Origin of the sequence: uncultured Paraglaciecola sp., assembly GCF_943787955.1 — a bacterium.
Lineage (GTDB): Bacteria > Pseudomonadota > Gammaproteobacteria > Enterobacterales > Alteromonadaceae > Paraglaciecola.
The window spans coordinates 1-57,671 of record NZ_CALSOK010000017.1; the positions used below are offsets into that span (position 1 = coordinate 1).

Below are 57,671 nucleotides of genomic sequence, written 5' to 3' on the forward strand. Positions count from 1 at the left end.
CATCATCTAGGTAACAGAAAAAATATAAACGTTTACCCTCCGTACATACAATTTGGTTCTTACCTTTTTCGTCGTGATGAACTAGTCAATTGTAAATATTGAGGTCTGTTAGGGAGCATAGAACCGAGCTTTTTAGATCTTCATTAGTCAGCTCAACTTTACCTTGAAAATTGCTATCTAATTAATAATCCTTGAAGGTATTTGTTGTTATCATTGGGTTTACGTATTCTAAGTTGATAATAAATAAATCACATACAAACAAAAACGTATTACGGTATTTACAAGATCAGAGCATCAAAATCTTTACATTACTATCAAATAGAGAACATCATGCATACTTATTCCTCACCCATTCATTACCATGTTAACGTTTCATCTATCGCGGGGCATGTATTTGACGTCAGCTTACGCATAGAAAACCCAGATCAAAACGGACAAATCCTAACCTTACCAGCCTGGATACCAGGTAGTTATATGATCCGTGATTTTGCCAAAAAACATTATCAAAATTAGTGCTAAAGATGATCAGGGAAAAGATATAAACATCCAAAAACTCGACAAACAGACCTGGCAAGTACAAGCAGTTAGCACAACGTTGACTATATATTATCAGGTTTATGCTTTCGACTTATCGGTTAGAGGCGCCTATATCAATGATGAAATGGCGTTTTTAAATGGCACCAATATGTTTTTGGCGGTTGTTGGGCAAACAAATCAACCTTGCGGGCTAACCTTGCAAAAACCTTTTCAACCAGAATTATCTCACTGGAAAGTTGCCACTACTATGCCAACTGATATGCAAGTTACACATGCATTTGGAGAGTATTGGGCGAGTCACTACGAAGAGTTGATAGATCACCCTGTTTTAATGGGGGAATTTGATGTTTTGCCATTTTCTGCCAATGGTGTGGAGTTTGAACTGATACTCGCAGGAGGACATCAATCAGATGTTAAGCGTATAACAAAAGACTTAACCAAGGTATGTCAGCACCATATTGCATTCTTTGCCGATACACCTCCAATTAAGCGTTATCAATTTATCACGCTGTTAACAGATAATGCTTTTGGTGGACTAGAACATATAAGCTCCACCGCGTTAATGTACAGTAGAAATGATTTACCCAGCTTGTCTGATGTAGAACACATGACAGATGGCTATCGAGTATTTCTAAGTTTGTGTAGTCATGAGTTTTTTCATACTTGGCATGTAAAGAAGATCAAGCCTCAAGAATTATTTGGCGCAGCATTAGACAAAGAGCGATACACAGAACAATTATGGATTTATGAAGGCTTCACTAGCTATTACGACGATTTTAGCCTTTTTAGATGTGGCCTTATCACCCAAACAGAATATCTAAAAGTAGTCGGCCAAAACCTCACTCGGTTATTACGCAATAAAGGACGCTTTAAACAAACCATTACCGAGTCTAGTTTTGATGCTTGGACCAAGTTTTACAAACAAGATGAAGGTGCTGTGAATAATATCGTCAGTTATTATAACAAAGGTGCTATTTTGGCTATGTGTCTAGATTTACTGATAAAAAGTAAAAGTAACGGTGCTTATAGTTTAGATGATGTCATGCGATATTTGTGGAGCCAGCACGGAAAACTTGGGATCCCCACTCCAGTAAACATTATCCAAAATATTATCGAAACGCATCTGAATATTAATTTAAAATACTTTTTCCAATCTGCCTTATACTCCACCGAAGAGTTACCATTCAGTGAACTGTTAGCGAAATTTGGGGTTAAATGTCATGTCTCGCCTAGAAAAAACCTTGATGATAAGGGCGGTGAAATAACAACCTTTTCTATTAAAATCGAGTTTGGTGCACAAATAAAAATGCGAGAGATAGGTGTACAAATCATCCAAGTCACAGAGCAAACTGCGGCTTATAAGTCTGGATTACAAGTGGATGATGTGTTGATAGCCATTGATAAATGGGTAGTGAGTAAAGAAAATTTAACCGCACAACTCAACTATTTATCAATTGGTCAAAAAGTACAGCTTAGCGTCATACGTGATAAAAAGCTCAAATACCTGCCCCTTACAGTTACCGCAGCACCTTGCGACACCATAGCCTTAGAAGTGACTAATCAGGTGCTTTGTAATAATTGGTTGGGTTAACTGACGATTTCACTCAGTTTGATTTTTGACGACACCACTTTCATTAAACTAGAGTCGTAAGTTCAAACATCTAGTTGGGGCCATTGGCGGATGTCCTCAATGTTTGTGAAAATTGATTCATACGCTTCAGCTATTGTGACTTTTCTAAAAGACAGAATAGTAGTTCAAGCTTCCCCCAAATTGATATCGAACGAACTAATCCTTCAAAATGGTAGGTAGGTTATTTTCACGGAATACGCGCCCCCAAATAACAGGGCTAAATAGAGGGCCATTTTATTGTCTGAATATAAGTCATATAATAAAGACAGTTAAACGTTAAAATCCGTTCCTCTGTGGTGATAATTTTTTAGTTATAAATTCGTAGCTGACTTTTATTCTTGTTCCCCCTCTACTTCTGCATTATCTAGCAAATCAACATCTAGCTTTTTATTACTCTGCACACCTAATTTGCGGAATTGTTCAACTTGTCTAACAATATTACCTTTACCAGTAGATAGTTTGTTCATCGCCCCATCATAACTCTTTTGGCTTGACTCTATGGCTTTACCCACTTTATCCATATCAACCATAAATCCATGGAACTTGTCGTATAACTTAGAGGCATTATCTGCTATTTTTTGTGCATTTTGATTCTGGTATTCGTATTGCCAAATATTGTTGATAGTGCGCAATGCCACCAGCAAGTTAGTTGGACTAACCAGCATAATATTGTTATCAAAAGCCAGCTTCATTAATTCGGGCGCTTGATCTGCTCCGAGCAAAAACGCAGACTCTATGGGGATAAACATCAACACGTAGTCTAAGGTACGAATGCCTTTTAAGTCATGATAGTCTTTTTTACCCAGTTCTTTTATATGATTGCGCAGGGAATTAACATGCTCTTTTAAATGTACAACCCGTGCTAATTCATCATCATGTTCATTAAAGTAACGCTCGTAGGCAGCGAGGGATACTTTGGAATCAATCACCACATCTTTATCATTTGGCAAGTGCACCACCACATCAGGCTGGTAACTTTTCCCATATTCATTTTTTAAGGCTACTTGAGTTTCAAACTCATGACCTTCACGCAACCCTGATTCTTTTAATACTCTTTCTAAAACCACCTCACCCCAGTTACCTTGGACTTTGTTATCACCTTTTAAGGCTTTGGTTAACGCAGCTGCATCATGTGTAATTTGCTGGTTAAGCTCTTTTAAACCTAAAATTTCAGTTTTAAGGGATGCTCGTTCCTGCCCTTCTTTAACATATTGATCTGTTACTTGTTTTTTAAAGCCTTCAATCTGCTCTTTTAAGGGTAATAAAATAGAATCTAAGCCCGCCTTACTTGATTGGCTAAACTTTTCTTGTTTCTGTTCAAATATTTTATTTGCAATATTTTCAAACTGTTCTTGTAAGCGTTTTTCTGCTGTTTCTAATAACTGTAATTTGTCTTTACTGGCAATTTGCTTTTGTTCAAATCGGGCAGCTTGTGACTCAGTTAAGGTGCGTAATTCAGATGCAATTTTACTACTTTGTTGATATTGCTGTTGCCAGTAGTTTTTTTCTATTTCTAACTCAGTAATTCTCTCTACTCGCTGAGTCAGCTGACCTAATTTATTTTGTGTGTACATTTGCTCTTGCTGTGCTGCTCGTTGCTCTGTTGTTAAAGCTTCTATCGCTGAAACTTGCTGTGCAAGTTGGTCTCTTAGAAGAGTTTCTTGCTGCGTCGCAAAAAAACTGTTTTGATCAATTGTCTGCTGCACTTTCTTCTTGGCTTTGATCCCAGTAATCAAAGCACCAATCAAGACTCCAAAGATAAACAGACCAGAAAAAATAGAGATTAAAATAGGGTCGTTAAATTGACTCATAGTGAGGTGTTCTGCTCTTTTTGTGACACTTACTAATAAAAAAGAGCGATAAATTATCACAGTAATTTACCGCCAAAGTTAGCTAAAAAATCTTACCTTTCCATTTCAGCTATTTTGATTTTCCAAATAGCAGGCCCGGTTTCATGTGCATTGGCACCGGTACTATCAACCGCAACAGTGACAGGCATATCTTCTACATCAAATTCGTAGATGGCTTCCATCCCTAAGTCCTCAAATGCCACCACACGTGACTTTTTAATCGCTTTAGAAACCAAATACGCAGCACCACCTACAGCCATCAAATAAACCGATTTGTGTTTGGCAATACTTTTAACAGTAGCAGGTCCACGTTCCGCTTTGCCAATCATGCCGATCAAGCCAGTTTGTTCTAACATCATGTCAGTCCACTTATCCATCCGGGTGGCCGTCGTAGGGCCTGCAGGCCCCACTACCTCATCACGCACTGCATCTACTGGCCCAACGTAATAAATAAAACGGTTAGTTAAGTCTACGCCCTCAGGCATACCTTCGCCGTTATCCATCATAGTTTGTATACGCTTATGCGCCGCATCACGTCCAGTTAACATTTTACCTGACAACAATACCGTTTCTCCTACTTTCCAATCTTGGATGCCTTCTTTGGTGATAGTATTTAAATCAACGCGGCGTGTACCCTCTGCCACTTCCCAGGTCACTTTTGGCCAGTCTTCTAGTTTAGGGGGAATAAATTCAGCAGGACCCGAACCATCTAAATGAAAATGCGCGTGACGAGTAGCCGCACAGTTAGGGATCATGGCCACAGGTTTGGACGCAGCATGAGTTGGCATAGATTTAATTTTAACATCCACTACTGTAGTTAATCCTCCTAACCCCTGAGCACCAATACCTAAGTCGTTAACCTTCTGAAAAATATCTAAACGTAGTTTTTCTTCAGTAGTTTCAGCCCCCCTGTCCATCAATTCTTGGATATCAACTGGATCCATCAAACTTTCTTTGGCTAGTACCGCTGCTTTTTCAGCTGTGCCACCTATACCTATTCCCAACATTCCCGGTGGGCACCAACCTGCCCCCATAGTGGGTAATGTTTTAACTACCCAGTCTGCAATATCATCGCTAGGGTTAAGCATAACCAGTTTGGATTTATTTTCAGAGCCACCGCCTTTAGCCGCAATCATGACTTCAATTTTAGCGCCTGGCACTGTATCAATATGTACAACTGCAGGAGTATTGTCTTTAGTATTGACTCGTTTACCCGCTGGATCTGCAACAATAGAGGCCCGTAATGGATTATCTGGATTTAAATAAGCGCGGCGAGTACCTTCATCAACCATTTGTTGCACGGTCAAATCTGTTTTATCCCATTGGACACCCATTCCAATTTTTACAAAACAAGTCACTATGCCTGTGTCTTGACACAAAGGGCGTTTGCCCTCGGCTGACATGCGCGAGTTGATGAGTATTTGTGCCATAGCATCTTTTGCCGCCTGACTTTTTTCTTTGTTGTAAGCCTTTTCAACCGCTTTGATGTAATCAAGGGGATGATAATAAGAAATAAACTGTAAGGACTCTTCAATACTGTCGATAAAATCTTGCTGACGGATAACAGCCATAGATACCTCTTAAATTTTCTGGGTTAAGTTTTCACTAATTGATATGATAACCTGACAGCACAATTTGCTCCACGAAAATTCGGGTGCATTATCAGTAACATATCAGCCAGTAATACATCAGCTGTTTTTTTAGATTCACAAAAGTAGTCACCATGAACAACCATGCTTACTCATTAATAGTCAGTCCCCTTGATTTACCAAGAAAACTTTCAATGGTAGACATATTTGCTCACTTTGCGGATAAACCTTGGGCAATGTTCTTAGACTCTGCTGACAGTAAACGTCAAGATGGCCGCTTTGATATAATGGTTGCCAACCCAATTGCCACGATTACAACCATTGGTAGTTCGAGTAGCCTATGGCAACTTGATACGAATCAAATCCAAGAAAGCTTTCTTAATCCTTTGACTTTAGTACAAAATTTGCTTGAAAAACACATGCCTAGCAATCAGGTTTTATCTGTACATAATCCTAAATTGCCATTCATGGCAGGTGCTCTAGGTTTGTTTGGTTATGACTTGGGCAAGCGTTTTGAAAACTTACCAAATAAAAATGCAAATGAGTACTCTACGCCAGATATGGCAGTGGGTATTTATGCGTGGAGCCTCATTAAAGACAATATTAATCAGCAATTTTATTTGTGTTATTTGGAACAATATCCTCATCCTTCAGTCAAGGACATTCAACAATTGGTTCAGTGTAATAACATGCCACAGTCATTTAGTTTAACCAGTCAATGGCAAGCTAATATGAGCCAAGAACAATATACCCAAAAGCTGTCTTGTATTTCGTCCTACTTGCAGGCCGGTGATTGTTATCAAATTAACTTAGCTCAACGTTTTTCAGCTCATTATATTGGTGATGAATGGCAAGCTTATCAACAATTAAGAGTCGCAAATCATGCGCCTTTTTCTGCATTTATCCGTTTAGCAAATAGCGTAATCATGAGTATTTCACCTGAGAGGTTTTTATCCGTCAATGAGCGCATAGTACAAACCAAACCCATTAAAGGAACTAGGCCACGCAGCAACGACGCTAAGGTGGATCAACAACAAATCGAATCTTTATTAAGTGCAGATAAAGACCGAGCTGAAAACTTGATGATTGTTGATTTACTGCGGAATGATTTGAGTAAACATTGCCAGCCAGGCAGTGTCAATGTGCCAGATCTTTTCAAATTAGAAAGTTTTGCGGCAGTTCATCATCTCGTTAGTACTGTCACAGGTAAGCTTAAAAAAACAAGCAACGCTATAAGTTTGTTGCAAGGTGCGTTCCCCGGGGGCTCGATCACCGGAGCGCCAAAAATACGAGCTATGCAAATTATCGACGAACTCGAGCCTAACAACCGTAATATTTACTGTGGCAGTATTGGCTATCTAGGCCTATTTGGCGACATGGATACCAATATCTGTATTCGCACCTTGTTATGCGAACAATCAAATAACCAACAAATAATACATTGTTGGGCAGGTGGAGGCATTGTACTCGACTCTATCGCCAAAGATGAATATCAAGAGAGCTTAGATAAGGTATCAAAAATATTACCTATATTGAGTCAATGCGCCACATTGTCGAAACTTGGATAAAGGCCCGTGGATAAAGCTCAATTTCTCACTCGATTCCATCATGCTAAAAAAATTAATAGTGAGGCAGATTTTCCACTTCGAGAGCCAGGAAAACCAGCTGCCGTATTATTACCTATATTGGAATACAAAAATGCGCTAACGGTTTTGTTTACAGTCAGAGCAAGTCACTTAAAGCATCATGCAGGCCAAGTCAGTTTCCCGGGAGGTAAACAAGAACCAACCGATCACTCATTAATCGAAACTGCATTGCGTGAAACCCATGAAGAAGTAGGCTTACCCCCCGAAAAAGTAGAAATTGTCGGTAATTTGCCATTGTACAGGACGGTAAGTCGTTATGAAGTCAGACCTTATGTTGGCTTCATCGGTGCTCCAACGAGCTTAATATTAGATAAAAATGAAGTGGATAGAACCTTTGAAGTCCCCCTTAATTTTTTAATGGATAAAAGTAATCATCTAATTCATTGGGTTAAACGAAAAGACGAGCAGTTTCCGGTCTACTTCATACCTTGGAAGCAATATAACATTTGGGGTGCTACGGCCGCCTTTGTGCGAAATTTATCGAATCACTTTTAATGTTTCAATTAACCTAGTTACAAAATTTTTAAAGTAATCTTTACACAACTCAACTAGCTAATCTATCCACAGCTATTGTTCTACCCGCGTTTAACTAGCACAATCACTCTTTATCCTTTTCTAGTGAATCAAATAAAATGATCAGCGTTTTTGATATGTTCAGTATCGGCATTGGCCCTTCCAGCTCCCATACTGTTGGTCCAATGCGGGCTGCTAAAACCTTTTGTAGGGAGTTATCGGACCTAGGTCTTTTTGATACTACAGATGAGATTATGGTGGAACTTTTTGGCTCACTAGGACAAACAGGAAAAGGCCATGGAACAGGTAAAGCTGTGATTTTGGGATTACTCGGTTATGCCCCCGAAACTATCGACAGTTCTATGGTTGAGACATTTCTCGAAAAAGTGAGCCGCTGCCAAAGGCTTAACTTAGATGGTAAAAAAACCATCAAATTCCCTGCACTAAATGCGATTGTATTTCATCGACGTAAATCACTCAGCCATCATCCAAACGGTATGACGTTTCATGCCATGAGTAATAAGACCGTGGTTATCTCACAAACTTATTTCTCTATAGGAGGGGGCTTTATTATAAGAGAGCAAGACTTTTCAAAACAAAAAGTAGCAGCACTTATTCACGAAGAACAATCTGTGCCTTTTGATTTTTCCAGCGCCAAACAGTTACTAGAATTAAGTAAAGAGCATGGTATGCGCATCAGCTCAATAATGATGAAAAACGAAGAAGTCTTTCAATCAAAAGCTGAAATAGTCAAAAAACTTTGGCACATATGGCAGGTGATGTATAAAAGTGTGCAAACAGGCATTAAAACTGAAGGGATTTTACCCGGAGGGTTAAAGGTTATGCGCCGAGCTCCTGGCTTGTATAACCGCTTACAAAACGAAAAAAATGCAGATCCTATGGTCGCGATGGATTGGGTCAATCTATTTGCATTAGCTGTTAACGAGGAAAATGCCGCCGGAGGGACTGTAGTAACTGCACCGACAAATGGCGCTGCAGGTATTATTCCTGCGGTGTTATGTTACTACGATAAATTTGTTAAACCAGTGGACGAAGATATAGTAAGCCGTTATTTATTAACCGCAGCCGCTATCGGTATTTTATATAAAAAAAATGCTTCGATTTCTGGCGCCGAAGTTGGCTGTCAGGGTGAAGTGGGCGTTGCATGCTCTATGGCAGCAGGTGCATTGACCGAAATAGTCGGCGGTTCGGTAGACGCGGTTGAAAACGCAGCCGAAATTGGAATGGAACATAACCTAGGTTTAACCTGTGACCCTGTGGGTGGCTTAGTACAAGTGCCTTGTATAGAGCGAAATGCTATGGGAGCAATTAAAGCCATTAATGCATCTAGACTTGCTTTAAGAGGCTCTGGACAACACAAAGTGTCACTCGACAAGGTCATTAAAACCATGTGGGAAACAGGCAACGATATGAAGTCAAAATACAAAGAAACGTCTAGAGGCGGTTTAGCCGTTAATATTATTGAGTGTTAGCAGAGAAGTGTTTTTATCAAACACAAAATATGTTTTTCGAACTAAAAAATAAAAACTGACCAGTATTTGCCTTTACCTTTGTGTCTTTTTAGCCTTTGCAATAAATATTGTGATTTATAATTAAAAGTTTTTACCGTATCGCTAACATTAATCCTTAACATTATTTCTACTGCTTGGTTGTCTTTTCACTAACAACTTGGCTAGGCGTGGTCCAAACGTTCAATAAACTCGCAGCTATCGCCGCGGGTTTCTAAATTATTTTGCGCAAGAACCAGTTTGTACATGCATTATTTTTGTGCTTTACCTCAAAACAGAAGCTGATTTTACTTTACCGGTAATGTTAGGCCCTTAAACATTTTCTCTACTTCATCGTTATTTTTCAACATCATCGCTTTTTCTACCACTGATTTGGTTAGGTGCGGGGCAAAACGTTCAATAAATTCATACATATAGCTACGTAAAAATGAGCCTTTTCTGAATCCAATCTTAGTAGTGCTATATTCAAACAGATGGCTGGCATCAATTTTAACTAAGTCTGAGTCCAATTTATCATCAATCGCCATTGAGGCAATCACACCAACACCCACCCCAAGTCTTACATAAGTTTTAATCACATCAGCATCAGTGGCAGTAAAAACTATTTTAGGTTCGATACCTGCACTACTAAAAGCTTGGTCCAAAGATGAACGGCCTGTAAAACCAAAGACATAAGTGACTAGATTGAACTCTGCAATATCCTCAATGGTAATAGTGGTCTTTTTTGCTAAGGGATGATCACGGTTTACAATAATACTTCGATTCCAGTGATAACAAGGCAACATCACTAAATCGTTATACAAATGTAATGACTCGGTGGCTATGGCAAAATCTGCCTCGCCCTTTGCGGCGAGATCACTTATTTGCGAGGGTGTGCCTTGATGCATATGCAAAGAAACTTTAACATATTTGTTCATAAAACCTTTGATCACATCAGGTAAAGCATATCTTGCTTGAGTATGAGTGGTAGCAATATTTAACTTACCCTGGTCTGGCAAGGTGTGCTCTCGAGACACCGCTTTAATGCTTTCCACTTTCGCTAAAATCTCGCGGGAAATATTGATCACATCTTGGCCTGCCTCAGTTACATGAGTGAGGTGTTTTCCACTACGACCAAATATCTGTATACCCAACTCATCTTCCAGCATCCGAACTTGTTTACTTATCCCTGGTTGTGATGTGTACAAGCTTTCAGCGGTAGCTGAGACGTTTAAATTATTGTTGAGTACTTCAACGATATAACGGAGTTGCTGTAATTTCATTTCTTAACCTTGCTTGTTAACCTAAGGAATTTCTTTATATTAAAATGTTATATAACTTTAACAAGACGAATTCTATTAGTTTTTAAAAAAAGATTCTCATTATATCTATCTAACGTGCGAAATAATCTAAAAAATCAAATATCAAAAACAGAAAAAGGTCTAATAATATACAATTAAGTACCTTTAATTTTGTGTGATCAACGCAGTGTTTTTTCCTGTTAATTCCCTCCGTGGTAACATTTTATGCCTCAAGAATATGACTAAATTGAATTCATTTCAGTATTGGGAACAGCCGCGTATGATATGAAAAATTCATTATGCTTGTTTATGCAATCTATCGAAGGGTTGGTGTTGAGTATGGTATGGGCCGATCCTAAATCTCGAGCGCATTTAGTATCGTCACATTACGACGCTGCCGGACTAAATACTGGACTGGTGCAATAATTGTCTTTATTTCGAGCAGGAAAAGATAATCTGCCTTTAAATATTGACGAATGCCACATAGAAGACTTAATAGAATATTTACTGGCGACCAATGAGATTATTTAAATTATAAAAATATGATTTAAGAAGTAAGCCATTCAGCTGATTTAGCGTGGTATCTGGATGCTGATTTAATTGATATTTTGTTAAATGATGTATCAATTAATGCGATGTATTACAGCCAGAGAGACATATTACTCAGCGTTTATACAGAACAATTACCCATTTCCCAAAAGCTGATTTTTATTATGCAGCACAACATTTTGGCTGTGACAAAAGCAGCCAAAATGCTGGATGACAAAACAATAGTTTATAACGCCAAAATAAAAACAACAGAAAATAATTTAAAAAATATAAACATTAATACCTCCCCTCAATCAGACCAAAGTTTTCAACTGCCACATGGTCACAAAAAATGTATTCAATTTATTCGGAGTATAAAAACGCTACGCTCATTACTACGTTCTGATTTTAAGAGAAATCGTTTTTAAAGCAGTGTTTTTTAGCTGAAGACAAACTACTTGAACGATTGCAGCTAAGAGCCAACGTTGACAAGTTGATGAGACGTAGCGATACGGCTGTAAAGAATAATCAAACAGGCACTGTAAGACAATGATTAGAAAAAGCTACCGTTACACTTTTTGCCGAGATTAACCCAGATGAGTTGATCACTGCCAGTAAAGTCCATTTGAAGAGAAGTTGCAAAACATTATAAGTATCCTGAAACACCCAATAGTTTGGATGTTGTCAAAAGAACAATTAAACAGAGATGGTCTGGAGGATTTATTTGCAGAAAATAAAAAATGGTAACTAGAGTGTATTTAGCTAGATTGCATCTCTACTTTAACTTGGATATGAAACATTTTGCACTGTCCATTTCCAAAATGATGCAGCCACTGTGGATAAGTTGCCATTTTTTTGCCGGATTATACCGACTCTTTTACTTAAGCCTCTTTGATAGATCTTCAGGCAGACTAAGTTTTTACTGAGCATTTGCTCCTGACATAGAGCCGGTACCACAGAAACACCTAAGTCATGTTTTACAAACTGCCCTAATGTGGCAAGTTGACCGGCCTCCACTACTATATTTAAAGATAAGTGATTCATTTCCATAAATGAATCAATCCATTGGCGAATAGCTGAACCTTTATTCATAGCCACAAAAGGGTATAGGGCAATTTGTGACCATGATAACATTTGATGTTTACTCAAAGGATGATTTGCCGGCAATACCGCAATAAAATTATCAGTGAGAATAGGATGAAACTCCAAACCATCCATTTTTTTGTGTTCGAAGGAAAATCCAATCTCTGCCCTACCCGCTTGTACATTTTTTATCACTGACTCCATGACTACATCAACCACTGATAATTTTATATTGGGAAACTCAGTTTTGAACCGTTGCAATATACCCGGCAACAACCCAGCAGCAAATGAAGGCATTGAGGCTATTGATAACTTGCCTCGACCTAATGAAAATAGATTATGTAAGTCCGAAAATGCCTCTTGCCAGTCGGCAATTAACCGCTCTGCAACAGGCAAAAATTGTCTCCCTTCTGGACTGAGTTCAACTTTGCGGGTGGTGCGCGAAAACAGCAATCCGCCCAACTGTGATTCCATTTTTTTTATTGCCGAGGACAAGGCGGGCTGAGACAGGCACATTTTCTCAGCAGCCTGAGCAAATGTAGGTGATTGCGCAATACAGACAAAAATCTGTACCTGACGAAAAGATACGTTATACATGGCTAGTGACTCTCGTTTAAAGTAATGAAAAGCAATGAAGATTAATAAATAAAATCTATTAATACAGATGTTAATTCAATTTTACTATTTAAAAGTATCTTTTACACTCTACTCAATTATTTAACTTGAGAGTAAATCATGGCAGGTTTTAACAAGGTAGTAGACAGTTACGAAGCGGCAATGGCCGGTTTACAAGACAATATGACAGTAATAGCTGGCGGCTTTGGCCTTTGCGGCATACCTGAGGGACTCATTGCGCAAATACAAAAGATGAATACCAAAGGTTTAACGATAGTCTCCAACAATTGCGGTGTTGACGGATTTGGTTTAGGCCTGTTGTTAGAAGAAAAACAGATCAAAAAAATGGTGTCATCCTATGTGGGGGAAAACGCCTTATTTGAGCAGCAATTATTAAATGGCGAGCTAGAAGTCGAACTCACACCACAAGGAACGTTAGCTGAAAAAATGCGAGCAGGCGGCGCAGGTATTCCGGCTTTTTATACAGCAACCGGTTTTGGTACTCCTGTAGGTGAAGGTAAAGAGACCCGAAAATTTAATGGTCGTGATTATATTCTCGAAGAGTCGATCACCGGTGATTTTGCCATTATTAAAGCCTATAAAGCCGACCGTTACGGAAACTGTATTTATCGCTATACGGCACAAAACTTCAACCCTATGGCCGCTACGGCAGGGAAAATAACCGTATTAGAAGTTGAAGAAATAGTAGAGCCAGGAGAATTATCTCCTAGCGAAATACACACACCTGGAATATACGTTGATAGGATCATAGTAGGCAACTTTGAAAAACGTATCGAACGTAAAATCCTCTCATCAGATAACAGCAACCAATAGGTCATTATTATGTCATTAAGCAGAGAACAAATTGCAATGCGAGTAGCACAAGAATTTTGTGATGGTCACTATATTAATTTAGGTATTGGCATCCCGACCCTAGCTGCTAACTATGTAGCGGATGATATCGAAGTGATGCTGCAATCAGAAAATGGTTTACTCGGCATGGGACCCTACCCCACTGAAGAGCGAGTAGACGCAGACATGATTAATGCCGGCAAAGAAACGGTGACGGCTGCAACAGGTGCGTCTATTTTTAATTCAGCAGAAAGTTTTGCGATGATCCGTGGGGGACATGTGGACTTAACAGTACTGGGTGCATTTGAGGTAGACTCTAATGGCAGTATTGCTTCATGGATGATCCCCGGCAAACTTATTAAAGGCATGGGCGGCGCAATGGACTTAGTCGCAGGTGCACAAAATATTATTGTGACTATGACCCACGCTGATAAACATGGAAATTCAAAGCTGTTAGAGCAATGTACCCTACCCTTAACTGGGGTAAATTGTATTAACAAAATCATTACTGACTTGGCCGTGTTCGAAGTAAAAGAGGGAGCCTTTCATTTAGTTGAACGAGCGCCGGGGGTGTCAGTTGCTGAAATTCAATCCAAAACAGCAGGCAAATTAGTCGTCAGTAACGATGTGCCAGAAATGATGTTTTGAAATAAACCGACACTATTGCCAACAGCCTAGTATAATCGCTTTATATCAGTTATTAGAGCATGTCTTTTGCAATTTACCGACCTACCTTTACATCATAATTTATCAAAAGCCCTTGAAATTAAAGGGCTTGATACACCTACAGAAATCCAAAGTAAGGCGATCCCTTACGGCTTGATGGGTAAAGACTTAATTGCCTCATCCAAAACCGGCTCTGGAAAAACACTAGCGTTTCTATTACCAGCAGTACAGAGAGTGTTAACCAAGCAGCCTTTAAGCCGTCGCGACCCAAGAGTGCTTATTTTGGCGCCGACACGAGAGCTCGCCAAACAAGTATTTTTGCAGCTCAAAGGATTAATTGCGAAACAGCAGCTAAAAGCTGCTTTGATATTAGGGGGTGAAAACTTTAACGACCAAGTGAAGGTCCTTAAACATCATCCACAATTTATTGTAGGTACAGCAGGTCGCGTCGCGGATCATCTTGCAGGCAAATCGTTATTCTTAAACGGGCTTGAAATGCTGATATTAGATGAAGCAGACAGAATGTTAGACTTAGGTTTTGCCTCTCAGCTTAGACTTATCAATCAAGCGGCGGATCATCGTAAACGCCAATCCATGATGTTTTCTGCAACTTTAGACAGTGCCGCAATGCATGAACTAACTCAAACCCTATTAAAAAGCCCACAACGCATCAGTGTTGGCTCTGCGGGTGAGGAACATAAAGATATTCAACAACAGTTTTACTTAGCAGATCATGTGACGCACAAAGAGTTATTATTAAGTCATATGATCAATCAGCAAGAATACCGTCAAATAATAGTATTCACTGCCACCCGTACTGATACAGAAAGATTAACAGTCTTACTTAAAGAGCAAGGGTTACATGCCGTTGCGTTAAGTGGCGAGCTCACACAAGGACAGCGTAATAATATTATGAGTGAGTTTGGCCGAGGTCAGCACCACATATTAGTCACCACCGATATCGCCTCTCGCGGTTTGGACTTGCTCAATGTTGCTTTAGTAGTCAATTTTGATTTACCTAAATTAGCTGATGAATACGTGCATAGAGTCGGTAGAACTGGACGAGCAGGCAACAAAGGCCAAGCGGTATCCTTTGTTGGGCCAAAAGATTGGTTTAGCTTTTTAGCCATCAAAAGTTTTATGCAGCAAAACATGGAATTTAGTCAGATTGAAGGTTTAACGGCCAAGTTTAAAGGCTTAAAACCGGCTAAAACTAAAGTAGCGTTAAGCAAAAAATCGATCAATAAAAAGGTTACTAAACAGGCTAAACCTCAACAAACGCCTAACCGTGTGAGAACTATGCAAGGTAAAGACGCGGGTGACATGCCAATGAAGCGTAAGCCAAGAGTAGTATTGAAGCCTGAGGACGATACTGAAGAATAGTTAAAGCAAATTCGAAAACATATTCCAAGGTCGAACCTCAAAACAAAAAAGCGCTTGAACCATAAAGAAGGTCGAGCGCTTTTTTATCACCTAAACTAGATTTAATTCCAATTTTCAAAAAACGTTGCACTATTTTTTTTCGGCTTTGGAAGACGGGTTACAGCAGACGAGCCTAAATAAAGAAAACCGACTATTTCATCTTGCTCGGCTAATTCAAAGGCCTGCTTTACAATGGGGTCTTGGGCAAAACTGCCAGTGCGCCAAACACCGGCAAAACCTTGAGCCACTGCAGCCATTTGCATGGCGTGCACTGCACAAGATGCTGAGGCCACTTGTTCTACCCAAGGCACTTTTTTGTGATTGGTGTATTTGGCTATCGCCACCATCACCATAGGCGCTCGTAACGGCAATTGCGGTGCACGCTCTATTTCTTTTTCGCTTTTATCAGCAAAGATGGCCGCTTGTTCAAATATTTCACCTAGGCGTATTAACCCCTGGTTTTGACACACAATAAACTTCCATGGTGATAAGCAGGCATGGTCTGGGGCGCGTAATGCGGCTTGTTTGATATTTTCTAACGCTTGGCCTTCTGGAGCCGGAGCTTGTAAACGAGGTTGAGAACATCGATTGAGTAATAGGTCTAACGCCAGCATGTGGTTATCCGTACATTTTAATCTTGGCTTTATTCTAATAAAAAAGGCGCTGGCGCGCCGTTTTTTTTTATGTCTTAGCGATAAATTTTTTCGCTAAGAAGAAATCAACACTGGTGTACTTACCTCCACCGCTAAAAAACAATGAAAGCAGCATGATGAAATAAGTCATAGCAAATTCAATTCCATTGTTGAGCACAACCAATTTTCCACTTGATGTCAGCCGTTCATAGTTGCCATGTGCTTGCAACACGACTTTAGCGGCGGCTAATTTATCTGGCATATTTAACACTGCTTCGTTAAGTATAATAGTACCGTCTGACATCCAGCTGTTGGCATCAGCAATCGCTGCCCAACCATTTGGCCAATGCACTGTAAACGCAGCCACTAACATAGTGAGCATCAACGGAATACTTACCCAGCGCGTTGCCAAACCAATAAGCAAAAACAGTCCCCCCACCAACTCAGCTGCAGTGGCAAGAAAAGCCAGAACGAACGGAAAAGGCAAACCTAAACCATAATCTGCATGACCAAACCAATCTAGAATGCCATCAAACCCCTGATATTTAGTCCAACCACCTTGGATCATCACGGGTGCTAAATAGAGCCTAAGTAACAAAGGCGCAAGCCCTTCAAATACCAAACTCTTATCCAGTAACTTGTGTAAAGGGGTATACAGATTCAACAGGCGCATAAATTTTCCTGATAATGTAGTCACCTGTAAGAGAGGTTAGGTAATCAAAATATTTCGTTAGACTTAGATCAAATTTGAAAGCTTAGTTCAGGTTCGTTGCAATAATTCTATATTCTGCTTTTTAAACCTATTTGAGTGAATAGAAATAATTTCACCTGCAACCTTATCGGCACTTATATTGCTACTTCAGTTATAAGCTTTCACTAAAGATATACACTCTATGCGCACTTTATGTTTAATGATCCTAATTGGTACTTTGGCCTCTGGTTGTGCCCTGACGGATTTGATGGATGAAAGTAAAGATTTAATTGATGTGACGGCCACAAATGATAGTCCATCAAACACACTACATAGACATGTAGAAAAACTCGCTAGACAATTATTAAGTACATCCCAATTGATTGACATATCTAACACGATGGCTGTCGGCACAATTTTACCGACTATGTATTCTAACGGCGAGTCTTTGCCTTCCCACTTGGCATTAGGTTTGCAAATTCATGAAAGCTTAATGACCTTCGCCACGCAGGCTGGTTTGAAAGTTATAGAATATAAAACGATGCCAAACATAAAAATCAGCGAGCAAGCTGACAAAATGTTGAGTAGGCAACTGAATGAATTAAATCCCGCAATAACAGCAGACTATTTTTTAACCGGTACCTACACGTTGCAAGAAAACAACTGCATAGTGAATATTAGATTAATACAGGTTCCAGGAAACATTATACTAGCAGCGGCAACAGATTATGTGCCAAATGATGTTATGTGGAGTCAATCGAAAGTAACACTTAAAAACAACCAAATCTATCGAAATGGATATTAGGAGAGCACAATGAAACTATCAATATTAGGATTATTAGCAAGCTCTACCTTATGTGGGTGCGCTACATTTATCGACGAAAACGTGCAAGAACCCTATGCATCCATCATAACGCAGACTTCAGAACCCTCAACTCCATTTGAGTCGAGCCTTATGTTTCAGCATCAGTTCAAAGACAGATTTGCTAACAATCATTCAGCTGGACTTTCAAAGGAAATGGAACAATCTTACTCAATCCACTTGCAACATCCAGACGGTATGCAAAATCCCAAACAAGGACGCCAAGAAAGTCCATCAATATCAGCAACAAAACTTAATATTAATCATTATGCTAGGGGCTTAATGCAAGATTTGGTGGCCAATTTACAGTATGTTAATTCATCTACGCCATTAGCCGTTGTAAGTTTTGTAATGCTTGATAGTGATTACAATCAGTCAAGTTTACTAGGTAATCAGATGGCTGAAAGCTTAATTCATGAAATACATAAATTTGGTATTCCTGTTATCGACTAAAAACCACTGGGTTTGCAAGAATTACCGAGCAAGGCGATTTTGCTTTTACTAAAGATTATAAAGAATTGCCGGGAGATATGGCCGCCAAATATATTGTCGGCGGCACTATGTTGAAACATACAGAGGGATATCTAATCAACGCCAGAATAGTTGGCTTAAAATCAAAGGAAGTGGTGGCATCTGCACAGCATTTTATACCCAATGGAATAGTTAAAGACTTAATTGGAGGGCTTACCCAAAATATTGAAGACCAGCCTAAAATGACTCCCAAACTTGTTTCTTTGATATCAAATTAAATAAGGTCAGAGAAGAGCACTATAAATCAGAGGTTGCAATTTCTTCAATGGACTAAGAAATACTACAGATCTTAAAATAAATAAGAAATATCGTTGTTAGAAAACAGGTTTCCATTAGATCAAAATTTCAGACCAGTTTAAACATTACTTTACTTTGTTCTATCAGGTCAAAAAACAAGATGAATTTAACAACTGATTTTTACTTAAAATATAGTATCTTCGCAGTTGAATATATTTGTTCAATATTGCTAGGAAGCCTTAGCTTTTTTCCAAAACTCACTATTTTTATGATTTCTTAAAATTATGTAATATAAACTTTTTCAGGTAAAAATGCTTTCACTTATAATCATAAATTACCTTACTAAAAGCGGATACCTCTTGATTATAAGACACTATTAATAACAATATTGGGTAATACTTTATTACTAGAGGCGACTAATTTGCCATTTTTCAATTCTACTATCCTAGTACTCAACATCAGGCCATTATGTATTTTTCGTATATAGCCTGTTAAAACATGTGAGACGTTGAGCTCTGAGAATACTTCTTGTTGCTCAGCAGAAAACTCAATATACCCCTGTCTCGTTAAATATAAGTATCCCCCTAGACTTCCTTCACTGGTTCTCACACCGAGGTCACTTAAATCATTAGTCAAATAATCAGCCAAATCGTGGCCTAAAATATCATCGCCTCCCATTAATCCATTTTTTGCAACAAAAGGTAGTACAATAACAGAGACATTCAACCCCGATATGGGCATATTACTTTTTAACTCCAACGCTATTTGCTGGGTGTATTCGTTAAGTGTTACAAAATGCAGCCCTGATTTAAACAAACTGGAGTCTTGTTGCATATCCTGCTTTTCAAGACCAATATTTGCGCACTCATCAAAATTTCCATTGTCGTCAACGCATAGTCTAGATGTTTGCTCAAACTCAAAAACAGAGCATGCTGAAAGGGCCATAAAAACAGAAATCAAAAACCAGTATTTTGAAAGTAATCTCATGCACAAATCCAATATCAAATATAAACTATTCAGTATTTAGCAATAGCAATTATTACGCCAATCACTTAGATGACTGAATCAAGGAGGGTGAGACTTGTTCGCAGTAAACGTCCCATGGAATTGCTACTAACTAAGTGGTCATCAATTGCCGTGCTCAATTGCCGGCGGAATCACCCTACCAGCTCAAGAATAATTGATCGAGTAACAAAGTCGTTAAGTTATGGCATCTTTATTAAAGGCATAAAATCGTTGATTAAATACTTATTCGCTGTCATTGGAGTATTCACTTTACTCGGTTGCTCAACCAGCCCAACAAATTCGAATAAACACCATTCACGCATCAAAGTTACTGGCTCTACTCTCATTACACTGTTTCATGTAAAAGATGACTAATTAACAGGCAGACCAGCCACACACTATATATGCCCGGCCCAAGTTATGGCTGAGGCAAGCCACTATGAAAACGAAACTCTTGATCTGGCATTTGAATTAGCTTGGCTTCTTTTTCACCAAAAAAAGTGACTCGTTCATCAATATTTGTCTCACTAACTTTGGTCGCTAAGGTTAAATAGTCTTGAAAATGCCTCGCCTCTGAACGTAATAAAGACGTATAAAACGCCTCTAGTTCAGTATCTAAACATGGGGCTAACTTGGCAAATCGTTCACAAGAACGGGCTTCAATATAAGCGCCACAAATTAGCGTATCACTGAGTTTGGCTGGTTCATGTGTGCGAACCCCTTTCATCATGCCCCGAGCATAACCAGAAGCACTAAGGTTATCGTAAGCCACTCCCCTACTTTGCATAATTTCCCACACCTGTTCAAAATGATGTAACTCTTCTTTAATCAATAACACCATTTTACTGATCAGCTCGTCGCCATGTTCAAAGTCAGATTTACTGATCAGTCTTTTTGACAGACTCATATAATCACTAAAGTCACCATTGCCAATTTTACGGTAAACAAAATCCTCATAAGGCTTTAACCATGCTAGCAGCGCATTACTACTTTGCTGATCTACAGCATAACGACGTAAAAGCAACATAGCGGTTTGCGCTGCTTTAAGTTCACAATTAGCATGGTCCCGCAGCAAGTTTGGCAGGTTTTTAGGTTTGATTGCTTCGTCAACCCAGCTCTGTGGGGTTGGGCATTGAAGGAAACTATTTATAGGTTTAAGTAATAATTCAACTAACATTAAGTTTCTTAGAGAAAGAAGATAAAAACATTATCTTAATGTTATCACGCATCTAATTAGCACAGCATAACAATAGGTCTATTGTTTGTAACATTTTCGACATGTCTGTGAATAAAGGAGTGGAAGGCGAACTATAAACCAGTTTCTTTCGGCTTCAGCGGATCAGCAAATTATTTTAAGTCCGCTGACATAGGGTTTCAGCTCACCATTACATTGGTTAATAAGCAATGAAGACCGTTTTTATTTTTTGGCAGCTGTATCTATCCAATTTTGTAGAGGGTCACAAAAAAGAATTAATTAATAGCGGCTAATAATTTTCAATGATAGCGGTTAAACATTATTTAAGCCTGTAGACCAAAGTATCAGAAATAGATTGCATTGATAACTGGCTATCTTAATGTTTACACATCGGAATAGGGATATGAAAACACTACGAATCGAGCCCAATACTTTATTGATTACAAACAAAATTGGTATGAATCAAGCGACTTGTATCCAGAGTTTTTTAATCTTATTTAGTTACCTTCACCACCACATACCAATTCATATTGGGAATATAACTAGCCCCAAGCCAACTGTCTGCAAGCTGATTACTTTTAATTACCGCCGTGGAATTTGGTTGTAATAGGCTAGTAATCATTTCATGGGAAAACATATCATGCAAGCTTTGAACACCTGCAATATCCTCTTCTGCAGTGACTTGGATCTTGCCTAAACTATCCACTAAATATATGTCACCATGTTTGGCAAATAGTGAGTTATTTAACATATCCAACACCCCATCAAATGAGGTGGCGATGCCAGATAATCCATTGCCATTGGGCTGTTGATAGTTCACATAGACATCTACACGGTGTTTGTTTTTATCGTGGTAAACACTGACTAAATCTGACTCGCCACTGGCCAAATATGCAAAATACCAAGCGTCAGTTTCAGGATGCAACACTCTTAAGAAACCTTCGTGATTCCAGTACTTGTGAGTGTTTTTATCAGCAAACGACGCGCTAGTAAGCCCGTATTCCTTCACTAAAAACCCAAGTTTATTAATCAATACAGACTCTTGATGAGCGGCAAATCCAGACGCTACCCAATTCTGGATGTGGGTATCACTGGCCACTGTTTTTGCGATCAATTTCATACTGGCAATACGGGCATCGATTTTTTGACTAAGGCTTACAAGTGAAAGACTAAACTGCTGCTCAAGTAACCTTTCATCAGCGGCTTTGGCTTGTGACCAAACATAACTAAATAAGACCACCAAACAAACAATAACCAGTAAACCTGCGCCCATTAATTTGTTTGTATTTTTCAACAAAAAGGGTGTAGACATGTATAACCTATCCTCTAGTTTATATTTCAGAATGTTTGGGTATTAGTTAAAAAAATTTCCTCAAAGTAACCCATAACCTTGTAATCAGCATAAGCTGAACTAGGGTTTGCGAGCCAAAAATATAGTATGCCGACTGCCTTTTCCTGGACGTGCCCGCACAACACACGAATCAGCCTTAAATCCAGCCTTTTTTAGGCGTACCGTGAACTGCTCATCAGGACCAGCTGACCATATGGCTAACATCCCCTTCGGTCGAAGGGTTTTGTATACATTGTCTAAGCCTTGCAGTGAATAAATACTATTATTGCCTTTTTGAGTCAAACCCTCAGGGCCATTATCAACATCCAATAAAATAGCATCGAAGGTGGGCTGTCTAATATTTAGTAGCTCTCTTACGTCGCCAATATGTACCTTAGTGCGAGGGTCTTGTAGAGGATTATTTGCACAGTTACCAAGAGGCCCTTGATTCCACACCACAACTTCAGGTATCAGTTCAGCCACTGTGACTTGAGAGTTTAAAGTGACTGCTTTGAGTGCTGCAGCCAATGTATACCCCATACCTAACCCCCCCACTAATACCTGAGCATTGTTCGCTGATTTAACATGCGCACACCCCAGTTCAGCTAACTCTTTCTCTGAATTATACAAACGGCTATTCATGAGTTCACCGCGAATACCTGATAAACGAATGGAAAATTCATCGCCACGCTGAGTAAACTTTAATTCGCCCCCGTTATTGGGAATTTGTGCGGTTCCAAGTTGGATCCATGGGATCATAATACTGCCTAATGAATATGTGTATAAATAAAATTTAGATGTTGTAGTTTACCATAATTGCCCTCACAAAATTTACACAATATCAGTGTCTTATCGACAATATTTTATTGACTAATACTATGGTAAAACAGGCAACCAAGAATGTTTAGCCAAGGTATAAAGGAGTAGTTTCCAATTAAAGCTTGGCCATTTTCAACATCAGTTCACCGCCATATCACATGAAACCGATGGGCTGAATCAAGCATCCAATATATTGTTGTAAACATATCTAATTAACAGAAGAGTACTTGGGTTAAATACTTAATTTCTCACAACAATACGAGGATCATAAATCTGATCCGGGCAAGTTTCGACAACCACATCGTAAACAAATTCACCATCAGCGGTGTCAATTTGGCATTTAATTTCTTGTTTGTTTTTAGATTTCAAACTACATTTATTTTTAAATGGTTCTAGACCATTAAACTTTAATTCAAAACGGGAATCATTGCTGATTGTCCAAGTAATAAATTTTTGATTCGTTATACAGACGCAGTCTTTACCGTTCTTTCCACAGCTACTTGCCAAATTACTTCCCACACAATTATCCTCAGGAGACATTAATTCAACATAAGAAGCACAACCCGTACTGTCTACTTGAATAAGTAACTCTTGATTATTTTTCTTAAATTCATCGGCACTGACAGCGTTGAAACTTAGCAAACTGACAAACAGCGCAGCCAGCAAAACCCTTAAATTAATAGTATTTAATATTTTCATGTACTTATTTCCTTTTTAATCACAGTTTTAGCAATAGATATATTGCCTTCTTTAGACTACTTTTTGTCTTCCCCCTACGCTAATCCTTGGGGACTGCTTTACCATTGTAAAATTTGCTCTTGAAACTTTTTAAATTGGTGATCTTTTCTTAATAACTTGTTGGGATACCCCAATGTTAATGTCTTATTTAAGTACAAGAGAACATCACTGTCACTTGAGCAGTTATTTGCTACCAAAGCTAAATCGTAATAGATATAGGGATCATCAGGCTGTTCAAGCACAAGTTGTTCAGATTGTTTGATGGCTGCCTGACAGTTATCCAATTCCGAGTGATAACGTGCGATATTTGATTTAACTGTTTGATCGTTTGCATTAATAGTTGCATTTTTCCGAGCGAGATTGAGTGCAGCTTTATACTGCTGTCGCGCCGTAACTTGCTGATCACCAGCGTACTTGAGCGCATCAGCTAAATTGCCTCTAAAGATATAATTATTTGGACTAAGATTAACGGCTTGTTGATACATCTCAACCGCTTGTGTGAACTGACTAGCGAAAAATAGTGAAGTACCCAGGTTACTATATATGTTAGCACTAGATTTTATACTCAGTGCTTTACGCCAATTTTGTGTGGCTTTGTTAAACTCTGTGTTCAAATAATATGCAGCAGCTAAATTATTAAAAGCTTCTTCACTATTAGGTTGCAATACACTTTGCTTGTTGAACTGCAGACTCGCCTCAAAATAACGACCAGAATCAAACAAGAAAAAACCATACTTTTCGTAGTATTTCCAATAACCAGGTTCAGCTAGTATTGCTTTTAAATAATAGTGTTCACCTTGTTTAGACCGTCCCAAACGAGTAAATGATTGTGCTAATCCAATCAAACCCAAACTATTATTCGGTTTCAATTCCAACGCTTTAGTGAAGTGCTCTTTCGCTAATGAGTATTTACCTGATTCAAAGTATAGTCTACCCAATGCCAGCTCTGATTCAGCTTTAACATTACTCTGATTGTTTACTTTCTGGCATGCCTGACGCGCCAAGTCAAAAATCTGAGCTCCCATATTTAAACTGTATTGTTCCAGATACGTCTGGCACAATCCAGCCTGCGCCAGTTCAAAATTGCGGTCCCTTTCCAGAGCTTTTAAAAATAATTGCTCTACTTCCAGAAACTTGGTTTCATTATAGGCGTCTTTAAACGCCCCTTTGGCTCTAACGTAAAAGTCATAAGCATGGATATTGTTAGTGGGTTTAAACTGAAATTTAGATGATTCTTCATGTGGCATTAAAAAATTTAATGCATTAAATACTTGATGGGAGATGCCTTCATATAAAGTGAGTTGATCAGAGCTTGGTACAGTGCTTTTATTCGCCCATACTTGGAGACCACTTTGGCTATCAATTAACGTTGTCATGATGTGCACTTGGGCACCTTGTACGTTAACAACCCCTTCTAGTACATATTTTGCGCCAGTCCAATCACGAATTTTACCAAGTGAACTATCTAAAGGTAAGGACGCTAACACTCTTTCAGAAATGACTCTCAATTGCGAAAATTGTGATAAAAAAGTCAGCATTTCGGATTGTAACAACCCCACAGCATAATCTGCAGCCTGGTCACCAAGTTGCTTAAATGGCATGACAGCAACAGCATTAGAATAAAATTTGGCGCTTATTTCCTGTTTTACAACTTTATCATTAACTTGTGTAGCTGCATCATAGACTTGATTACCCAACAAAATAGCAAGTACTAGGCTAAAAGCAGTCGAAATTGTTATATAGGTTAGATCTCGATAGGCGTGTTTAGTAAGCTTTGGATGAGTGAAAAGATTGTTGTGTTTTCGATTAAAATTTTGGCGAAGTTTACACTCTGTCCACCAGTTATATATTAATACTAAAGGGAATCCAATAATCAGTGTAAGGAGCGCAAGTTTATCAAACCATTTGGCCGCATCGACAACGGGCAATGTTAAAGTAACCACTTGCATTAATACCCAAGCCATTACAATGTAGGTTCCGGCAATTTTAAACAAGCGAGTTTCACGCCAATAATTTATCCCGCCAAGAAGCTTAGCAGTGGTTGTAGCCTGGGATGTTTGATCAAAACTTACAGCCGTTTTGAGCACGTCAGCAGATAAACGAGTTTCATCAAGAGGCAACGTCATCACAATTACTCTATAACCTTTGCGGGGTAATGTTTGGATGAATCTGGGGCAGTCCTTTTTGTCATCGAGCAAATGGCGTAACTCAGTCATTATTGGACTGAGTTTTGAGCTAGCACCTTTTTTATCTCCCCATACATACTCTAGCAATGCCTTACGACTTACGACTCTGCCAGAACAACAACTTAAGACAAAAAGTACTTCCATTGCTTTGCCACTAACATGATGGTGTTGATTAAGTTTTACGATTACACTTTTATTGGGAAACACTAATATGTCACCCAACATAAAGCCTTCTCTTAGAGAGGACTCGATAATAATGTCATTAAAATTATCAATATTTACTAACTCGGAAATGTCTATTTCCTTCTAAGTTTGAAATGATTCCATAGTGAGACAATACTTTTATATGTTCACCAAACATTCCACACATAATTTAGAGACAATAAATCAATCGCTTATCAACTGATACAGGCGGAATTTGATCACTTAAACATGTGTTTTAAAAAACAAATTGACGGCGATCAACCTTCTTGATCTATTACTCAATTTTGCGAGTGAATTCTCATGTCATCAGCGGTTTATAGACTAAAAAGTTAGATCATCTTGCTTTAGTTGCCGGGTTTGTCAGGAAATTGACATAACCGCTATCATCCATAAAGCGCTAAGGACCTCACAGCGCAGGTAAGTGGGTTATGGTCATATTTTTACTGCCATGCTATTGAATGGTCTAGGATTGCGGCACGTCTTACCCGTATATGGACTCCTTTGGTCTTGGTAGATACCCTTTTATCTGGACTAGAGTGGTGGAGTCCATACATCGAGTTCAGCCTAATTAAAACACGCTAAGCAAGAAACTATTGCGTACTTAGTCACATCCAAGCTGAACGATCTCACGTATATACACATGTTTTTTGTACAAAATCGCTCCACTAACCAAGGTACACATAACTGATACGTTACTAGGTGTCATAGAGTACTGTGCAAAGTTGATCTTTTTACCATCATGCTTCTTAAAAACAGGTATTAGTTTTCGCCATTTTATTGACTTAAAATTGACACGTATAGGACTTGTTTGATGCCGACTGTCGTAAAATTTCTTGGCTATGCTGGTTTAATACCCTTCATTAGCTTGGCTAGTTTATCTATCGTACTAACCGATAATGCCTTGTTTATAGACTTCCTCACCCTCTACTCATTTGGTATTTTCACATTTTTATGCGGTGCTTGGTGGCCAACAACTGATATGCAAAATGCCAAATTCTGGAGGGTTGTATTAAGTAATCTTTTATTTTTGACTGCGTTTTTTGTGTTTTTACTCATGCCTAATCAATGGTTAGTTACAGGTGCATGTTTATACATACTTATCTGGGGGATTGAACAATTTAGTTCTTTAATTCCTACCCTCCCTCATACCTATCGTAGGTTGCGCACATTCCTAACAATTATTGCCAGCCTAAGTATGATAACTAGTTATTTATTTGGAGTCGCATAAATGGCAAACCTGCAGTCGGTTAAGATTGATCCTAAAGAAGTAGCCTATTACGAAAAACTGGCGGATACATGGTGGGATTTAGACGGACCCTTCTGGCCTTTACATAAGCTTAATGCATTAAGAATTAAGTGGATATTGGCGCAACTTAAAACGCAAAACAATAAGGAGCGTCCGTTAGCTAGTATGAAAGTGCTAGACATCGGTTGTGGCGGGGGCATATTAAGCGAATCCTTAGCGAGGCAAGGGGCTATTGTCACGGCAATAGACGTTGTTGAGAAAAATATAAAGGTGGCTAAAGCACATGCAAAGCACAGTGGCCTTCAAATTGACTATCAGTTAATCAGTGTTGAACAAATGGTTGAAACCAAACAACAATTTGACATTGTGTTCAATATGGAGGTGGTAGAACATGTAGTGGATGTCAATAGTTTTATTCTAGGCTGTAATGCCTTAGTAAAACCTCAAGGCACACAATTTATAGCCTCCATTAATCGCAATTGGTTAGCCTTCGTTATTGCTATTATTGGTGCAGAATATGTAACTGGTTTATTGCCTAAGGGCACACATCATTATAATAAGTTGGTTAAGCCATCTGAGTTAATACCTATATTAAATGCCGATGGTTTTGAATTAACAGCCACCACAGGAATTGCCGTTAACCCGATTAAACGCAGTATGAAATTAATCAAACCCACTTGGGTAAACTATATGTTAATGGCACACATGAACTGTGACTAAATGATGATCTGTATTTAAAGTCTGCTGGCACAATTTAAAGTTTATTTAATTACAGTATCAAAATATGTAAGACAATTTACATTTTTCACATAGTCAAACATATCTTGTCCACTCAACTATGATTAGAAATATAAACCAAAACCACTCTTTGGTTACCTCAGAGCATTTATCACCGCTTGTTTTTAAAAACCTAATAGAAACCTGTTAGTCACTAATAGTGTTCAACAAACCAAGTTAACCTTTGATAAATATCAATTAAATCTCATAGAAAAAAATAAAAAGGTTGACGCTTAAGGTCTACTCACAGACAATAATTGTTAATAATATGTTTTATTTTAATTAACAAAACGTATTGAGATTTTAACAATATAAGAGACTGAGTGCATGATTTTAAATCACCTGTGGGGACTATATACCCATCCAAAAGAAGAGTGGCATGTAATTGACGAACGTAATGAGAGCTATTTTTACAGTTTGAGTCATATCGCTATTATTTCCTTAATACCTGTTTTGATGAGTTATTATTCTGCTGCGCATTTGGGTTGGAGTATTGGTGTTGGTGACATTATTAAATTAACGTCTAATAGTGCCAGGCTAATGAGTATTGGGATGTATTTTGGTTTAATGACGGGTGTAATTGCCTTAGCGATATTAATACATGAGCTAGCCAAAGCATTCGATGCAACCCCAACCTATACACAATCACTTGAGCTAGCAGCTTATACTGCCACGCCTTTATTTATGGTAGGCCTTGCAGCTTTCTTTCCAGTGTTATGGTTTGTGATGCTTATTGGTTTGGTTGGCTTGACCTACTCGGTGTATTTACTCTACGCAGGCACGCCGATTTTGATGCATATTCCAGAGGGTAAAGGTTTTATTTACGCCAGCTCAGTGGTCACTTGTGGTCTGGTATTGCTTGCGATATTAATGGCAACTTCGGTTATTTTGTGGAGTCTGGGAATGGGACCTGTTTACGTAGGTTGAAACGATTTTCAGCTCTCTTAAAAGCCACATTTTGCTGAAATGTGGCTTTTTTGATGAACACATGTGACTTAATCTTGACTCATATTGTGCATTTCTAAATTACTTAGTTCTGTTTGCAAACCTTCGTTTTTTGATTCTTCATTTCGCATATTATCGATACGCTGTAAATACGCATTATCCACGTCACCAGTAATGTAATTTCCATCAAATACTGAAGTTTCAAAGCGCTTAATTTCAGGGTTCAACTCACTAACCGCATCCACCAAATCATTGAGGTCTTGGAAAATCAAACCATCCGCACGGATCAAATCATTGATCTGTTCTATCTCACGACCATATGCGATTAACTCATTAGCTGATGGCATATCAATACCATATACATTAGGAAAACGAATTTCAGGTGCTGCAGAGGCAAAATAAACTTTCTTGGCCCCAGACTCGCGTGCCATCTCAATAATTTGCTCTGATGTAGTACCTCGCACGATAGAATCATCAACCAAAAGCACCCTCTTATCTTTAAATTCTGAAGGGATAGCATTTAATTTACGACGAACCGACTTACGGCGCATGGTTTGTCCTGGCATAATAAACGTGCGGCCAATATAACGATTTTTAACAAATCCTTGGCGATAAGGTTTATCTAATTCAAGGGCAATTTGAAGTGCAACATCGGTAGACGTTTCTGGAATAGGAATAACAACATCAATATCTAAATGAGACCAGTCTTTAGCAATTTTTTGTCCAAGTTTACGACCCATATTTACCCTAGACGCATAAACAGAAATACCGTCAATAAACGAATCTGGCCGAGCAAAATAAACAAATTCAAAAATACAGGGAGCACTAATAGGTTGATGAGCACATTGCTGAGTATGCAATTCGCCTGATTCAGTCACATATATAGCTTCGCCAGGTGCCACATCACGAATAAAGGTAAAGCCAACCGCGTCAAGTGCAACACTTTCAGAGGCCACCATGTATTCATCACCAAATTCGGTTTTTCGTTTACCTAAAGACAACGGACGAATACCAAAAGGGTCTCTGAATGCCAACATTCCGTGGCCAATAATAGCAGCAACAACTGCGTATGCACCTCGGATCTTTAGATGTACTTTGGAAACAGCATTAAATATTTCTTCAGGTGTAAGATTTAAGCCTTCACAGTTTTGCAGTTCATGAGCAATAATATTTAATAACAACTCTGAATCTGATGTGGTGTTGATATGTCTTTTCGCCACCTTAGCTACTTCATCTTTCAGCTCATGTGCGTTAGTTAGATTACCGTTGTGAGCGAAAGCAATACCAAATGGAGAGTTGACATAAAAAGGCTGTGCTTCTGCTGAACTCGAACTGCCAGCAGTGGGATAACGAACGTGCCCAATGCCAAATTGGCCCGTTAATCTTTTCATATGACGAGTATGAAACACATCTCTAACCAAGCCATTATCTTTCCTGAGGTGGATCACACCGTCATCTACAGTGACGATACCAGCTGCATCTTGGCCCCTATGCTGGAGGACTGTCAAGGCATCATACAAAGCTTGATTAACTGAGCTTTTACCCACGATTCCAACAATACCACACATGCTATTTACCTTTTTAAACTGGCTTTATAAAACTTGAGTTGTTTTGGAAATATTCAAAAAACCACTCAATGATTAAGCTAAACTCTGGAATAAGGACTGAAGTGCCCCACCATGCTGATGAAGACACAGGAGTAAAAGTATCTAAGAAAAATAACAACGCACTGACAATTAAAATACCTCGCAAAGCACCAAAAACAAGCCCTAATGCGCGATCTGTACCTGTCAGTCCGGTGAACTGAACTAACTGAGAAATCAAATAATTAATCAAACCACCGATCACTAAAGTAGCTACAAATAAAATAGCAATAGACACACCATTGCGGATCATCAGATCATCAAATTTAGTGAGGTAAGTAGCAAGATCGGCATAGAACTGGCTAGCAATAAAAAACGCACTAAACCAAATGGCCAAGGAGATAGCTTCTTTTACAAAGCCCCTAATTATACTGATAACTGCGGAAAGTAAAATCACGCCTAATATGGCATAGTCAATCCAGTTCATAAGATTCGTTTTTACCGCTTAAATGATGAGATATTAAGATAAAATAGCATTTTAACACCACAGAATTAAATTCGCGCGCATTCTACCAAAATGAATTGCGAAAATCCTGATAATTTTCTAACAAAATAAAATAACTGAGGACCTTTAAGCCGACAAACTATTGAACAGTAAATGGTGTCACCCTGCCCTGTAATTTTGTTAGTTCTTTTAGATGGGAAAGTGCATCTTCTAAGTTACTTTTTTGCAAATCAGGACCAACAAAAACTTTCGTTAAAGTCCCTGAATTGGTTTTCACAGGCCGACTAAAAGCACGATAGCCAGCTTTCTCTAAACGATTTAATAAGTCTTTTACATTCTTCTGATGGCGAAAGCTACCTAGTTGTACTACCCAACCTGCACTATCCAATAGTCTTTCAACATCCTGTCCCACCACAGTTTGCTGCTGTAAACTACTAACTTTTGGCTTAGTTTTTTCTGTTGTTTGCACCACCGACAAAGACTCACTTTTTAAATATACATCAGGGACTTGCACATCTACAGCTCGACTTTCAGATTGGTTTTCAGCCTCTAAGTTAGGAATTAAATTATCATCTATTGCCTGCTCAGAAATAATTTCGAATTTGCGTGTCGCTGCTTCTTTTACCCCATCAGTGTCAAATGCAGAAGGGGATTGAACCGTCTTCATGGGTGGTTTTTGAGGCAATTCAACAAATAAGTTACGCTTTGATTCTTGTTTCCCATCTAATAAGTCAGGTAAAAAGATCACCACAATGGCAACAACCATAGCGGTTCCCACCAATCGATTTTGTAATGCGGACGACACTTTTTTACACCTTTTCGTGAGGGGTTAACGATGCCATTTTCAATATATTTGTAATAGTAAAAAAAGATCCAAAAACGACCACGAGATCATCCTTTTCAGCTTTTTCTAAAGCACATTTATATGCGACTTCGACTGACTCGTATACTAACACTTTTTGCTTTGTGCTGAATACAGCAGAAACGAGTCTACTTGACTGCGCCCCTCTAGGAACATCTAAAGTAGCGCAATGCCAAATTGATACAACAGACAACATTGGGGCAAGTGTTGCTTTAATATCTTTATCAGCTAACATGCCCACAACTGCAATAACCCGTTTATAATTCATATTATTAATATCAAAGGCTAATAAACTAGTGGCTTGTGGGTTATGTGCTACATCTAAAATAACTGTGGGTTCAATGTGAATAACCTGACGTCTTCCAGGCAAACTGGTTTGCTTAATAACATGTGCCATCTGTTTATTATCTAGCCGTAATCCTAATACTTCAATTACTTGCAAAGCTGTTGAGGCATTTTGGACTGGAATATTGGGTACTGGCAAATGATCATAACAACGATTAACACCTTGCCAATGAAATCCTTGGGCATCGATTTGATAGTGATAATCATTGCCTTGCCATAAAGGTTTAACCTGGTAGCTTAAGGCCGCATCAACCAGTGACGTTGGGGGATAAGGCTCACCAATGACTGCTGGGATATTGGCTCTAAAAATACCCGCCTTTTCAATAGCAATTAATTCTTTAGTATCACCAAGCCAATCCTGATGGTCTAGATCAATACTGGTTATCACAGCTATAGTGGCATCTACAATGTTCACCGCATCTAAACGCCCACCTAGACCCACTTCTAACAATAAATAATCTGCTTTGGAATCAGCCATTAACTGCAGTGCCGCTAATGTACCAAATTCAAAGTAGGTTAATAAAGTATCGCCTCGTGCTTTATCAACTTTCAAAAACGCCTGACAGTGCGCTTTTTCAGTCAACATGGCTCCCTCGACTCTTAAACGCTCACGATAATCTAGAATATGTGGGGAGCTAAATACAGCAACTGAATGTTTTGACGTCAATAGGGCTTGTTCGATAAAGGCACAGGTAGTGCCCTTACCATTAGTACCGGCAACACTAATAACGGTTTGTTGGCTGATATCGAGCTGTAAATTGCAAAAAACTTCGGCAACACGCTCTAGTCCAAGCTCAATATTGTTTGGGTGAACCTGCTCCAGGTAAGTCAACCACTGGTCTAATGACCAAGCCTCTTTTTCAGAGACTTGGGGGGGGGAGATATGAGACATTAATCAGTGATGTTGATGATGCAGTTTTGACAATAAACTATATAACTTATCACGCATATTACGACGGTCAACGATAATATCAATAGCGCCTTTTTCTAACAAAAATTCACTTCGTTGAAACCCTGCAGGCAATGTTTCACGTACAGTTTGTTCAATCACTCTTGGGCCTGCAAACCCGATCAAAGCTTTGGGCTCTGCTACATTCACATCACCCAACATAGCTAAACTCGCAGATACACCGCCCATAGTAGGATCAGTCAATACTGAAATATATGGCAGTCCTTTTTCGCTCATTTTTGCTAATGCAGCACTTGTTTTAGCCATCTGCATTAAAGACAAAAGTGCCTCTTGCATTCGTGCGCCTCCACTCGTTGAAAAACAAATAAGTGGCATATCGTGTTCCAAACAAGCATTCACCGCTTTCACAAATCTAGCCCCGACGACTGATGCCATCGACCCGCCCATAAAGGCAAATTCAAATGCAGCCACAACAACGGGCATACCATTCAGTTTACCCTGCATAATAACGATTGCATCTTTTTCATTTGTGTTTTTTTGTGCACTGCTTAATCTGTCTTTATATTTCTTTGAATCTTTAAACTTAAGCAAATCTTGCGGCTCTAGTTCGGCACCCAACTCTACCCTGTCACCTTGGTCTAAAAAGTGATTAATTCGCGAACGAGCGTTAATACGCATATGATGGTCACATTTAGGGCATACACCTAACTGCTTTTCTAACTCTGTTTTATATAGTACTGCTGCACATTCACCGCATTTAGTCCAAATTCCTTCTGGTACATTGCTTTTTGTCAATGATTTAGTGCGTGGTAGTATTTTTTCAATCCAACTCATATCAAATCCTGTTATGTAATTTGGTAAACTTAACAAATTGACAATATTTAACGGTTAATTTAGCACCCATTTAAAGCCCTATGGGCCGAAGAACCTCTATTAAATCACATCAAGCATACATCAAGAATATAAAACTGGTCTTAGAAGTATCAATCAGGTAAAAATAATGGCCCAAAAGGTGTAATTGGTAAATTAAAAATTTCGGGGTAAGTGACATGTACCAAGTATAAGCCATTAGGCTTTGCAGTTGATGCGGCTTTAGTTCGGTCTTTACCTTCTAACAACGTCTTCATCCAAGTTGTGGGTTTTTCTTTTTTACCAATCGTCAATAGAGAGCCTGTAATATTACGTACCATATGATGAAGAAATGCGTTCGCTGTTAAATCAATCATAATGTAATCACCAAATCGGCTCACATTGATATGACTCATCCGTCGCACAGGCGTATTAGCCTGACAGTCCACAGCTCTAAACGCACTAAAATCATGACGGCCTAACAAATGTTGAGCTGCTTGATGCATCAACTCATGATCCAACTCATTATGTATATGTGTTACACCCCTAGGCAGTATGCTGTTGCGTAGGCGATGATTATAAATGACATATCGGTAACGTCGTGCAGTAGCAGAAAAACGAGCATGAAACTCCTCATCCGTATTTTTCACCCATTTTATTGCAATCGAGTCAGGTAAAAAGCGATTAAGACCAATAGTCCAAGCGCGGTCGGGGCGCTGAATATTAGTATCAAAATGTACCACTTGGCAAGTAGCATGAACCCCTGCGTCAGTTCGTCCTGCGCAGACTGCTTTGATAGGTTCGTTGGCTATAGTAGTTAACGCTTCTTCAACGTGCTGTTGCACACTAGCCACAGTTTGTTGGCGCTGCCAACCATGGTAGGGTGCACCGTTATATTCAATGCCTAGAGCTAATCGCATCAGTCCACTTTTATTATTCAAAAAATTCGCAGTATTGTAAGGAACTTATAAGTAAATAACAGTGGTTTTTAGTCAAACCTTATTAAAGTGAACTATTTGAATTGAACTGGTCATTCAGACTCGCTTAAAATCAATCGAGTGAAGATCATGTTTTTTCATCAACTTATGCATATCTGTACGATTTCTACCGGCTAATTCTGCCGCCCTTGTAACATTACCATCGGTTATTTTAAGCAACTTCAATAAATACTTCTGCTCAAAGGCATCCCTTGCTTCAGTCAAGGTTGGCCATTTTTGCTCTGAAGTAGATAAAGCTTGTTCAACTAAATGCGAAGCAATAATAGGTGTGTGAGTTAAAGCAACACATTGTTCAACTACGTTAACAAGCTGCCGAACATTTCCTGGCCACAAAAAAGTGGTGAGTAATTGCATTGCATCATCAGAAAATCTATTAACCTTAACCTGATGCCTTTTTACGCTTGTTTTTAACAAGTGTCGAGCCAACAGAGGAATGTCTTCAGAACGTTCTCTTAAAGTAGGTAAAGTAATATTCACTACATTAAGTCGATAATACAAATCTTCTCTGAAATTACCCTTCTGCATTTCTTTATTAAGGTTTTTATGGGTCGCAGATATAACCCTCACATCAATTGGGATTTGTTTACTACTACCCACTGGGCGAATTGTTTGTTCTTGAAGCGCTCTAAGTAACTTAACTTGAAGAGGGATTGGCATATCACCAATCTCGTCTAAGAATAAAGTGCCTCCATCTGCTTCTCTAAACAGTCCTTTATGTTCATTGACCGCGCCAGTAAAAGAACCTTTAGCATGGCCAAAAAGCTCAGATTCGAGCAAGTTTTCAGGTAAAGCACCACAGTTAATCGCTACAAAAGCTTTATCGACTCTTTTACTGGCTTTATGAATAGCACTGGCCAACAGTTCTTTACCGGTGCCACTTGCTCCACTGATTAATACGCTAAAGTCGCGCTTGGCGACACGATAAGCTTGATCAAGTAATTGTTCCATTTGCATCGAACGGGTAATGATTTTTTCGCACCACTGTCCTTTTTGAGCACCTTGGCTTTGACTCACCGCTTTTTTCATCAAACTACGCAAGTCATCATGATCTATTGGTTTAGTCAAAAAACCAAACACACCTCTTTGGGTCGCATCAACAGCATCTTGAATAGTTCCGTGGGCGGTCATCAAAATAACAGGCACATCTTTTCCAAGCCCAATTATCTCTTCAAAAAGGCTTAAGCCGTCTAATCCCGACATGCGTAAATCACTTAATACCACGTCAAAATTTTGGGTGTTAATTAACCTTAATGCTTCTTTTCCACCGCCAGCACTTTGCACATTATAACCTTCTCCTTTAAGCCTAATAGCCATTAAGCATAATAAACTTTCATCATCATCAACCAACAAAACATTAGATTCTGATATATTCGATTGACTCATTGTTTATCCTTTTCGATACCTTGGATGATAGATGTTTCTATATTGAGCAACTGGTCAATTTGACTTTGTTGTTTTTTTAATAATATTTGTTGCTCTTTAATCTTAAACGATTGTTGAGTATTAATTTTACTCAACGTCACTAACGCAGACTCCCGTTCTAAAAGGTCCTGACTAGGCTGATAGAGTGCTATTAAAATAAAACGGCGCATATGTTGACTTAATTTTGGTAAAATTGACTCAACCCAACCTTGTGCTCGCAAACGATCTTGATATGGTGTACTTTTACCTTGGCTAAGCAATATTTTTTTCAATACATCATCATCTTGTTCAGATAATGTATCTATTTGCTTTTTACGTTCGAGCCATGCGATACCTTCTATCTCATACCAAAACCTTAACCAATATTCAATTTCACAAAAATTCTCTTGTGAAGCATTATTCCAAACACAAGCAGGTTCACTTTTTAGTACTTCATGGCTGGTTTTGGATGTTTTAAAAGACTTCGGTAACTCACAACTGTTAAAAACAATTAAGCTGCTGAATACGACTAATAATTTTGATTTCATATACTCGCTTCTTTATTTGGGATCTTTACACGAATACATACATCTGCATAATCCACTTCTACCATTTCGGCTTTTCCAAACATCATTCTGGCACAATCGGCGACTATAGATAATCCAAGTCCTGAGCCTGTTACTCTATCATTTCGCACGCCCTCACCCCGGCTAAAAGGCTGAAATAGGACATGACGTTGCTCAACAGCAATTTTTTTACCACTATTGGCGAAATCCAGTACCTGCATATTATTTTTCTGATAGAGACTTATAATAATGGGGCTGCCTTTACTACCATGGGCAATGGCGTTTGACACCAAATTATCCAAAATTCTTCTAAACAACTTCTGGTCAGCAAAAATTGTAGATAATTCTATTTTCATATCTATTTGGTTATCATGTTGTTTAATAGCCAAACTGTTTTCAGTCACAAATTCCTCAATAAATATTTCGGTGTTGATCCTCGAAAATACGGGTTTAGCTTGTTGAAGTAACAAATTGTAATCAAGCAGCTGTACGATAAGTAAATTTAACCTGTCTGTGCTGCTATTCAACAGTGATAACACCTCTTTCTGATCAGCATTCAAAGGTCCTACAACTTGCTCTGTCAATAATGAACAACCTTCTTTAATACTTGCTAGGGGGGTTTTTAACTCATGGGATGCGTGACGCAATAAAGCATGACGTAAATTTTCTAATTGAATTAAGCGGCCTGCTAATCGGTATAATTTCTGCTCTAATACAATTAACTCTTTTGGACCAGAAGTGGCAATTACCGGTAAGGTATCTTCCTGTCTAGACATAGCGGTAATGATGCGTTCAAGCCTAGTGACAGGTTTTAATATTGCCTTAGAACCAAACATAATTAATAAAAATGAAGCACCTAACAAACAGGCGGTTAACCAAAATTGTGTTTGCTGGACCGAACTCACATAAAACTGTTGATCTTGGATCCTCTTGTCAAGACTGAGATCAACTTGTGCAGCTAAGTCATATAAGTTTTGTTTAAATTCAGCTAATTGCGCATCCAACAACAATTGATCTTCAGTACCTGAATATTGGTTAATCCAATTAATACGCTCAATTAAACTGTTACAGTTTCTTTTTCCCAAAAGCTGTTCACAAACCGGTATTTGGTAATCAATAAACCGCTGTGTTGATTTTTCAATCAAAGGTTTAAGCGCATCCTTCTTCACAATATGGTATTGGCGAACTAGTCGCTCAATATCAACAGACAAACTTTCCATTTTACTGACTCGTCTAACAGTGTTGACAGAATATTCAGCCTCATTCGTGGCAATTTGACCAATTTCACTTAACTTTATTTGGCTATAGCCGACCAGCAAGGCCAAAGGCACCAGAACAACGACAAAACTAATAAGTGTTAATTGCCGTAGAGAGCCTAGTTGCATGGAAAATCCCATTTATATTTTTGATTAATCGTGGCCCAAGCGTAATAAAAAAGTTTGAACAAGCCGATTTTTACCATTTAATCTTTAATGAGACTGCCTAATATTCTTTTCTTTCGTCAGTGTCACTTTCATCTTATCAAGTTCAATTGAACTGATATATCTGTTGCTATCTATATCTATTTCCCAGAATGAGGCAATAATAGCAAGGTTTCCAATAGCTCCCTTAATTGTTATTTGACCATTTTGATCCATATCAAGCTTTTCTATCAAATCAATATTAGCCCATGCTAATTTTGATATTAAGAACTGGAAAAATGAGACAACGACACAAACGAAGCAATGTAATCGGACCTTTTCACATCACTTTCATCCTTTGCTAAATAAAATCTGATAACACTATGAACAAATTGTCGAATCTTATTAAAAAAGGCATCTATGCCAGCAGTGATATAAATTTATATTCGCATCAAGAATAATGGTGCTATTAGATGCAAACGCCATCGTAACCAATAACAAGACCCGCCATTCACCACTACCCTTCACCACACCCACTGGCCATGGCTGCTACCTGAGAAACCAGCCAGGTTGAATGTGATGACTGATTAGCCCATTACATGGTTCGTGCCAATAGTTTATTTTATATATATTTTAATGAGTTAAAAAAACCAATTGGATTTATGAAAAGGACCTACAATATCTATTAAATAATATGTCTTAAATTTGAGACACTAGTAGCGAAATTTAAAGATATGTATTTTAAATCATATAGTTAAAGTGTCTTTTATTTAAGACACCAATAAAAACCATACACGTTTATTGAAAATAGGAGGTAGATAAACCAGCTTAATCAGGCTTGATTGACAACTTGCTTTGAATAAATTGGCTATGTGGTATGTAAAGTAAATCGGCTATTTTTCTTATGGTGTAATCTTCATCAGGACTGAGTTCATGATCAGCATAGGCAATTGACCATAACGAATCAAGAACAGCTCTTTTCTCGTCTGCGCCATAAATAGCATTTATGACTCTTGTAAACTGTTGGTAGTCTGCTGCTCCGTCTGCTTTGGATTGACTCAAATGGCAAAGAGTTTCAAGCTCGGTCCCACTCAAAGAAAAATGTGTCTGAAGTTGCTTGCGATAACTATCTTGCTCTAGTTTTTCAAACTTATGGTCGGCTCGCATGACTTCATATAACAGCACTGCTGTCGCCAATTCGATTGTATGCTGACTATCATTTTCCTCGATTTCTAAATAACGTTTGAACCACTCTTGGATATTGGCAATCATACTACCTCACTTTCCCATTATTATTGATTGACTGAGGGCTAAAGCTGCTTCATAAGCTGACTCTATAGAGGTACCAAAACTCCAATCGCCCCCAGCATATAATCCATACTCGTGTTGATTCAATATGCCTAACGGCTTTTGCCCCACGCGAGGTCTTGCATAACGCCAGTAATGCGCATAAGTATTCAAAACTGACTTATCAGGTAAATTGAACAATTCGCAAAGTCCCTTAGTGGCAATAGATATCGCTTTGTCTTTGCCCTCCTTGCCTAAGTCATCTGATAAGTTATTTGTGAGTTGAGCCACCCATATTTCGCTTTCCCCTCCCGTGTTGGCATCAAATACTTCAGGTCGTAATGGTTTGCCTGAATCCCGAACTAGAGTATGTATAGATTGGTTTTCTAAGTAAACTAAATCAACATCTGAGACGACCAATTGGTCTAATTTAAAGGCAGTCGACCAACAACTTGTCCAGGATTGCGAAAAGTCAGGCAGCTTTAGGGATAAATCAGATTGTTCAATTAACACCTTAGTTTGCGGCCAAGGAGCAGTTAAGACTACTTTATCAAATAATTCAGCCTGCCAAAGCCCATTTGACTGAAGTTGCCATCCTTTACCAAAAATGTAGCGAATTTGGCTAATTAAGTTATTGGTATGCAAGTTAGCATTTTTTATCCAGTGTCGACATGCAGTGCTCATTTTGCTGTTAAAAACGTAATGATTGTTGTTACTGACAAAGTTTTCTAATGACTGCTTAATGTCCGTATTTTGATTCGAGACAAATATCTTCCTAGGCCATTGGCTCACAATATCTTCATCACTCAGTCTTTGCATAAAATCTATAAAGCCAACTTTTTGGGCAAGCATAACAGTGGCACCTAAATCACACTGTCCCCAATCGGTTTGTTTTGTACTAGCCCGTCCTCCACAGCCGCGTGACTTTTCAAAGATACTGACATCTACACTTTTTGACTCGATAAAATTTGCCAACAAACAACCCGTAATTCCAGCTCCTACAATTGCAACTTTCATACATCATCACCGTTATCTGTAAACACAATAAGATGTTCCAAGTCTAAACGGATGCCTATAAGCTCATTCATTTGGTGATCATGATGACTCAGTGCCAAACACAATACCCTAGGATGGCTAACGTATTGCAATTCTAGTTGGTACATAATATGCGATCCTTTAAATGATCTATCCACCACTTTTGCTAAAGTCTTACTTTCATCATCATGAATGATGTCGTCTGGGCGAACTAAAAATACAACCTTATCACCTTGCTTAAATCCACTATCAGGGTTGATCGGGAAGACGCCTAAACTGCTATTTAACCTAATGTTGTTATCAATTGTTGCAGACAAAAATACCCCATCACCAACAAACGACGCCACAAAACGATTAGCAGGACGATGATAAAGCGCGTAAGCATCTGTCCATTGCAATAAACGTCCTTCGTCGATCACACCTATTACATCAGCCATAGCAAACGCTTCGTGTTGATCATGGGTAACCATAAGAGCGGTGGTATTTTCGTGTTTTAAAATTATTCGGAGTTCTTTGGCTAGCTCATCTCTTAATTCTGAATCTAAACTAGAAAAAGGTTCGTCTAACAACAATAAATCAGGTTTTACAGCTAAAGCTCTCGCTAAAGCAACACGCTGTTGCTGGCCTCCTGATAGAGCATGAGGATATCTATTGTCGTAACCAGATAATCCCACTAACATCAGTAATTCAGTTACTCTTTGACGCTTTTTTGCACTGCTTTGATGATGCAAACCAAAAGCTATATTTTGCGCCACAGTTAAATGAGGAAACAACGCATAATCTTGGAATACCACAGCCACTCGGCGTTTTTCAGGTTCCAGGTGACTATACAGAGAGCTCACCAACTTTTTACGTAAGCATATTTGTCCTTCTGATACCTTCTCAAATCCAGCCACTGCTCGCAAAATCGATGTCTTACCACATCCTGAAGGCCCTAGCAAACAACCTATTTGTCCAACGCCTAATTCAAAGGTAACGTCTTTAACGGCCTCACTTTTTTGATAAGCAACGGATACATTATTGAGACTTAACATAAGTTCCTTAATTGTCATGTGGGCTATGTGGGCTAGATTTATCCATCAACAACGTCAATAAAATAACAGGTGATATCCCAACACTGACAATAGCTAAAGCAGGTAATGACGCGTCCATTAAGCGTTCGTCTGAGGCAAGCTCAAATGCTCTGACTGCCAATGTATTGAAGTTAAATGGTCTTAAAATCAAAGTAGCGGGAAGCTCTTTCAACACATCCACAAATACTAACAATAAGGCACTTAGTACGCTCGTTTTCATTAATGGCACATGAATGGTTCTGAGGATCTGCAAAGGTTTATACCCTAAGGAACGTGCAGCATCATCCATACTAGGTTTAACTCTAGACAAACCTGTATCAATGTTATGCATTGCAACAGCTAAAAAACGACTACTATAAACCAAAATCAGAGCAAATAATGATCCTGAAAAGACTAATCCAACACTTATGTCGAACCAATTCTCAGTTAACGTATTTATTTTTATATCCAGCCAACTTAGCGAAATCACTGCACCTATAGCGATAACGGTTCCGGGCACTGCATATCCAAGATTAACCACGCCTACTAGAAATTGAATCGGCTTAATGGGATTAAGACGTTTACCATAAGCAAAAAGAAGTGCCAATATCACTGCTGTTATGGATGCGATGGCTGCCAAATAAAAACTATTCCATAACAATAACCAAAATTCACTGGTAAGTTGTTTGGAGTATGTGATTGACGCCCATTTTAATAATTGTAAAACAGGTAATATAAAACCAAAAAATACAGGTATAACACATACAAATGGCACGCAAAACGCTTGACTACCTGTTAATTTTTGCCTTGTGACTTGCTGCGCTTTTTGTCCTTGAAAATAATAGCGAATTTTGCGCCTAGACAGATATTCAAGAATAAGTAACAGCACCACAAAACTGGTCAACATAGCAGCTAATTGTGCGGCTGCAATACCATTACCCAAACCGAACCAGGTCCTAAAAATACCAGTAGTAAAAGTACTCAAACCAAAATATTGCACCGTGCCATAATCAGCAAACGCTTCCATCATTGCTAAGGCCGCCCCCATTAAAATAGCAGGACGAGCCAGAGGTAACACCACTTTAAACAGGTGTTTACTGGGGGGAACGCCTAGGCTTCGTGATACTTCTTCAAGGCTAGATGGTTGCTCACTAAAAGCAGTTCTAGCTAACAAATAAACGTAGGGGTAAAGCACCAAGGACAACATAATAATGGCGCCAGTCAAAGAGCGAATATCAGGGAAAAAATAATCACCATATTGCCAATGGAATGTTTCCCTTAATAACGTTTGGATTGGGCCCGTAAAGTCCAATAAACCTGTGTAGGTATAGGCAATAATGTATGCTGGCATCGCCATTGGCAACAATATCAACCATTGTAATTGTTTTCGACCTGCAAATTCATACCTTGCAATACACCAAGCTAATACAGTGCCAATCACGATGACTAAGAAACCAACACCAAAGGCCAAAATGAGAGAGTTAACAATATAATCAGATAACACGGTTGAGGATAGATGTTGCCATATTTCAGTTTGAGGAAAAAAAACACTCACAAAAACTAGGCCAAGTGGTGCCGCAAGTATAATGCAGCCTAAGGCGATGGTTACAAGCCAAACGTTGAACCAGCTATAGAAACGGTTTATGTGTTTCATTAACTGATTTATTTTATTAAGAAAAATTTAGGAATATTTATGCTTACTTCCACCCAGCACGGTCCATCATCTTAACGGCTGCTGCATTTAACTCACCTAGTTTACCTAGGGCAACTTGTTCAGCTTTGAATGTGCCAAATGACTGAAGTAGTTCACTCCAAGCAATATCAGGTAAAACAGGGTATTCATGGTTAGTGGTGGCATACCATAGCTGCGACTCTTTACTGAGTAAAAAATCGATTAACTTTAATGCAGCGTTTTTATTTGGTGCATATTGGGCTAAAGAAACGCCAGATATATTAATATGCGTGCCACGGCCAGCTTGATTTGGCCAAATAACCTTTACTTTTTTAGCTTGCTGTTGGGTTATTTCATCCTTAGAACTCAACATACCTGCAAGATAATAAGTGTTAGCTATAGCAACATCGCAGAGCCCTGCAGCTAACCCTTTAATTTGATCTCGGTCACCACCTTGTGGATGACGAGCAAAATTGTTAACGAGACCGTTAACCCATTCCTGGGCTGCGGATTCACCCAACTGAACAATTAGCGATGCCACCATAGATTGATTATAAATATTACTCGAACTGCGAATACACACTCTCCCTTTCCATTCAGCACTAATTAAATCTTCTAAGTTAGCTATTAATTGAGCATCAACCTTATCTACAGAGACCATCATAGGCCGAGCGCGCAATGATAAACCCAACCAATGCCCCTGCTCGTCACGAAAATTATTTGGCACCGTTGCAATTGCAGCCGATACCGATATAGCCTGTGTTAGCCCTTGCTGTTTAGCGCGGTATAAGCGACCTACATCTGTTGTTAATAGCAAATCTGCAGGGCTATATTTGCCCTCGCTCTTTAAACGAGTAATGAGGTTGTCCGCGTTACCTGTAACTAGATTCACTGAAATACCCGTTTGCTGGGTAAATTTATCCAATAAAGGTTTTATCAAGGCTTCTTTGCGCGCTGAATACAAATTCACCTGCTCGGCCACAACTAATGGCGACAACATTGTTGTTATGACAAGCATACAGGAAATGATATTTTTCAAGAGTTGTTACACCTTTCTACAGACAATTGCAAAGATTGAAGACAGATCTTAATCTAATTGAGAATTATTCTCAACAAAGATTTATTATTCTTCATACATGAAATAATGTGTTGGTTGCATGCCTAAAGATTCATAGGTTTTTTGGGCGATAAGGTTTTCTTTTTCTACGTATAACCTAAACCCACATACATTGTGTTGTTGCTCAGCTAAAGTTTTAACTTGGGCATACAATTGTGCATAAATACCTTGGCGCCTGAAGTCTGGTGTAATATAAACACTTTGCACCCACCAAAAAACACCATTACGCCAATCACTCCATTCGGTGGTCACCATTAAACTACCAACCACTATGTCATTTTGTTCAGCTACCAAATAAAAACCTTTATTTTCATCTAAAATTAAGGCCGATACACCTTTAGTCAATATGTTTTCGTCTAATTTTTTTTGCTCAGTTTCCCATGCCATTAATTGATTAAAATTTACCAATGACGTTACATCAGTATGTTGGGCAACCCTAATATTAATTTTTTCCAACTTTATCCACGCCTTTCTTCACAGCTTAATTAAAATTTAAAACAACACTAACGTGAGGCTTTTGTTCGTGTATTCAACAGGTTCACACCACTTTTTTATTAAAAACAATTCCTCATTCATAACTTTTATAACATTTAAAAATTCAGCCCCACACTATTTTAAGCGTTACCAGAGTCTTTTGTCCTAATTACCAAAATATGTTCATCAGGCCGAAACACTGCAAAAAGCACAATACTGACCAATTCTGAATCAAGCTCTGATACATCGTGTTCCAGAAAATTATGGGGTAACGCTCTCATCACAATAAATCAATCCCACATAAACTCTAGCGTTGGTCGAAACATGGACTAAGTCAATAATAGGATAAACAGAATGGGTATATTTACCGTTCAACTCAATCGCAATGGTTATATTCACAGATTCAAGGGTATCCAAACAGCCATAAGGTTCAAGCACCTGTCATAGCAAAAAGCGAAACATCATAAACCACTAAAATATTCATAAAAATTAAGGAAAAACGCTGGATTGTAAATTTTTTAGTATGTTGACTAACATGCCCAATACAAAACTATCCATACATGCGGTTTTAGTCAATTAATCACGATACTAATTACCCTTTCATTACCTCATAAATAAGCTAAGCAAAATATTAAACTTGAACAAATTCGAACTTTCTTTTTAAGCATAAGGTTCATTTTTCCCATCTTCAGAAAATCCTCTGATTAAACGCATGAATAACCAATATTTAATAATAAAAACTATCAGAGTATCTGACACTGATTTGATGTTATAAAATAATAGTTTTACCTACAAAAATTCGTATTTTTTTATTAATATGGCTGCTTACCTGTTCAGCATCAATATGGTACAAGATAAAAATGAAGGAAAATAAACTGGTTTACACTACACAAACAGGCAGGGTCCTAAATAAAGTACAAAGTAAACCATCAATAAAAACAGATGGTATCGTACGTATTCGCCTTGAAACTAAGGGCCGAAAAGGAAAAGGGATGACCACAATAGCCGGTGTGGACTTACCTGAAAAAGAGTTAAAAGACTTATGCAGCCAATTAAAAAAAATGTGTGGAACAGGTGGCGCCATTAAAAATAGCATAATTGAAATTCAAGGTGACAACCGTGATAAAATTAAAGCAACACTCGAACAACTCGGCCATAATGTGAAACTAGCTGGTGGTTAATAGTTAATAGCAATAAGAAATTAGGAGTATCGATGTATCGTCTCGCGTTATTAGAAGTTAGTATTATCTTAGTCGAATCTTCTGATACATAATGTAAAATCAAAATTAATCATTTAGCGGCAGCCGATATTCACCAAGTCGAGGCTTTCGGTATCATTACACAAGCCATTGAAGCGATTACTAAACACGGTGCAGATTTGGTCCTATGTACTTTGAAGACGGAACAGGCCTAGATGTCATAAAACATATTAAAAATGACGAGTCCTTTGCCTCCACTCAGTTTATGCTGGTTTCCAACAAAACAGGGTGGGGAAACTTTAAGAGTTTACATAATATGGTGTGACAGCTATTTTACCTAAACCTTTTGAAGTGAATGAAGTGTGCAGATTGTTAGACTATTTACATGAATATTGAATCACTAATTTTGTTATTCAATATTTGTAAAAAACAGAAAAATTGTACTTAATCAAATCATTGACATATAAGTACTGACTTTATAAATTCTCAATTATAAAAATTATTTAAACCTCCCTAAAGAGAGGATTTTTTTGAAACAATAAGTGAACAACATGTCATCATCAGAACTAGAAAAACTTAGAGTCAAAATCACTGAACTAGACACCCAACTACTGACTTTTTTAGCCAAAAGGCAGCAATATACTAATCAAGTGGCTGAAACGAAGATCAAAAATCAAATTCCTGTACGTGATCAAAAGCGTGAGGAACAATTATTGATTAGATTGATAAAAGAAGGTAAAAAACACAGATTAGATGCCCACTATGTCACTCAATTATTTCATGTGATCATTGAAGATTCAGTTTTAAATCAACAAGCTTTGCTAGCTGCAAGAGCTAACCCAGGGAGTAGCCTTCCTCTGAATCGCGTCGCTTTTTTGGGTGACAAAGGTTCTTATAGTTATCTAGCCACACAAAAATATTTTTCTAGGCGTCCAGGCGAACTGCTTGAAATAGGCTGCCAAAGTTTTTTAGAAATAATTAAGAAGGTGGAGAACAAAGAAGCTGACTATGCAGTTTTACCTATTGAAAACACCTCTTCAGGTAGTATCAATGAGGTATATGACCAACTACAACATACTCACCTTTCAATCATAGGTGAACTCACCCACCCCATTAAACATGCCCTATTGGTCAATCAAGATACCGACGTTAGCAAAATAAAGACTTTATACGCACATCCGCAAGTATTTGCTCAGTGCAGTCATTTCCTTGTAGAACTAGGTAATGTAAAAGTTAAACCTTGCGATAGCACTTCTGCTGCCATGTTAAAAGTGGCCGAATTAAATCGCGATGATATTGCGGCAATGGGCAGTGAAGCCGGCGGCAGTTTATATGGTTTACATGCGATTAAATCAAACTTAGCCAACCAAAAAGAGAATCACAGTCGCTTTTTCGTGATTGCTCTTAAGCCTGTCAACGTGCCATTACAAGTGCCTGCAAAGACCACCTTAGTGATGTCAACCGTGCAAAAACCAGGCGCCTTAGTAGAAGCACTTATGGTATTGCGTGATAACAAGATTAATATGACCAAGCTTGAGTCCAGACCTATTACTGGCAACCCTTGGGAAGAAATGTTTTATCTTGATGTAGAAGGTAATGTACAAGATGGACCCATGCAGCAAGCTTTAGAAGAGTTACAGGCCATGACACGATACTTTAAAGTATTGGGTTGTTACCCAAGTGAAGAGATAAATCCAACAAAGGTGGCAGCGGTAAGTGCTTTAGCCGAATAGTCAATTTTGTTAAAAATCAACTTCACAAAAACGGGGCAGTCAAACTGCACCCGTTTTCATACAATATAGGTTGGCTGCACTTAAAAGGGATCTACCAATTTATGAGTATATAGTGGCTATTTTGGCGAGGTTTTCTGCAGCATAGGTTTGTTTATAAGCTTATTCCACATAAACTGCTAGTCACTATTATGTTCAATACAGATGACTAACGATTTGCTTGATTTTCTTCTTAAGTTGCAGATGCCAGTGCTTCAATTAATTGTAAGACTTGTTTAAGGTTTTCAAACTCTTCATTCAAAGTAGCCCAGACCAAATCTACCCAATGTATACCACTACTTGCTGTTGAAGTAGCACGTTCCGTAGAATAAATGGGCTTGGTAAATTCGATGAATTTACCAAGCCCATACAGACTCATAACACATCAAACTATTTAACACAATAAAATAGATAAAATTGTTGATAATAATTGTGAATCAACAAAATTTGTTTAACAGAAAACGTTTAATACGTATTAACAACCACCGGTGCAGAATCATTAATGCTGCGTAAAAGCAGTTATTAAAAAATTCTTAAATATGAAGTTTAACCATCTTCACTTAAAGAACGATCATCGTCAGCTTTAAGTAAAAGTTTTCTACTATCGACCAAACATTGCTTGGAGTAATCACCAAACCAAGAACCAATTTTTAAAAACTGCTTTATAAACTCACCTTTGTTATTTGTTTCAACCAAAGTTAAAGCCTGATTAAATTTCACACTAAATTCAGTTAATAAAGCGACGCTGTCCTTATTATCAAAAATAATATCTGCATACAGTGCAGGGTCTTGAGCAAATAATCGTCCGACCATCGCCAATTCCAAACGGTAAATAGGCGAACTGAGTGATATTAATTGTTGTAGGTCAGGATTCTCACTGGCTAAGTGCGAGCCAAACACAAAACTACAAAAATGCCTCATCACCTGAATAAATACCATGGCATCGTCGTGCTCTTTAGCCGTGGTTTGTTGCAATATACCTCCCCATATGCGAATTTGCTGCAATAGCCATTCATATTGCTGCGCATCGCGACCATGGCATACCACCATGACCTGCTTAACCATGCTAGGGACATCAGGCCCAAACATTGGATGCAACCCCAATACAGGTCCTTTGTGCGCGGCCATCATGGCAGCTAGTGGTTTTTGTTTGGTACTAGTGATATCAACTAACACACAGTCAACAGGTAAATGTGTGAGTTTGGATATGATACTTTCGGTTAACTTGATGGGAACTGCGACTAACACTAAGCCAGCATCGCTTAGGATAGTATCGGCATTCGGCCAGTCGTTTTGTTCAAGTAATTCGACTGAATATCCACTGCGCTTAAACATATCAACAAAAATTCTGCCTAATGCTCCAGCCCCACCTATCACTACTATTTTTTGAATCAGTGGGTTAGAACATAAATACTTAACATTTTGAGTGTGATAAGACTCACGCATTATCCTGCGTAACAAATCTTCAATTAAAACTGGAGATACATTTAGTCGTTCTGCTTCTGCTCGCCTTTTGGCAATCAGTTCAGCTTCACGAACAGGCACATAGATAGGCAAACCAACCTGACTTTTATATTTCCCTACCTTTGCGGTTATTTCTGCCCGCTGAGCCAATAACATAACTAACTGGCTATCAATTCCATCGATTTGTTGTCTCAGCTCACTCAGTTCATTAGGTGATACGGGCATAATGTTTCCTAGTCTTCGGTGTCATTTAGCTTATTTAATCGCATAGGTAAGACTGTTATCAACTTATCTCGCATATGGTTAATCAAATCTTCTGTTGTTTGCCAGTTAATGCAACCGTCTGTTATGGATACACCGTATTCTAAATCTGCAGGCGTTTTACCCGAGCTGCTTTGATTGCCGTGATTCAAGTGACTTTCTAACATAATACCGATAACCGATTCATTCCCTTCAAGAATTTGGTTAACAACATTTTTAGCCACCAAAGGCTGTCTGCGAAAATCTTTGCTTGAATTCGCGTGACTGCAGTCAATCACTAAGCCTGCAGTCAATTTCACCTTATCTAATTCAGCTTCACAATCAGCCACACAAACAGAATCATAATTAGGTTGTTTGCCGCCGCGTAAAATAATATGCCCGTCGGGATTACCTTGGGTAGTAATCACACTCACTTGCCCTTCACCATTAATCCCCATAAAACTATGACCAGATGCAGCTGATTGCAATGCATTAATAGCGATACCTAAACTGCCATCGGTACCATTTTTGAAGCCCACAGGCATAGACAAACCACTGGCCATTTCTCTGTGGGTTTGTGATTCAGATGTACGCGCGCCAATTGCAGACCAACTAAACAATTCCGCCAAATATTGAGGACTGATTGGATCAAGAGCTTCAGTGGCGACAGGCAATTCAAGTTCTGCCAACCAAATCAATAATTCTCTGGCTTTTCGTAAACCCGTCTCAATATCAAAGGTATCATTAATGTGCGGATCGTTGATCAATCCTTTCCAACCCACAGTGGTGCGTGGTTTTTCAAAATAAACACGCATCACAATATATAGCGTGTCTTTACAGCTCTCGTGTAACTCTTTGAGTTTAAGCGCATATTCTTTTGCTGCTTCAATATCATGTATTGAACAAGGACCACATATCACTAAAAAGCGATGGTCTTTGCGATGCAAAATATCACTAATAACTTGCCTTGAAGATTGAATAACTTGTAAAGAAGAATCACTCACTGGTAACTCTGTTTTTAACTCTTGGGGTGTCACTAATACTTTCTCAGAGGAAATATTAATATTATTGATGCTGTCACGTAACATGATTTGACTCTTTTAAAATAAACTGAAATTGGCATTGGGTCAGCACATTATGAGACCCGTAGCACATGACATTTCTATAACAATCAGACAGTGTAACGATTTTAGTACACAGTGAGACATATTATTTTCTAGAACATATTGACTTTTTAACATCTATTAAAATCAACAACAAGTTTTAATTGCCATTATTAGGTTACTTGCTGATTTTTCATGCAAAAACATCCATAAAAAATAGTCAACACAATAACACTTAAGCAGGGATACAGTATTCTAGAGATCCTATATATGTCTTAAAAATCAATCCTAAAAGAAGGGAATCCTTTTGAAAACATCGTCAATTATAATGATTATCCTGCAGGATAAACATAACTTGATTGGATCCCCAACGGCATACCCAGCCCCCAGTAAGCGAGAAGAAATAATGACCAAAGTAACAAAAGACTAATTGAATAAGGCAACATTAACGATAATAAAGTGCCAATGCCTGTAGACTTAACATAACGTTGGCAATACACCACAACTAAAGGAAAATACGGCATTAAGGGCGTGATAATATTTGAAGATGAATCCCCGACCCGATATGCCGCTTGAGTCAAATCTGGCGAAATGTTTAGCTGCATCAGCATAGGCACAAAGATAGGTCCCAACAAGGCCCACTTAGCCGATGAGGAACCCACAAACAGATTCACGAATGCGGTTAAAAAAATAATTCCCACTATTGTCACCATACTCGGTAGTGCCAATGTTTTTAATACCTCTGCCCCTTCTATTGCCAACAATGCACCTAAGTTTGAATTACCAAACGCATCAATAAATAACGAGCAGAAAAAGGCCATAACGATGTAGTAACTCATACCTTGCATGGCTTTCGTCATAGTATCGATTATATCTTTGCTTGACTTAAAAGTGCCCGACATAAAACCAAATACAACACCCGGTAATAAAAACAGCAAAAAGATAATTGGAACAATAGATTGCATAATAGGTGCAGTAAATGATGTTAACTCACCAGTAGTTGCCCTAAACGGTGAAGAGTCAGGGTATAAAACGGCGACTAAAGCAATCAGTCCTCCCAACATTGTCAAGGAAGCAACCTTCAACGCCCTCTTTTGTTTTGCATTCAATTCATCGAACTTCGGAATGTCAGCAGGATCACCATCAACTTCAACATCTTTTAAGCGTGGCTCAATGACTTTATCGGTTAAATACCAGCCGACACTCACGACCAACAAGGTTGATGCAGAATTGAAAAACCAGTTGTTAAGCGGGTTTATTTGCATGACAGGATCAATAATTTGCGCCGCACTCTGCGTAAAACTCTGCAATAGAGGGTCGATAGCAGATGGAATGAAATTGGCACAAAAGCCTCCACTAACACCCGCAAATGCAGCGGCAATACCCGCTAGAGGATGTCTACCCATCGCATAAAAAATAACACCTGCAAGTGGAATCACCAACACGTACCCAGCATCGGTAGCGGTATGACTAACAATGGCCACTAATACCACCATAGGTGTTAACAATGCCTTGGGGGTTGAGTCGAGCATACGTTTCAAACCTGCACTGATAAACCCTGAATGCTCAGCGACTCCCACACCTAACATAGCGACTAACACGACACCTAAGGGAGCAAAACCAGTAAAGATAGTAACCATTCTAGACAAGAAATCTGCCATAGAATCACCCGTTAATAAGTTGTTTACTACCACAGTTTCAGCCGTTCTAGGATCTATCGCACTGAAGGTGAAGTTTGATAATATGGCTGATAAAACCCACACCACAACCAGACAAAATAAAAAAATAATGGCAGGATCAGGTAACTTATTTCCAACTCTTTCCACTTTGTCCAATGCACGCATTGTCCAACTAGTTTGACTCGACATAAAAAATCTCCATATTTGTATTCAATAAAATAGTAGTATTTACCAGAAACGTTTTACCATCCCCCTAGCAACAAAGAACAAGATACAATATTATTTCGTATCCACTTACCCGTTCAATTCAAAATTTTAATCACTTTAGCGGGCACACCCGCCACTACAGTATTAGCTGGAACATCTTTATTGACTACTGCGCCTGCAGCAATGACTGCGTTATCACCAATATTTACACCTTCTAATATCTTGGCGCCCATGCCAATCCAAACGCTATCACCAATATTAATCGGTTTGGCGGTTTCAATGCCTTTGTTGCGTTTGAGGTGTTCTAAGGGATGAGTAGAAGTAGAAATCATTACGCCAGGAGCAAGCATGACGTCAGCGCCAAAAATTACAGGTGCGGCGTCTAAAATCACTAAGCCATGATTGGCATAAAAGTTTTTGCCTGTAGAAATATTGTAACCGTAATCACAATAAAAGTTGGGCTCTATCCAAGCACCTGCAGACTGACCAAATAGTGATTTAATGATTTTTCGACTGCCTTTTCTATCATCGATATCAAACTGATTAAATTGCTGGCAAAGCCTTTTAGCATTAGCTCTGTCTTGTTGTAATGTTTTGTCACTGGGAAAGTACTCAAGCCCTTGCAACATTTTTTGTTTTTCGGTTAAGTCGCTCACATTACTCCTCTCAAGCTTCTTTTAAAAACGCCACGCCACAAAACGACTGACTTTTTGTCCTTGTGCCATCTCGATAGTTTTAATATCGGTGATACCCAGTTCACGCAAACTTTTGTATATCTGAATGAGGTTGTCTTTCTTCGAAACCAAGCTACTAAACCAGCGTATTTGGCTTGCATAGTCACGGCTTTCAACAATCATTCGCTGAATAAACTGTAATTCTCCTCCCTCGCACCAGAGTTCATTTGATTGCCCAGCAAAATTAAGTGTAGCGCTTTGCTTTTCTGCACTTAGGTGGCTGCCCCGTTTTGTCTTATTCTTGGTTAGATTCTGAATTTTTCGCTGGGAAACAGCTTTAGCCTGCTCAGCCGATTGATGAAAAGGCGGATTACACATACAAAAATTAAAGTACTCATTTGGTTTTACTACACCACTGAAAATATGTCGTTGGTTATCTTGTTGCCTAACATCAATGTCATTAGTTAAAACCGAGTTTGAATTAATAATAGCGTTAGCCGATTTAATCGAAACAGCATCAATGTCGGTTCCCACCATTTGCCAACCATAAGATCTAGTCGCAATAATCGGATAAATAACATTTGCACCTGTGCCAATATCTAAACCTCTAATAGTCTTGCCTTTAGGCACCTCTCCTTGATTATCTTTGGCTAATAGATCGGCTAAGTAATGAACATAATCGGCCCTACCTGGAACGGGAGGGCATAGATATCCTGCTGGCATATCCCAAAATTTCACCTGATAATAGTGTGATAATAATGCAGCGTTAAGAGCTTTCACACCATTTGGATTGGCAAAGTCTATCGTTTTGCTACCATCAGGCTTAATGAGAACATGTGGTTGCAAAGCAGGATAACTCTGCACTAGCTGCGTTAACGGGTAACTATCTTTATGTAAATTTCTGGAATGTTTCAATGTGTGGCACTAATCTATTTTATTTTATTTTATTTTATTTTATTTTGGGATAACATATCTAACGCTAAAGCTTCTGCCACTTTAATACCATCAATGCCTGCCGACCAAATACCTCCTGCATAACCAGCACCCTCTCCAGCAGGATATAACCCCCCCGTATTAATACTTTGCAGGTCTTTGCCACGTTTAATACAAATAGGTGATGAAGTGCGGGTTTCAACGCCCGTCAACAACCCGTCAGCTTTGGCAAACCCTTTGATTTTTTTATCAAAGGCAGGAATGGCCTCTTGAATAGCTTCAATAACGAAACTTGGTACGACTTTAGATAAATCTGTCAACGTGATACCTGGCGTATAGGAAGACTTTACCACGCCAAGCTGCTCACTCGACTTTCCTTTTAAAAAATCGCCAATCAATTGCGCGGGTGCGTGATAATTTTCGCCACCCACTTTGTAGGCAAGCTCTTCAAGTCCGCGCTGTAAGGCAATGCCCGCTAAAGGGTGTTCTGGATAGTCTTGTTCAGGTGTAATGCCCACAACTATAGCACTATTTGCATTACGCTCATGACGTGAGTATTGGCTCATGCCATTGGTCACGACTCGTCCCGCTTCAGATGCAGCGGCCACCACGGTTCCACCAGGACACATACAAAAACTATAAACCGAACGACCATTTTTACAATGGTGTACCAACTTATAGTCCGCAGCACCTAAAATAGGATTGCCTGCATTATCTCCGAAACGACTTTTATCTATCATCGACTGTTCGTGTTCTATTCTAAAGCCAATTGAAAACGGCTTAGCTTCTACATAAACACCTTGCTCATGTAACATTTCGAAAGTGTCTCGTGCGCTATGTCCCACAGCTAAAACAGCATGTTCACAAACCAAATGTTCACCGCTTGATAAATGTAAACCTTTAAGTTGGTTGTTTTGAATATCTACCTTATCAACTCTGGTACCAAATCGAATCTCACCGCCTAACTCGGTAATTTGTGCACGCATCTTTTCGACCATGTTAACCAACTTAAATGTGCCGATATGCGGTTTGCTAACATATAAAATTTCTTCTGGTGCGCCAGCTGCCACGAACTCATGCAGCACTTTGCGACCATAATGCTTACGGTCTTTGATTTGACTATATAACTTTCCATCTGAAAAAGTACCTGCTCCACCTTCTCCAAATTGTACATTTGACTCAGTATCAAGAGGTTTGTTACGCCAGAAACCAAATACATCTTTGGTACGTTCACGGACCGCCTTACCGCGCTCTAATACTATGGGTTTAAAACCCATTTGCGCCAATATCAAGGCAGCAAATAAACCGCAGGGACCAAGGCCAATAACCACTGGCCGAGAAGTCAGTTTTTGTGGTGCCTTAGCAACAAACTTATATGTCATGTCCGGGGTTTCACGTACATGGGGATCGTTGACAAACTGCGCTAGTAGATTAGCTTGATTAGCCACCTCAATATCCACAATATAAATCAGCAAAATATCAGCTTTGTTGCGCGCATCATAAGCACGTTTAAATACCTCAAAAGACAGCATATCTTCTGAGGCAATTCCCAACTTCTGCAAAATGGCAGCTGGCAGTGCCTCTTCATTATGATTTAAAGGTAATTTAACTTCGTTTAAACGCAACATAAGGTTTCCAATGATAGAACATAAATAACTCACCTCTATTAGGCGAAGCCCAGCATTTTTTGAGGCAGTGTATTTTATGACAGATAGGATACTTACGATAGGTAAATTCTATATTGAATTAGAGACACAGTTGTTGTTTTTTGCTGTCGCTACTTTATGATCGATAAATGAAAAAAATAAAACAAAGATATCCACAGCCATGACCTTTGTCGTTACTGACAGTTGCATTAAATGTAAATATACCGACTGTGTACCTGTGTGCCCGGTCGATGCCTTTTATGAAGGTGAAAACTTCTTAGTGATCCATCCCGACATTTGCATAGACTGCGGTCTGTGTATCCCTGAATGTCCGGTAGACGCAATATTTCAGGACTGTCATTTACCTGAAAATCAACAACACTATTTACAACTCAACGCCGAGTTAGCTGAAGTATGGCCAAATATTATTGAGCTTAAAGCACCGCCTGCAGATGCAGATGAATGGACAGACATAGATAGCAAACTACCTTTACTCGTCAAATAAACATTTTTCTGACTAAAAAGGGGCCATCTGCACTTGAACACACCAACCTAAGGAACACTGATACAAAAAACGGCTAACATGCTAGCCAAAATATTTGACTGGAATATCCCTTGGGCAGTTGCGGCAAAAGGCGAAGGCAAGATTATTCACTTAGGTACAGATAATACATAGCTAGTGTTAAATAGCCGCGAAAATAAACACTATACAAATACTTCTAACAAGACCATCGTCAATCTTGACCATATTGGTATTCAAGTCGATGATTTAGATATTATCGAAAAAAGAGTCAAAGCAAAGCTCGCAACCTTTAATTATGAACCTAGAAGACGTTTTTATTTTAATTTTGATGAAAAATTAGAAATAGAAGTACTGAGTTATCACGAGTGATTAATGAATAACAGATAGCAAAAACCCGCCAGAAGGCGGGTTTTCTTATTAAGTTAACGATAACGCAAAAATTAAATTAACCTAGCTTTTCTTTGATACGTGCAGAACGACCAGAGCGCTCTCGCAAGTAATAAAGTTTAGCGCGACGAACAGCACCACGACGTTTCACTTCAATAGAACTGATTGCCGGGCTGTGTGTTTGGAATATACGCTCAACACCTTCGCCGTTAGAAATCTTACGAACTGTAAAAGCAGAGTGTAGGCCACGGTTACGTTTAGCGATAACTACGCCTTCGTAAGCCTGGAGACGTTCTTTTTCGCCTTCTTTAACGCGTACTTGCACAACGACTGTGTCACCAGCACTGAATGCCGGAACGTCAGTTTTTAGCTGCGCTTCTTCAATTTTCTTGATGATGTCTTGATTTACTTTACTCATCATATCCTCTCATACTAGATTAACTGTCATTATGCTGCGGCAAACTTTGTAGAAATAAATCTAACAACGTTTGCTGCTCCTCAGTCAGAGCTAGAGCGTTTAATAATTCAGGGCGTCGTTGCCAGGTTCTACCTAACGACTGTTGTAACCGCCACTGCCTGATTTTTTTGTGGTCACCACTTAACAACACCTTTGGAACAAGCTCACCGTCCAAGTTTTCTGGCCGGGTGTAGTG

Annotated in this window: 55 protein-coding genes and 1 pseudogene (1 of these 56 running past the window's edge); 19 read left to right on the plus strand and 37 right to left on the minus strand. The window is 38.8% G+C overall.

Annotated features, from left to right (window positions below; genetic code table 11):
• Positions 1 to 330: 330 nt before the first annotated feature.
• Together Q0Y52_RS15505 and Q0Y52_RS15510 are read left to right on the plus strand one after the other, a co-directional pair.
• Positions 331 to 513, plus strand: a complete 183-nt coding sequence (locus Q0Y52_RS15505) for a hypothetical protein (RefSeq protein WP_297823147.1) — start codon at positions 331 to 333, stop codon at positions 511 to 513.
• Positions 488 to 2,128 (plus strand): PDZ domain-containing protein, encoded by a 1,641-nt coding sequence (locus Q0Y52_RS15510; RefSeq protein ID WP_297823150.1) that lies wholly within the window; start codon positions 488 to 490, stop codon positions 2,126 to 2,128. Before Q0Y52_RS15505 ends, Q0Y52_RS15510 begins: the two co-directional genes overlap by 26 nt.
• 371 nt (positions 2,129 to 2,499) lie before the next feature.
• Here Q0Y52_RS15510 and rmuC read toward each other — a convergent pair whose 3' ends face one another.
• Both rmuC and Q0Y52_RS15520 read right to left on the minus strand, forming a co-directional pair.
• Positions 2,500 to 3,978 carry a DNA recombination protein RmuC gene (gene rmuC / locus Q0Y52_RS15515; RefSeq protein WP_297823152.1) on the minus strand — a complete coding sequence of 493 codons (1,479 nt, stop codon included), beginning with the start codon at positions 3,976 to 3,978 and terminating at the stop codon, positions 2,500 to 2,502.
• Between the two features lie 92 nt (positions 3,979 to 4,070).
• The gene (locus Q0Y52_RS15520; RefSeq protein ID WP_297823153.1) at positions 4,071 to 5,588 is read right to left on the minus strand and encodes a fumarate hydratase; all 1,518 of its coding nucleotides are present in this window, start codon (positions 5,586 to 5,588) and stop codon (positions 4,071 to 4,073) included.
• Positions 5,589 to 5,740: 152 nt separating this feature from the next.
• Here Q0Y52_RS15520 and pabB point away from each other — a divergent pair, with 152 nt between their 5' ends.
• The 3 genes from pabB to Q0Y52_RS15535 all read left to right on the plus strand — a co-directional run bounded on the left by pabB (position 5,741) and on the right by Q0Y52_RS15535 (position 9,258).
• The gene (gene pabB / locus Q0Y52_RS15525; RefSeq protein WP_297823156.1) at positions 5,741 to 7,174 is read left to right on the plus strand and encodes an aminodeoxychorismate synthase component I; all 1,434 of its coding nucleotides are present in this window, start codon (positions 5,741 to 5,743) and stop codon (positions 7,172 to 7,174) included.
• Between the two features lie 6 nt (positions 7,175 to 7,180).
• Positions 7,181 to 7,747 carry a CoA pyrophosphatase gene (locus tag Q0Y52_RS15530; RefSeq protein WP_297823158.1) on the plus strand — a complete coding sequence of 189 codons (567 nt, stop codon included), beginning with the start codon at positions 7,181 to 7,183 and terminating at the stop codon, positions 7,745 to 7,747.
• A gap of 137 nt (positions 7,748 to 7,884) precedes the next feature.
• On the plus strand, positions 7,885 to 9,258 hold the full coding sequence (locus tag Q0Y52_RS15535) for an L-serine ammonia-lyase (RefSeq protein WP_297823160.1): 1,374 nt from the start codon (positions 7,885 to 7,887) through the stop codon (positions 9,256 to 9,258).
• A gap of 323 nt (positions 9,259 to 9,581) precedes the next feature.
• Here Q0Y52_RS15535 and cysB read toward each other — a convergent pair whose 3' ends face one another.
• Entirely contained in the window at positions 9,582 to 10,556 is a 975-nt protein-coding gene (gene cysB / locus Q0Y52_RS15540; protein ID WP_297823162.1) for an HTH-type transcriptional regulator CysB, read from the minus strand.
• A gap of 303 nt (positions 10,557 to 10,859) precedes the next feature.
• Between cysB and Q0Y52_RS15545 the strand changes: the two genes are divergently transcribed.
• Both Q0Y52_RS15545 and Q0Y52_RS15550 read left to right on the plus strand, forming a co-directional pair.
• Entirely contained in the window at positions 10,860 to 11,000 is a 141-nt protein-coding gene (locus Q0Y52_RS15545; RefSeq protein WP_297823164.1) for a hypothetical protein, read from the plus strand.
• A gap of 182 nt (positions 11,001 to 11,182) precedes the next feature.
• Complete coding sequence (locus Q0Y52_RS15550; protein WP_297823166.1) at positions 11,183 to 11,530, plus strand: hypothetical protein; 348 nt, start codon at positions 11,183 to 11,185, stop codon at positions 11,528 to 11,530.
• Positions 11,531 to 11,882: 352 nt separating this feature from the next.
• Here the strand turns inward: Q0Y52_RS15550 and Q0Y52_RS15555 are convergent, their stop codons facing one another.
• Entirely contained in the window at positions 11,883 to 12,782 is a 900-nt protein-coding gene (locus tag Q0Y52_RS15555) for a LysR family transcriptional regulator (protein ID WP_297823169.1), read from the minus strand.
• 138 nt (positions 12,783 to 12,920) lie between these two features.
• Here Q0Y52_RS15555 and Q0Y52_RS15560 point away from each other — a divergent pair, with 138 nt between their 5' ends.
• From Q0Y52_RS15560 to Q0Y52_RS15570, 3 genes are all read left to right on the plus strand, one after another.
• Positions 12,921 to 13,634, plus strand: a complete 714-nt coding sequence (locus tag Q0Y52_RS15560) for a CoA transferase subunit A (RefSeq protein ID WP_297823172.1) — start codon at positions 12,921 to 12,923, stop codon at positions 13,632 to 13,634.
• 9 nt (positions 13,635 to 13,643) lie between these two features.
• The gene (locus Q0Y52_RS15565; protein ID WP_297823175.1) at positions 13,644 to 14,300 is read left to right on the plus strand and encodes a 3-oxoacid CoA-transferase subunit B; all 657 of its coding nucleotides are present in this window, start codon (positions 13,644 to 13,646) and stop codon (positions 14,298 to 14,300) included.
• Between the two features lie 66 nt (positions 14,301 to 14,366).
• The gene (locus Q0Y52_RS15570; protein ID WP_297823177.1) at positions 14,367 to 15,701 is read left to right on the plus strand and encodes a DEAD/DEAH box helicase; all 1,335 of its coding nucleotides are present in this window, start codon (positions 14,367 to 14,369) and stop codon (positions 15,699 to 15,701) included.
• A gap of 101 nt (positions 15,702 to 15,802) precedes the next feature.
• Here the strand turns inward: Q0Y52_RS15570 and Q0Y52_RS15575 are convergent, their stop codons facing one another.
• Together Q0Y52_RS15575 and Q0Y52_RS15580 are read right to left on the minus strand one after the other, a co-directional pair.
• Positions 15,803 to 16,354, minus strand: coding sequence for an NAD(P)H nitroreductase (locus tag Q0Y52_RS15575; protein ID WP_297823179.1), 552 nt, complete (start codon positions 16,352 to 16,354; stop codon positions 15,803 to 15,805).
• Between the two features lie 67 nt (positions 16,355 to 16,421).
• A complete protein-coding gene (locus Q0Y52_RS15580; RefSeq protein ID WP_297823181.1) occupies positions 16,422 to 17,045 on the minus strand; it encodes a DoxX family protein in 624 nt (207 codons plus the stop codon).
• Between the two features lie 220 nt (positions 17,046 to 17,265).
• Here Q0Y52_RS15580 and Q0Y52_RS15585 point away from each other — a divergent pair, with 220 nt between their 5' ends.
• Both Q0Y52_RS15585 and Q0Y52_RS15590 read left to right on the plus strand, forming a co-directional pair.
• A complete protein-coding gene (locus tag Q0Y52_RS15585) occupies positions 17,266 to 17,868 on the plus strand; it encodes a FlgO family outer membrane protein (protein WP_297823183.1) in 603 nt (200 codons plus the stop codon).
• 339 nt (positions 17,869 to 18,207) lie between these two features.
• A pseudogene (locus Q0Y52_RS15590) lies at positions 18,208 to 18,674 on the plus strand (FlgO family outer membrane protein).
• Between the two features lie 382 nt (positions 18,675 to 19,056).
• Here the strand turns inward: Q0Y52_RS15590 and Q0Y52_RS15595 are convergent.
• The 6 genes from Q0Y52_RS15595 to Q0Y52_RS15620 form a co-directional block, all read right to left on the minus strand.
• A complete protein-coding gene (locus tag Q0Y52_RS15595; protein ID WP_297823185.1) occupies positions 19,057 to 19,680 on the minus strand; it encodes a FlgO family outer membrane protein in 624 nt (207 codons plus the stop codon).
• Positions 19,681 to 20,116: 436 nt separating this feature from the next.
• Positions 20,117 to 20,875: a tRNA isopentenyl-2-thiomethyl-A-37 hydroxylase MiaE gene (miaE, locus tag Q0Y52_RS15600; protein WP_297823188.1), complete on the minus strand. Its 759-nt coding sequence runs from the start codon at positions 20,873 to 20,875 to the stop codon at positions 20,117 to 20,119.
• A 511-nt stretch (positions 20,876 to 21,386) separates the two neighbouring features.
• Positions 21,387 to 22,205 carry a cache domain-containing protein gene (locus Q0Y52_RS15605; protein ID WP_297823190.1) on the minus strand — a complete coding sequence of 273 codons (819 nt, stop codon included), beginning with the start codon at positions 22,203 to 22,205 and terminating at the stop codon, positions 21,387 to 21,389.
• 99 nt (positions 22,206 to 22,304) lie between these two features.
• Positions 22,305 to 22,982 carry a hypothetical protein gene (locus Q0Y52_RS15610; RefSeq protein WP_297823192.1) on the minus strand — a complete coding sequence of 226 codons (678 nt, stop codon included), beginning with the start codon at positions 22,980 to 22,982 and terminating at the stop codon, positions 22,305 to 22,307.
• Between the two features lie 300 nt (positions 22,983 to 23,282).
• Positions 23,283 to 23,741 carry a hypothetical protein gene (locus Q0Y52_RS15615; protein WP_297823194.1) on the minus strand — a complete coding sequence of 153 codons (459 nt, stop codon included), beginning with the start codon at positions 23,739 to 23,741 and terminating at the stop codon, positions 23,283 to 23,285.
• 98 nt (positions 23,742 to 23,839) lie between these two features.
• A complete protein-coding gene (locus Q0Y52_RS15620; protein ID WP_297823196.1) occupies positions 23,840 to 26,191 on the minus strand; it encodes a tetratricopeptide repeat protein in 2,352 nt (783 codons plus the stop codon).
• Between the two features lie 790 nt (positions 26,192 to 26,981).
• Here Q0Y52_RS15620 and Q0Y52_RS15625 point away from each other — a divergent pair.
• The 3 genes from Q0Y52_RS15625 (at position 26,982) to Q0Y52_RS15635 (ending at position 29,120) form a co-directional block, all read left to right on the plus strand.
• Positions 26,982 to 27,398 carry a DUF3429 domain-containing protein gene (locus Q0Y52_RS15625; RefSeq protein WP_297823377.1) on the plus strand — a complete coding sequence of 139 codons (417 nt, stop codon included), beginning with the start codon at positions 26,982 to 26,984 and terminating at the stop codon, positions 27,396 to 27,398.
• On the plus strand, positions 27,399 to 28,136 hold the full coding sequence (ubiG, locus tag Q0Y52_RS15630; RefSeq protein ID WP_297823198.1) for a bifunctional 2-polyprenyl-6-hydroxyphenol methylase/3-demethylubiquinol 3-O-methyltransferase UbiG: 738 nt from the start codon (positions 27,399 to 27,401) through the stop codon (positions 28,134 to 28,136). It begins immediately after the preceding gene.
• Between the two features lie 384 nt (positions 28,137 to 28,520).
• A complete protein-coding gene (locus tag Q0Y52_RS15635) occupies positions 28,521 to 29,120 on the plus strand; it encodes a Yip1 family protein (protein ID WP_297823200.1) in 600 nt (199 codons plus the stop codon).
• 68 nt (positions 29,121 to 29,188) lie between these two features.
• Here the strand turns inward: Q0Y52_RS15635 and purF are convergent, their stop codons facing one another.
• The 16 genes from purF to Q0Y52_RS15715 form a co-directional block, all read right to left on the minus strand.
• Positions 29,189 to 30,706, minus strand: coding sequence for an amidophosphoribosyltransferase (gene purF, locus Q0Y52_RS15640; protein ID WP_297823202.1), 1,518 nt, complete (start codon positions 30,704 to 30,706; stop codon positions 29,189 to 29,191).
• A gap of 13 nt (positions 30,707 to 30,719) precedes the next feature.
• Positions 30,720 to 31,208, minus strand: coding sequence for a CvpA family protein (locus Q0Y52_RS15645; protein WP_297823204.1), 489 nt, complete (start codon positions 31,206 to 31,208; stop codon positions 30,720 to 30,722).
• 157 nt (positions 31,209 to 31,365) lie between these two features.
• Complete coding sequence (locus Q0Y52_RS15650) at positions 31,366 to 32,031, minus strand: SPOR domain-containing protein (RefSeq protein WP_297823226.1); 666 nt, start codon at positions 32,029 to 32,031, stop codon at positions 31,366 to 31,368.
• 4 nt (positions 32,032 to 32,035) lie between these two features.
• A complete protein-coding gene (gene folC / locus Q0Y52_RS15655; protein WP_297823228.1) occupies positions 32,036 to 33,325 on the minus strand; it encodes a bifunctional tetrahydrofolate synthase/dihydrofolate synthase in 1,290 nt (429 codons plus the stop codon).
• 3 nt (positions 33,326 to 33,328) lie between these two features.
• Complete coding sequence (gene accD, locus Q0Y52_RS15660; RefSeq protein ID WP_297823229.1) at positions 33,329 to 34,177, minus strand: acetyl-CoA carboxylase, carboxyltransferase subunit beta; 849 nt, start codon at positions 34,175 to 34,177, stop codon at positions 33,329 to 33,331.
• A gap of 149 nt (positions 34,178 to 34,326) precedes the next feature.
• Positions 34,327 to 35,112, minus strand: coding sequence for a tRNA pseudouridine(38-40) synthase TruA (gene truA / locus Q0Y52_RS15665; RefSeq protein WP_297823379.1), 786 nt, complete (start codon positions 35,110 to 35,112; stop codon positions 34,327 to 34,329).
• Between the two features lie 114 nt (positions 35,113 to 35,226).
• Positions 35,227 to 36,573 (minus strand): sigma 54-interacting transcriptional regulator, encoded by a 1,347-nt coding sequence (locus tag Q0Y52_RS15670; protein WP_297823231.1) that lies wholly within the window; start codon positions 36,571 to 36,573, stop codon positions 35,227 to 35,229.
• A complete protein-coding gene (locus Q0Y52_RS15675) occupies positions 36,570 to 37,139 on the minus strand; it encodes a hypothetical protein (protein ID WP_297823233.1) in 570 nt (189 codons plus the stop codon). Before Q0Y52_RS15675 ends, Q0Y52_RS15670 begins: the two co-directional genes overlap by 4 nt.
• Positions 37,136 to 38,542, minus strand: coding sequence for a HAMP domain-containing sensor histidine kinase (locus Q0Y52_RS15680; protein WP_297823235.1), 1,407 nt, complete (start codon positions 38,540 to 38,542; stop codon positions 37,136 to 37,138). Before Q0Y52_RS15680 ends, Q0Y52_RS15675 begins: the two co-directional genes overlap by 4 nt.
• A gap of 84 nt (positions 38,543 to 38,626) precedes the next feature.
• Positions 38,627 to 38,812, minus strand: a complete 186-nt coding sequence (locus Q0Y52_RS15685; protein ID WP_297823237.1) for a hypothetical protein — start codon at positions 38,810 to 38,812, stop codon at positions 38,627 to 38,629.
• Between the two features lie 573 nt (positions 38,813 to 39,385).
• Positions 39,386 to 39,829 carry a TerB family tellurite resistance protein gene (locus Q0Y52_RS15690; protein WP_297823239.1) on the minus strand — a complete coding sequence of 148 codons (444 nt, stop codon included), beginning with the start codon at positions 39,827 to 39,829 and terminating at the stop codon, positions 39,386 to 39,388.
• A gap of 6 nt (positions 39,830 to 39,835) precedes the next feature.
• Positions 39,836 to 40,861, minus strand: a complete 1,026-nt coding sequence (locus Q0Y52_RS15695) for an NAD(P)-binding protein (protein WP_297823242.1) — start codon at positions 40,859 to 40,861, stop codon at positions 39,836 to 39,838.
• Positions 40,858 to 41,913 carry an ABC transporter ATP-binding protein gene (locus Q0Y52_RS15700; RefSeq protein WP_297823244.1) on the minus strand — a complete coding sequence of 352 codons (1,056 nt, stop codon included), beginning with the start codon at positions 41,911 to 41,913 and terminating at the stop codon, positions 40,858 to 40,860. The genes Q0Y52_RS15695 and Q0Y52_RS15700 overlap by 4 nt, the downstream gene beginning before the upstream one ends.
• A 7-nt stretch (positions 41,914 to 41,920) precedes the next feature.
• The gene (locus tag Q0Y52_RS15705) at positions 41,921 to 43,585 is read right to left on the minus strand and encodes an iron ABC transporter permease (protein ID WP_297823246.1); all 1,665 of its coding nucleotides are present in this window, start codon (positions 43,583 to 43,585) and stop codon (positions 41,921 to 41,923) included.
• Between the two features lie 43 nt (positions 43,586 to 43,628).
• Positions 43,629 to 44,642, minus strand: coding sequence for an extracellular solute-binding protein (locus tag Q0Y52_RS15710; RefSeq protein ID WP_297823248.1), 1,014 nt, complete (start codon positions 44,640 to 44,642; stop codon positions 43,629 to 43,631).
• A gap of 84 nt (positions 44,643 to 44,726) precedes the next feature.
• Positions 44,727 to 45,176 carry a GNAT family N-acetyltransferase gene (locus Q0Y52_RS15715; RefSeq protein WP_297823250.1) on the minus strand — a complete coding sequence of 150 codons (450 nt, stop codon included), beginning with the start codon at positions 45,174 to 45,176 and terminating at the stop codon, positions 44,727 to 44,729.
• Positions 45,177 to 46,054: 878 nt separating this feature from the next.
• Between Q0Y52_RS15715 and Q0Y52_RS15720 the strand changes: the two genes are divergently transcribed.
• Together Q0Y52_RS15720 and pheA are read left to right on the plus strand one after the other, a co-directional pair.
• Positions 46,055 to 46,375 carry a stress response translation initiation inhibitor YciH gene (locus tag Q0Y52_RS15720; protein WP_297823252.1) on the plus strand — a complete coding sequence of 107 codons (321 nt, stop codon included), beginning with the start codon at positions 46,055 to 46,057 and terminating at the stop codon, positions 46,373 to 46,375.
• A gap of 569 nt (positions 46,376 to 46,944) precedes the next feature.
• On the plus strand, positions 46,945 to 48,126 hold the full coding sequence (gene pheA, locus Q0Y52_RS15725) for a prephenate dehydratase (protein ID WP_297823254.1): 1,182 nt from the start codon (positions 46,945 to 46,947) through the stop codon (positions 48,124 to 48,126).
• A gap of 229 nt (positions 48,127 to 48,355) precedes the next feature.
• On the opposite strand, the gene Q0Y52_RS15730 is transcribed toward pheA, so the two are convergent.
• The 7 genes from Q0Y52_RS15730 to Q0Y52_RS15760 form a co-directional block, all read right to left on the minus strand.
• Positions 48,356 to 48,541: a hypothetical protein gene (locus Q0Y52_RS15730; RefSeq protein ID WP_297823256.1), complete on the minus strand. Its 186-nt coding sequence runs from the start codon at positions 48,539 to 48,541 to the stop codon at positions 48,356 to 48,358.
• 167 nt (positions 48,542 to 48,708) lie between these two features.
• Positions 48,709 to 49,851 carry a bifunctional chorismate mutase/prephenate dehydrogenase gene (gene tyrA, locus Q0Y52_RS15735; protein WP_297823258.1) on the minus strand — a complete coding sequence of 381 codons (1,143 nt, stop codon included), beginning with the start codon at positions 49,849 to 49,851 and terminating at the stop codon, positions 48,709 to 48,711.
• Positions 49,852 to 49,859: 8 nt separating this feature from the next.
• Complete coding sequence (locus Q0Y52_RS15740; RefSeq protein ID WP_297823260.1) at positions 49,860 to 50,954, minus strand: 3-deoxy-7-phosphoheptulonate synthase; 1,095 nt, start codon at positions 50,952 to 50,954, stop codon at positions 49,860 to 49,862.
• A gap of 347 nt (positions 50,955 to 51,301) precedes the next feature.
• Entirely contained in the window at positions 51,302 to 52,837 is a 1,536-nt protein-coding gene (locus tag Q0Y52_RS15745) for an AbgT family transporter (protein WP_297823262.1), read from the minus strand.
• 113 nt (positions 52,838 to 52,950) lie between these two features.
• On the minus strand, positions 52,951 to 53,511 hold the full coding sequence (locus Q0Y52_RS15750; RefSeq protein WP_297823265.1) for a sugar O-acetyltransferase: 561 nt from the start codon (positions 53,509 to 53,511) through the stop codon (positions 52,951 to 52,953).
• 21 nt (positions 53,512 to 53,532) lie between these two features.
• Positions 53,533 to 54,444, minus strand: a complete 912-nt coding sequence (gene rlmF, locus Q0Y52_RS15755; RefSeq protein WP_297823267.1) for a 23S rRNA (adenine(1618)-N(6))-methyltransferase RlmF — start codon at positions 54,442 to 54,444, stop codon at positions 53,533 to 53,535.
• A gap of 29 nt (positions 54,445 to 54,473) precedes the next feature.
• Complete coding sequence (locus Q0Y52_RS15760; RefSeq protein WP_297823270.1) at positions 54,474 to 56,090, minus strand: NAD(P)/FAD-dependent oxidoreductase; 1,617 nt, start codon at positions 56,088 to 56,090, stop codon at positions 54,474 to 54,476.
• Between the two features lie 199 nt (positions 56,091 to 56,289).
• Here Q0Y52_RS15760 and fdxA point away from each other — a divergent pair, with 199 nt between their 5' ends.
• The gene (fdxA, locus tag Q0Y52_RS15765) at positions 56,290 to 56,613 is read left to right on the plus strand and encodes a ferredoxin FdxA (RefSeq protein WP_297823272.1); all 324 of its coding nucleotides are present in this window, start codon (positions 56,290 to 56,292) and stop codon (positions 56,611 to 56,613) included.
• A 174-nt stretch (positions 56,614 to 56,787) separates the two neighbouring features.
• A complete protein-coding gene (locus Q0Y52_RS15770; protein WP_297823275.1) occupies positions 56,788 to 57,000 on the plus strand; it encodes a hypothetical protein in 213 nt (70 codons plus the stop codon).
• 76 nt (positions 57,001 to 57,076) lie between these two features.
• Here Q0Y52_RS15770 and rplS read toward each other — a convergent pair whose 3' ends face one another.
• Together rplS and trmD are read right to left on the minus strand one after the other, a co-directional pair.
• Positions 57,077 to 57,436: a 50S ribosomal protein L19 gene (gene rplS / locus Q0Y52_RS15775; protein WP_007621759.1), complete on the minus strand. Its 360-nt coding sequence runs from the start codon at positions 57,434 to 57,436 to the stop codon at positions 57,077 to 57,079.
• A 19-nt stretch (positions 57,437 to 57,455) separates the two neighbouring features.
• Positions 57,456 to 57,671, minus strand: partial view of a tRNA (guanosine(37)-N1)-methyltransferase TrmD gene (gene trmD / locus Q0Y52_RS15780; RefSeq protein WP_297823279.1) — the final stretch only. The gene runs 564 nt beyond the window's last position; the window shows 216 of its 780 coding nt (coding positions 565-780); the start codon falls outside the window, past its right edge; its stop codon occupies positions 57,456 to 57,458.

Excerpts from the sequence above, each read along its gene's own strand:
- tyrA (WP_297823258.1), bottom strand. The coding sequence starts at position 49,851 with ATGCCCGTATCACCTAATGAACTGAGTGAGCTGAGACAACAAATCGAT.
- Q0Y52_RS15560 (WP_297823172.1), top strand. The coding sequence starts at position 12,921 with ATGGCAGGTTTTAACAAGGTAGTAGACAGTTACGAAGCGGCAATGGCC.
- Q0Y52_RS15745 (WP_297823262.1), bottom strand. The coding sequence starts at position 52,837 with ATGTCGAGTCAAACTAGTTGGACAATGCGTGCATTGGACAAAGTGGAA.
- Q0Y52_RS15535 (WP_297823160.1), top strand. The coding sequence starts at position 7,885 with ATGATCAGCGTTTTTGATATGTTCAGTATCGGCATTGGCCCTTCCAGC.
- Q0Y52_RS15760 (WP_297823270.1), bottom strand. The coding sequence starts at position 56,090 with ATGTTGCGTTTAAACGAAGTTAAATTACCTTTAAATCATAATGAAGAG.
- Q0Y52_RS15565 (WP_297823175.1), top strand. The coding sequence starts at position 13,644 with ATGTCATTAAGCAGAGAACAAATTGCAATGCGAGTAGCACAAGAATTT.
- Q0Y52_RS15680 (WP_297823235.1), bottom strand. The coding sequence starts at position 38,542 with ATGCAACTAGGCTCTCTACGGCAATTAACACTTATTAGTTTTGTCGTT.
- Q0Y52_RS15520 (WP_297823153.1), bottom strand. The coding sequence starts at position 5,588 with ATGGCTGTTATCCGTCAGCAAGATTTTATCGACAGTATTGAAGAGTCC.
- Q0Y52_RS15545 (WP_297823164.1), top strand. The coding sequence starts at position 10,860 with ATGAAAAATTCATTATGCTTGTTTATGCAATCTATCGAAGGGTTGGTG.
- Q0Y52_RS15675 (WP_297823233.1), bottom strand. The coding sequence starts at position 37,139 with ATGAAATCAAAATTATTAGTCGTATTCAGCAGCTTAATTGTTTTTAAC.
- Q0Y52_RS15595 (WP_297823185.1), bottom strand. The coding sequence starts at position 19,680 with ATGAGATTACTTTCAAAATACTGGTTTTTGATTTCTGTTTTTATGGCC.
- Q0Y52_RS15670 (WP_297823231.1), bottom strand. The coding sequence starts at position 36,573 with ATGAGTCAATCGAATATATCAGAATCTAATGTTTTGTTGGTTGATGAT.
- folC (WP_297823228.1), bottom strand. The coding sequence starts at position 33,325 with ATGTCTCATATCTCCCCCCCCCAAGTCTCTGAAAAAGAGGCTTGGTCA.
- ubiG (WP_297823198.1), top strand. The coding sequence starts at position 27,399 with ATGGCAAACCTGCAGTCGGTTAAGATTGATCCTAAAGAAGTAGCCTAT.
- Q0Y52_RS15615 (WP_297823194.1), bottom strand. The coding sequence starts at position 23,741 with ATGAAAATATTAAATACTATTAATTTAAGGGTTTTGCTGGCTGCGCTG.
- Q0Y52_RS15610 (WP_297823192.1), bottom strand. The coding sequence starts at position 22,982 with ATGATCCCATGGATCCAACTTGGAACCGCACAAATTCCCAATAACGGG.
- rmuC (WP_297823152.1), bottom strand. The coding sequence starts at position 3,978 with ATGAGTCAATTTAACGACCCTATTTTAATCTCTATTTTTTCTGGTCTG.
- Q0Y52_RS15700 (WP_297823244.1), bottom strand. The coding sequence starts at position 41,913 with ATGTTAAGTCTCAATAATGTATCCGTTGCTTATCAAAAAAGTGAGGCC.
- Q0Y52_RS15645 (WP_297823204.1), bottom strand. The coding sequence starts at position 31,208 with ATGAACTGGATTGACTATGCCATATTAGGCGTGATTTTACTTTCCGCA.
- fdxA (WP_297823272.1), top strand. The coding sequence starts at position 56,290 with ATGACCTTTGTCGTTACTGACAGTTGCATTAAATGTAAATATACCGAC.
- Q0Y52_RS15720 (WP_297823252.1), top strand. The coding sequence starts at position 46,055 with ATGAAGGAAAATAAACTGGTTTACACTACACAAACAGGCAGGGTCCTA.
- miaE (WP_297823188.1), bottom strand. The coding sequence starts at position 20,875 with ATGTTAGTTGAATTATTACTTAAACCTATAAATAGTTTCCTTCAATGC.
- Q0Y52_RS15695 (WP_297823242.1), bottom strand. The coding sequence starts at position 40,861 with ATGAAAGTTGCAATTGTAGGAGCTGGAATTACGGGTTGTTTGTTGGCA.
- pheA (WP_297823254.1), top strand. The coding sequence starts at position 46,945 with ATGTCATCATCAGAACTAGAAAAACTTAGAGTCAAAATCACTGAACTA.
- pabB (WP_297823156.1), top strand. The coding sequence starts at position 5,741 with ATGAACAACCATGCTTACTCATTAATAGTCAGTCCCCTTGATTTACCA.
- purF (WP_297823202.1), bottom strand. The coding sequence starts at position 30,706 with ATGTGTGGTATTGTTGGAATCGTGGGTAAAAGCTCAGTTAATCAAGCT.
- rplS (WP_007621759.1), bottom strand. The coding sequence starts at position 57,436 with ATGAGTAAAGTAAATCAAGACATCATCAAGAAAATTGAAGAAGCGCAG.
- Q0Y52_RS15620 (WP_297823196.1), bottom strand. The coding sequence starts at position 26,191 with ATGTTGGGTGACATATTAGTGTTTCCCAATAAAAGTGTAATCGTAAAA.
- Q0Y52_RS15740 (WP_297823260.1), bottom strand. The coding sequence starts at position 50,954 with ATGTTACGTGACAGCATCAATAATATTAATATTTCCTCTGAGAAAGTA.
- accD (WP_297823229.1), bottom strand. The coding sequence starts at position 34,177 with ATGAGTTGGATTGAAAAAATACTACCACGCACTAAATCATTGACAAAA.
- Q0Y52_RS15605 (WP_297823190.1), bottom strand. The coding sequence starts at position 22,205 with ATGTCTACACCCTTTTTGTTGAAAAATACAAACAAATTAATGGGCGCA.
- Q0Y52_RS15505 (WP_297823147.1), top strand. The coding sequence starts at position 331 with ATGCATACTTATTCCTCACCCATTCATTACCATGTTAACGTTTCATCT.
- truA (WP_297823379.1), bottom strand. The coding sequence starts at position 35,112 with ATGCGATTAGCTCTAGGCATTGAATATAACGGTGCACCCTACCATGGT.
- Q0Y52_RS15575 (WP_297823179.1), bottom strand. The coding sequence starts at position 16,354 with ATGCTGGCGTTAGACCTATTACTCAATCGATGTTCTCAACCTCGTTTA.
- Q0Y52_RS15635 (WP_297823200.1), top strand. The coding sequence starts at position 28,521 with ATGATTTTAAATCACCTGTGGGGACTATATACCCATCCAAAAGAAGAG.
- Q0Y52_RS15625 (WP_297823377.1), top strand. The coding sequence starts at position 26,982 with ATGCCGACTGTCGTAAAATTTCTTGGCTATGCTGGTTTAATACCCTTC.
- Q0Y52_RS15690 (WP_297823239.1), bottom strand. The coding sequence starts at position 39,829 with ATGATTGCCAATATCCAAGAGTGGTTCAAACGTTATTTAGAAATCGAG.
- Q0Y52_RS15705 (WP_297823246.1), bottom strand. The coding sequence starts at position 43,585 with ATGAAACACATAAACCGTTTCTATAGCTGGTTCAACGTTTGGCTTGTA.
- cysB (WP_297823162.1), bottom strand. The coding sequence starts at position 10,556 with ATGAAATTACAGCAACTCCGTTATATCGTTGAAGTACTCAACAATAAT.
- Q0Y52_RS15555 (WP_297823169.1), bottom strand. The coding sequence starts at position 12,782 with ATGTATAACGTATCTTTTCGTCAGGTACAGATTTTTGTCTGTATTGCG.
- Q0Y52_RS15580 (WP_297823181.1), bottom strand. The coding sequence starts at position 17,045 with ATGCGCCTGTTGAATCTGTATACCCCTTTACACAAGTTACTGGATAAG.
- Q0Y52_RS15585 (WP_297823183.1), top strand. The coding sequence starts at position 17,266 with ATGCGCACTTTATGTTTAATGATCCTAATTGGTACTTTGGCCTCTGGT.
- Q0Y52_RS15730 (WP_297823256.1), bottom strand. The coding sequence starts at position 48,541 with ATGAGTCTGTATGGGCTTGGTAAATTCATCGAATTTACCAAGCCCATT.